43 protein-coding genes, 1 pseudogene and 1 riboswitch (2 of these 45 running past the window's edge) are annotated in these 57,671 nt (G+C 44.6%); of the genes and pseudogenes, 17 read left to right on the forward strand and 27 right to left on the reverse strand.

The window, feature by feature from the left end; genetic code table 11:
- Window positions 1-1,528 carry the 3' portion of an O-antigen ligase family protein gene (locus MHH50_RS28315; protein ID WP_340033745.1) on the forward strand. It extends 1,226 nt beyond the left edge of the window, so 1,528 of the gene's 2,754 nt are visible here — the last part of the coding sequence; its start codon lies off the left edge, out of view; its stop codon occupies window positions 1,526-1,528.
- A gap of 72 nt (window positions 1,529-1,600) precedes the next feature.
- On the opposite strand, the gene galU is transcribed toward MHH50_RS28315, so the two are convergent.
- The 7 genes from galU to uvrB form a co-directional block, all read right to left on the reverse strand.
- Window positions 1,601-2,488, reverse strand: coding sequence for a UTP--glucose-1-phosphate uridylyltransferase GalU (gene galU / locus MHH50_RS28320; RefSeq protein ID WP_076099650.1), 888 nt, complete (start codon window positions 2,486-2,488; stop codon window positions 1,601-1,603).
- A 322-nt stretch (window positions 2,489-2,810) separates the two neighbouring features.
- Complete coding sequence (locus MHH50_RS28325; RefSeq protein ID WP_340033746.1) at window positions 2,811-5,333, reverse strand: DUF3656 domain-containing protein; 2,523 nt, start codon at window positions 5,331-5,333, stop codon at window positions 2,811-2,813.
- A 573-nt stretch (window positions 5,334-5,906) separates the two neighbouring features.
- The gene (locus MHH50_RS28330; protein WP_340033747.1) at window positions 5,907-7,820 is read right to left on the reverse strand and encodes a stalk domain-containing protein; all 1,914 of its coding nucleotides are present in this window, start codon (window positions 7,818-7,820) and stop codon (window positions 5,907-5,909) included.
- Window positions 7,821-7,847: 27 nt separating this feature from the next.
- On the reverse strand, window positions 7,848-8,897 hold the full coding sequence (locus MHH50_RS28335; protein WP_254847751.1) for a trypsin-like peptidase domain-containing protein: 1,050 nt from the start codon (window positions 8,895-8,897) through the stop codon (window positions 7,848-7,850).
- Window positions 8,898-9,073: 176 nt separating this feature from the next.
- A complete protein-coding gene (locus MHH50_RS28340) occupies window positions 9,074-9,283 on the reverse strand; it encodes a DUF2759 family protein (protein ID WP_036678627.1) in 210 nt (69 codons plus the stop codon).
- 748 nt (window positions 9,284-10,031) lie between these two features.
- Complete coding sequence (gene uvrA, locus MHH50_RS28345) at window positions 10,032-12,905, reverse strand: excinuclease ABC subunit UvrA (protein ID WP_076137311.1); 2,874 nt, start codon at window positions 12,903-12,905, stop codon at window positions 10,032-10,034.
- Between the two features lie 448 nt (window positions 12,906-13,353).
- Window positions 13,354-15,345 (reverse strand): excinuclease ABC subunit UvrB, encoded by a 1,992-nt coding sequence (gene uvrB, locus MHH50_RS28350; RefSeq protein WP_036678623.1) that lies wholly within the window; start codon window positions 15,343-15,345, stop codon window positions 13,354-13,356.
- A gap of 179 nt (window positions 15,346-15,524) precedes the next feature.
- Between uvrB and MHH50_RS28355 the strand changes: the two genes are divergently transcribed.
- Together MHH50_RS28355 and MHH50_RS28360 are read left to right on the forward strand one after the other, a co-directional pair.
- Entirely contained in the window at window positions 15,525-16,307 is a 783-nt protein-coding gene (locus MHH50_RS28355) for a flagellar motor protein (protein ID WP_076282453.1), read from the forward strand.
- On the forward strand, window positions 16,304-17,134 hold the full coding sequence (locus MHH50_RS28360; RefSeq protein ID WP_076282452.1) for a flagellar motor protein MotB: 831 nt from the start codon (window positions 16,304-16,306) through the stop codon (window positions 17,132-17,134). Before MHH50_RS28355 ends, MHH50_RS28360 begins: the two co-directional genes overlap by 4 nt.
- A 427-nt stretch (window positions 17,135-17,561) precedes the next feature.
- On the opposite strand, the gene gcvH is transcribed toward MHH50_RS28360, so the two are convergent.
- Window positions 17,562-17,954 carry a glycine cleavage system protein GcvH gene (gene gcvH / locus MHH50_RS28365; protein ID WP_036678614.1) on the reverse strand — a complete coding sequence of 131 codons (393 nt, stop codon included), beginning with the start codon at window positions 17,952-17,954 and terminating at the stop codon, window positions 17,562-17,564.
- 226 nt (window positions 17,955-18,180) lie between these two features.
- A riboswitch (glycine riboswitch) is annotated at window positions 18,181-18,279 on the forward strand.
- Between the two features lie 186 nt (window positions 18,280-18,465).
- On the opposite strand from gcvH, the gene gcvT reads away from it, so the two are divergent.
- From gcvT to gcvPB, 3 genes are all read left to right on the forward strand, one after another.
- Window positions 18,466-19,578 (forward strand): glycine cleavage system aminomethyltransferase GcvT, encoded by a 1,113-nt coding sequence (gene gcvT / locus MHH50_RS28370; protein ID WP_076282451.1) that lies wholly within the window; start codon window positions 18,466-18,468, stop codon window positions 19,576-19,578.
- Between the two features lie 106 nt (window positions 19,579-19,684).
- On the forward strand, window positions 19,685-21,037 hold the full coding sequence (gene gcvPA, locus MHH50_RS28375; RefSeq protein ID WP_076282450.1) for an aminomethyl-transferring glycine dehydrogenase subunit GcvPA: 1,353 nt from the start codon (window positions 19,685-19,687) through the stop codon (window positions 21,035-21,037).
- Window positions 21,034-22,494, forward strand: coding sequence for an aminomethyl-transferring glycine dehydrogenase subunit GcvPB (gcvPB, locus tag MHH50_RS28380; protein ID WP_076279168.1), 1,461 nt, complete (start codon window positions 21,034-21,036; stop codon window positions 22,492-22,494). Before gcvPA ends, gcvPB begins: the two co-directional genes overlap by 4 nt.
- A gap of 48 nt (window positions 22,495-22,542) precedes the next feature.
- Here the strand turns inward: gcvPB and MHH50_RS28385 are convergent.
- Window positions 22,543-23,519: pseudogene (locus tag MHH50_RS28385) on the reverse strand (reverse transcriptase domain-containing protein); the annotation flags it as partial.
- A 68-nt stretch (window positions 23,520-23,587) separates the two neighbouring features.
- A complete protein-coding gene (locus MHH50_RS28390) occupies window positions 23,588-24,436 on the reverse strand; it encodes a helix-turn-helix transcriptional regulator (protein ID WP_076220106.1) in 849 nt (282 codons plus the stop codon).
- Between the two features lie 275 nt (window positions 24,437-24,711).
- On the opposite strand from MHH50_RS28390, the gene MHH50_RS28395 reads away from it, so the two are divergent.
- From MHH50_RS28395 to MHH50_RS28425, 7 genes are all read left to right on the forward strand, one after another.
- Window positions 24,712-25,182: a hypothetical protein gene (locus MHH50_RS28395; RefSeq protein WP_076123797.1), complete on the forward strand. Its 471-nt coding sequence runs from the start codon at window positions 24,712-24,714 to the stop codon at window positions 25,180-25,182.
- Window positions 25,183-25,221: 39 nt separating this feature from the next.
- Window positions 25,222-25,443, forward strand: coding sequence for a hypothetical protein (locus MHH50_RS28400; RefSeq protein ID WP_076123799.1), 222 nt, complete (start codon window positions 25,222-25,224; stop codon window positions 25,441-25,443).
- A 28-nt stretch (window positions 25,444-25,471) separates the two neighbouring features.
- Window positions 25,472-25,684, forward strand: a complete 213-nt coding sequence (locus MHH50_RS28405) for a hypothetical protein (protein ID WP_076123801.1) — start codon at window positions 25,472-25,474, stop codon at window positions 25,682-25,684.
- 519 nt (window positions 25,685-26,203) lie between these two features.
- Window positions 26,204-28,429, forward strand: a complete 2,226-nt coding sequence (locus MHH50_RS28410) for a peptidase domain-containing ABC transporter (RefSeq protein ID WP_076123804.1) — start codon at window positions 26,204-26,206, stop codon at window positions 28,427-28,429.
- Complete coding sequence (locus MHH50_RS28415) at window positions 28,426-30,084, forward strand: HlyD family efflux transporter periplasmic adaptor subunit (RefSeq protein ID WP_076220104.1); 1,659 nt, start codon at window positions 28,426-28,428, stop codon at window positions 30,082-30,084. Before MHH50_RS28410 ends, MHH50_RS28415 begins: the two co-directional genes overlap by 4 nt.
- A 127-nt stretch (window positions 30,085-30,211) precedes the next feature.
- The gene (locus MHH50_RS28420; RefSeq protein ID WP_340033749.1) at window positions 30,212-31,381 is read left to right on the forward strand and encodes a hypothetical protein; all 1,170 of its coding nucleotides are present in this window, start codon (window positions 30,212-30,214) and stop codon (window positions 31,379-31,381) included.
- A 44-nt stretch (window positions 31,382-31,425) separates the two neighbouring features.
- On the forward strand, window positions 31,426-32,613 hold the full coding sequence (locus tag MHH50_RS28425; protein ID WP_076123809.1) for a copper amine oxidase N-terminal domain-containing protein: 1,188 nt from the start codon (window positions 31,426-31,428) through the stop codon (window positions 32,611-32,613).
- 139 nt (window positions 32,614-32,752) lie between these two features.
- Here MHH50_RS28425 and MHH50_RS28430 read toward each other — a convergent pair whose 3' ends face one another.
- The 7 genes from MHH50_RS28430 to MHH50_RS28460 all read right to left on the reverse strand — a co-directional run bounded on the left by MHH50_RS28430 (window position 32,753) and on the right by MHH50_RS28460 (window position 42,685).
- Window positions 32,753-33,559, reverse strand: a complete 807-nt coding sequence (locus tag MHH50_RS28430; RefSeq protein WP_076123811.1) for a helix-turn-helix transcriptional regulator — start codon at window positions 33,557-33,559, stop codon at window positions 32,753-32,755.
- Window positions 33,560-34,298: 739 nt separating this feature from the next.
- Entirely contained in the window at window positions 34,299-37,307 is a 3,009-nt protein-coding gene (locus MHH50_RS28435) for an efflux RND transporter permease subunit (RefSeq protein ID WP_340033750.1), read from the reverse strand.
- A gap of 276 nt (window positions 37,308-37,583) precedes the next feature.
- Window positions 37,584-38,738, reverse strand: coding sequence for a cation:proton antiporter (locus MHH50_RS28440; RefSeq protein WP_076123814.1), 1,155 nt, complete (start codon window positions 38,736-38,738; stop codon window positions 37,584-37,586).
- A 223-nt stretch (window positions 38,739-38,961) separates the two neighbouring features.
- Window positions 38,962-39,285, reverse strand: a complete 324-nt coding sequence (locus tag MHH50_RS28445; RefSeq protein ID WP_038573529.1) for an L-rhamnose mutarotase — start codon at window positions 39,283-39,285, stop codon at window positions 38,962-38,964.
- 121 nt (window positions 39,286-39,406) lie between these two features.
- Window positions 39,407-40,567 (reverse strand): ABC transporter permease, encoded by a 1,161-nt coding sequence (locus tag MHH50_RS28450; RefSeq protein WP_076279162.1) that lies wholly within the window; start codon window positions 40,565-40,567, stop codon window positions 39,407-39,409.
- Window positions 40,560-41,732, reverse strand: a complete 1,173-nt coding sequence (locus MHH50_RS28455; RefSeq protein ID WP_081387166.1) for an ABC transporter permease — start codon at window positions 41,730-41,732, stop codon at window positions 40,560-40,562. Before MHH50_RS28455 ends, MHH50_RS28450 begins: the two co-directional genes overlap by 8 nt.
- A 17-nt stretch (window positions 41,733-41,749) precedes the next feature.
- Window positions 41,750-42,685: an ABC transporter ATP-binding protein gene (locus MHH50_RS28460; RefSeq protein WP_036678569.1), complete on the reverse strand. Its 936-nt coding sequence runs from the start codon at window positions 42,683-42,685 to the stop codon at window positions 41,750-41,752.
- A gap of 164 nt (window positions 42,686-42,849) precedes the next feature.
- On the opposite strand from MHH50_RS28460, the gene MHH50_RS28465 reads away from it, so the two are divergent.
- Complete coding sequence (locus MHH50_RS28465; RefSeq protein WP_312148761.1) at window positions 42,850-44,007, forward strand: sensor histidine kinase; 1,158 nt, start codon at window positions 42,850-42,852, stop codon at window positions 44,005-44,007.
- A 17-nt stretch (window positions 44,008-44,024) separates the two neighbouring features.
- Window positions 44,025-44,678, forward strand: a complete 654-nt coding sequence (locus MHH50_RS28470) for a response regulator transcription factor (RefSeq protein ID WP_076310014.1) — start codon at window positions 44,025-44,027, stop codon at window positions 44,676-44,678.
- A gap of 499 nt (window positions 44,679-45,177) precedes the next feature.
- Here the strand turns inward: MHH50_RS28470 and MHH50_RS28475 are convergent, their stop codons facing one another.
- The 5 genes from MHH50_RS28475 to ftsE form a co-directional block, all read right to left on the reverse strand.
- Entirely contained in the window at window positions 45,178-46,062 is an 885-nt protein-coding gene (locus tag MHH50_RS28475; protein ID WP_340033751.1) for a PDZ domain-containing protein, read from the reverse strand.
- 539 nt (window positions 46,063-46,601) lie between these two features.
- Window positions 46,602-48,068 carry a S41 family peptidase gene (locus tag MHH50_RS28480; protein ID WP_076123824.1) on the reverse strand — a complete coding sequence of 489 codons (1,467 nt, stop codon included), beginning with the start codon at window positions 48,066-48,068 and terminating at the stop codon, window positions 46,602-46,604.
- A 124-nt stretch (window positions 48,069-48,192) separates the two neighbouring features.
- Window positions 48,193-49,491 carry a peptidoglycan DD-metalloendopeptidase family protein gene (locus tag MHH50_RS28485; protein WP_076123826.1) on the reverse strand — a complete coding sequence of 433 codons (1,299 nt, stop codon included), beginning with the start codon at window positions 49,489-49,491 and terminating at the stop codon, window positions 48,193-48,195.
- 28 nt (window positions 49,492-49,519) lie between these two features.
- The gene (ftsX, locus tag MHH50_RS28490) at window positions 49,520-50,434 is read right to left on the reverse strand and encodes a permease-like cell division protein FtsX (RefSeq protein WP_076123828.1); all 915 of its coding nucleotides are present in this window, start codon (window positions 50,432-50,434) and stop codon (window positions 49,520-49,522) included.
- The gene (ftsE, locus tag MHH50_RS28495) at window positions 50,424-51,110 is read right to left on the reverse strand and encodes a cell division ATP-binding protein FtsE (RefSeq protein WP_036678556.1); all 687 of its coding nucleotides are present in this window, start codon (window positions 51,108-51,110) and stop codon (window positions 50,424-50,426) included. Before ftsE ends, ftsX begins: the two co-directional genes overlap by 11 nt.
- A 342-nt stretch (window positions 51,111-51,452) precedes the next feature.
- On the opposite strand from ftsE, the gene MHH50_RS28500 reads away from it, so the two are divergent.
- Complete coding sequence (locus MHH50_RS28500) at window positions 51,453-52,880, forward strand: VanW family protein (protein ID WP_340033752.1); 1,428 nt, start codon at window positions 51,453-51,455, stop codon at window positions 52,878-52,880.
- 153 nt (window positions 52,881-53,033) lie between these two features.
- Window positions 53,034-53,441 (forward strand): hypothetical protein, encoded by a 408-nt coding sequence (locus MHH50_RS28505; protein WP_340033753.1) that lies wholly within the window; start codon window positions 53,034-53,036, stop codon window positions 53,439-53,441.
- 37 nt (window positions 53,442-53,478) lie between these two features.
- Here the strand turns inward: MHH50_RS28505 and MHH50_RS28510 are convergent, their stop codons facing one another.
- From MHH50_RS28510 to MHH50_RS28530, 5 genes are all read right to left on the reverse strand, one after another.
- Window positions 53,479-54,081, reverse strand: coding sequence for a DL-endopeptidase inhibitor IseA family protein (locus MHH50_RS28510; protein ID WP_051491029.1), 603 nt, complete (start codon window positions 54,079-54,081; stop codon window positions 53,479-53,481).
- Window positions 54,082-54,277: 196 nt separating this feature from the next.
- Window positions 54,278-54,883, reverse strand: a complete 606-nt coding sequence (gene pilO / locus MHH50_RS28515; protein WP_340011479.1) for a type 4a pilus biogenesis protein PilO — start codon at window positions 54,881-54,883, stop codon at window positions 54,278-54,280.
- Window positions 54,867-56,468 carry a pilus assembly protein PilM gene (gene pilM / locus MHH50_RS28520; protein WP_340033754.1) on the reverse strand — a complete coding sequence of 534 codons (1,602 nt, stop codon included), beginning with the start codon at window positions 56,466-56,468 and terminating at the stop codon, window positions 54,867-54,869. The genes pilO and pilM overlap by 17 nt, the downstream gene beginning before the upstream one ends.
- A gap of 15 nt (window positions 56,469-56,483) precedes the next feature.
- Window positions 56,484-57,233 carry a prepilin peptidase gene (locus tag MHH50_RS28525; protein WP_340033755.1) on the reverse strand — a complete coding sequence of 250 codons (750 nt, stop codon included), beginning with the start codon at window positions 57,231-57,233 and terminating at the stop codon, window positions 56,484-56,486.
- 98 nt (window positions 57,234-57,331) lie between these two features.
- On the reverse strand, window positions 57,332-57,671 hold the 3' portion of the coding sequence (locus MHH50_RS28530) for a prepilin-type N-terminal cleavage/methylation domain-containing protein (RefSeq protein ID WP_076303612.1). 137 nt of this gene lie beyond the right edge of the window; only the last 340 of its 477 coding nucleotides appear in the window; its start codon lies off the right edge, out of view; its stop codon occupies window positions 57,332-57,334.

Below are 57,671 nucleotides of genomic sequence, written 5' to 3' on the forward strand. Positions count from 1 at the left end.
AGTGAAGGATTATCCAATCCTTGGTGCTGGTGGTGGAGGCTGGTCCTCACTATATGAACATTATCAGAATAACCCTTATACTAGCCGCCAGGTGCACAACTTCTTTCTTCAATTTTTAATCGAGGTTGGGATTCTTGGTTTTATCGTATTTATGGGTTTCATTCTGTATATTTTCTATAAGTATATTCGCGGGTATGTAAAACGGGATAAAAATGATTTTGAGAATGGCTTCTTCTATCTAATCATTGCTTTATCGATTCTTGTGCACAGTTTACTTGATTTCAACATGAGTTATGCCTTTATGGGGATACTCGTCTTCCTTGGACTAGCTGGGATGGCAGTTGTGATGGACAGCAAAAAGTTACGAAAAAATTGGAATAAAGCCGGTATTCGGCTTGGGTATTTCGCAGCTCTCACAATCGGTACTGTATTCTTGTTATTCCTTTCGATCAGCTATATTGGATCCAGTAATGCTGCTCTAAAGGGTAAGAATCTAATTAGAGTGAGCACTTCATATGAAGAAATTAAAGCGCCGTTGGTTGAAGCTTTAAAAACCCGCCCTAATCATCCTGAATCAGCTATCTCTTTATCTGCCATGGATATGACGGTATTCAAACAAACGCAAGATGAGCAATTTCTTGTTGAAGCAAATAACGTATTAACTCGAGCGCTAAAAGATGAACCTTACAACAAATATCTTTTAGCTCAAATGGCGGGCTACTATGATTTAAAGGGTCAAAGTGACCTTGCATACAATGTTTACCTCGAGAATGCTGATAAGTTCAATTGGGATATTAATTGGTATGATACTCTCATCAGCCGTTCCTTTACCTTAGGTCAGCAAGCACTTAATCAAAAGGATGAAGTTAAGAAAGAGAAGTACTTCGCAGAAGAGCTTGAAGCATATAACCACGTTCTAGCTGGGATTGAACATCTGAAGACACTTCCACCTGAACAATTACAAGGGCGTCCGTTCTCCGTAACACCAACGATTGCGATAAATGTTGGCAAGATGCAGCTCTTGGCTGGACAAAAGGATGAGGCTACAGCCACTCTCAAGCTTAATTCAGATGCTAATTACACGGATATTATGAACAGTGAAACTCCATGGGATATAAATTGGTACAGTTCACTCATCAGCCGTTCATTTGATTTGGGGCAGGCAGCTTACGCACAACAAGATGATGAAGATAGAATAGAAAACATGAAAGCTGGTTTTGTCATTGGGCTTTTGGCCTACGATCATGTACTTGCGGATAATGATCCTTCGAAGGCATTTAATCCGGATGTAACACTGAAGGTAGGAAAGATGCAGTATATGTCTGGAAAGATACAAATAGCAGCCTCCATCTTAAAAACAGCTTTAAGCCAAGATTTCGCAGATGCAACTAATCGAGAGGTTACCCGTTGGTACCTTGCTGCACTGGCGAAAACTGGTGGCGAGGATCAGGCACTATACGATTCGCTGATTGCAGCTGATCCTGCGGAAGCAGCACAAGTTGAGGCCATTACAAATTCACAATTTTAAAAAAGAAAGAAACCATAAAAGCGCGCCACTGTAATTACAGTGGCGCGCCTTTTTTCGATATATGAGATTTACTTATAGCCCGACCTTAGCTGCTTCGCTCTCGACAAGCTCTTTCATATAACGAAGCAAGTCATCTTTAAGCTCCTCGTGTTGAAGTGCATAATGAATGGTAGTCTGGATAAAGCCCATTTTCTCACCCACATCATGACGTTTACCTTCAAAGTCATAGGCAATAATTCGTTCAACCTCGCTTAGACGTGCTATCGCGTCAGTAAGTTGGATCTCTCCGCCTACACCCACCTGCTGTTCTCCAAGCATATCGAAGATACGTGGAGTTAAAATATATCGTCCAAGAATAGCTAAGTTCGAAGGAGCCTCTTCTCTCTTCGGCTTTTCCACTAGACGATTTGCCTTGTAGACACGTTCCGCCAAAGGCGAACCATCTACCACACCATACCGTGATACTTCCTCCCACGGAACAGGCTGAACACCTACAATAGAAGATTTATACTCGTCATATATGTCAATCATCTGTTTGAGGCACGGTTTGTCCGCTTCAACAATATCATCGCCGAGTAGGACAGCAAACGGTTCGTTTCCTATGAATTTACGTGCACACCAAATCGCATGTCCGAGACCTCTTGGCTCTTTTTGGCGGATATAATGGATATCAGCCATTTCAGAAGATTTGCGAACGGATTCAAGCAGCTCCCACTTCTGCTTCTCAGCCAAGTTAAATTCCAGTTCAAATGAGTTATCAAAGTGGTCCTCAATCGCACGTTTGCCTTTCCCCGTTACAATAATAATATCCTCGATCCCGGAAGCGACTGCTTCTTCAACAATATATTGGATCGTTGGTTTATCTACAATCGGTAGCATTTCTTTAGGCATTGCTTTAGTTGCAGGTAAAAAACGAGTGCCGAGACCTGCGGCGGGAATAATCGCTTTACGGATCTTCATCACATTAACTCCTTCTATCGTATACTCTTTTCAATTACATATCTGTAAGTACCCTAAAATGGCATATTTCTTTCAATTATAGCAGTTACAGCACATTTATGTCAGAGTGTTTGTTATATTTGTATATCTATTCCAATGAAATAAGAGGGCAGGAATTATAATCAATTATTGCTATTTTAAATACTTTGCTGACCCTATAATATACTACTATTTAGTATATGCAAATTAGGGTGAGGACGAGATCAATTCCGAAAAAAGGGCTAAGCAATACCAGCATCTACCTGGTAGTTACTTAGCCCTTATCTTTAACTCTTAACTCTTATTACTTCGCGTTCACCAATTGCCCACGCGTTACACCAAGTTGGTTAGTAGCCTTTAGGCTCTTCCATACCTGTGTACCAGAGATTTCACCACGCAGAGCGCGGCTGTAGAGGCTGATTACCTCAGCCACTTGCTCTGGTGTCTCTTCCAAGAACTCCACACGGTATGAAGATACTCCTAGGTCACGGAAATTATTCAGATACTCCGCACCAGACTGCTCGACAGCGTTATAGACGGTATTACGGCAGCCTTCATCCACACGAACTGGATGTGACATTCCAATACGGTCTTGCAAAGAAGCACGGTGCTCTTCACAAGGACGACCACAGTTCGTATAGTCTGTGCCTTCACTCATAAAGGTACAGTACACGCAGTGTTCAGTATGGAACATCGGCAAATGCTGATGAATAACAACCTCCATCCGGGACGTATCACTGTGTTCAAGCAGATCAACCATCTGTTGAATGTTCAAGTCATAGGATGGCGTTACTATGTCACAGCCAGCCTCAAGGAACAAATCCACTGCTTTATGATTGGCGATATTCAGTGAGAAATCACCGATCAGGCGTGGATGCACAGCATCCGGCTGCTCCTGGCGGCGGCGCAGATAATAATATAACGCGCCTGTATTACGCACGAGCACAGCATCCGGCTGCAAGCGAAGAATATTCGCGTGGTAGCCGTTCTCGCCCGGCATATGAATGCGCGGCGTGGCCAGCGCTATGCTGGCTCCTGCAGCCCGTACCGCATCTACTGCTGCCGGGAACTGCTTGATAAACTCGAAGTCGGCGTAGATGTTTCTCACGCCGGCCTCGAGCGCAGCCTGTACCTGCGGCAGGCTGCGGCACAGCGCGGTGAGCTCCGCTTCACCAACGCGCTGCGGTGCGACGCCCCTGCGGGTGGCGTCGCCGTAAACCTCGATCGCCCGTTTCACGTAGACGGGCGGTTTCGGGCGCTCGCCCGCAAGCAGCTCCACCGCTTGGCGGCGGATGCTGTTCAGCTCGCGCATAGGGACGATGACGTCGCCTTGCAGATGCGACTCCAACGCGTCAAGCTGGAACACGGTCCCGCCCAGGCGGCCGAATTGTTCTTCCAGCAGCGCGGTATCCATCGGACGCTTTTGCGCGGCTTCCAGCGCGAGCTCCGAGTCCACACGGACGGTAACGTTCTTCTGAAAGTCCGTCCACCAAGTCGTCAGCTTCTCGCCGACGCAGCCTTGCACTCTAACATGTACCGGAAATACCCGGTACGGCTTTTCAGTTTCATAAGTCTGGCGCAGCGCCTTATCTAACGCAGGGTCATTTGTCTTCCAAATGCGGTCACCGACATTTAGACGACGAAGATCCACATCATTACGACCGGCTACGATGTCGATGATCCAGCCTTCTCCGGCTTCGCCTTCCAGCTTCACACCTTTACGACGAAGGTCGTAGACACGACCGCCTTCTTCTTTTTTCGTTGGATCCCCAGCGTCAAAAACAATTCCGTCCCCACGCTTAAGCGGTGCATGAATACGGCAGACCACTCCGTCACGCAGAATTTGCTCAACCGTCCCCAAATATACACCACGGCTTTTTGGGAAAGTCCCGTCTACCAGTTTCTTATTGTTCGTTCCATCCAGGAAACCATGTGTAAACCCGCGGGAGAAGCTTTGTTGCAGCTCGCGCACCTCCTCCTTCGAAGGTTTGGACAGATCGCCTTCAAAATACCGATCAATCGCTTTACGATACTTACTAACTACATTCGCTACGTATTCCGGGCTTTTGAGGCGGCCTTCGATTTTAAAAGAAGTCACACCCGCCTCGATCAGTTCAGGCATTAGATCAATTGCTGCCAGGTCCTTAGGAGAAAGCAAATAAGTTACGTCTCCCATAGGTTTTACCTCACCATCCACCATCAGATCATAAGGCAGGCGGCAAGCCTGAGCACATTCACCGCGGTTGGCAGAACGTCCGCCCCACATTTCAGAGGTCAGACATTGACCTGAGTAGGAAACACACAAAGCACCGTGTACGAATACTTCCATCGGTAAGCGGGCTTGCTCCCCGATCGTACGAATTTGTTTCAGATTGTTCTCACGACCTAATACCACACGTTCCAAACTGAAAGGTTTAGTAAACTCTACCGCTTCCGGCGAAGTAATGGTCATCTGTGTCGATCCGTGAATCGGGAAATCCGGTGAGATTTCGCGGATCATTTTGACCAAACCTAAATCTTGTACAATTACTGCGTCTACGCCAGCATCCACGCATGCATCAATCAGTTCTTTTGCATCAGACAATTCATTTTCAAAAACCAGTATATTAAAGGTCAAAAATCCCTTCACACCATAGCTATGCAAAAACGCCATAATTTCCGACAGCTCGTCCATGCGAAAGTTGTTCGCTCTGGCCCGTGCATTAAACTTCTCTACGCCAAAAAAGATAGCATCCGCTCCGTTTGCTACCGCTGCACGCATGCAGTCCCAATCACCTGCCGGTGCCAATAGCTCCACGTCTTCTCTGCGTATTTGTTGCTCTTTCATTTATATCCTCCCAAACCGCCATTTGACGGGTCATTTCTAGTTGATTAACTTGATAATTGTATCAAATATCACACTTGAGCGCTATGCGTTTACCAACATTTATATAGAATAAAAGTCATAATGCTGTCAGAAAGCCGACTTCTTGCTTATTGCTCTTTACTCCATGAATGTTGTAGAACATGCAACTTTATTGCCCAATTCAGTGCTTCGACAACTAAATGTTGTACATAAAGCATCATTTTAGCTATTCACATTATGCCCAACTTGGATAACATTGGCTCCGAACCTCTAAAACAACCCTTCCGACAACCCTTCTATCGGTTTATAGTAACAAATATATGTATTTTTAGTAATAGGCCGCAGCTAACCCTTATCCACTAAACTCTGCAACCATTTACGAGCAAAACGAAAGTTAACGCCATAATCGTTCATAACATCCTTAGGTCGAATCCCTTTTCCCCCTTTATACAAAAAAAGAACGCCCCAAGCCAAATCGGCATCCGGGACGTTCTTCGTCTGATTGAATTACACGCTTCTATTCGTGTGTCAACTACGACATTGGTACTCTTTTAACTACTTGCTGCCTGTAAACCGAAACGATTGTAGTGTCTTGTCTAATAGAGCCTGCTGTTCTGCAGTGGCATTGGCATCATTCAGCGTAACGGTAATCGTGTAGACCACATCATTTTTACCAAACACAACCTGCTTACTGCGAAGAGGGATACCATTTTTGATTTGATGTGCAGTTATGATCGTAGCAGGGACATCCGCAATGGTAGACTCCACTACACCTTCTATACGAGGGCCTTTGGGATCATTATTTTTATTTTGATAAGCATCTTTGAGCACATTAACTGTATACTCCACTGAACCCTCGGGTTTTGAGTTGATCTGTAGACGTCCTCCGCTGAACCGATATTCAATCGACTGCGTCTCAAAAATATCCTGATAAGGTGTCCATAAACTTGGAATATCAATGGCATAACCGTAGGTTTTGGATACTTTGGTTAATGTCTTATTTTTGAGCGTCTTATAATCATCACTAGCGAGCCGCCCGAAGTTCTCCTTCAGCAGATCAAAATCAATATCAATAGAGGATATGATGGCTTTGAATTTTGCCTTATCGTCATCTTGCCCAGCAGCTGTTACATATTCAAAATAATAACGATACCCATTTTTGAGTATGAGAGCTTGATATTCTGTAGTAACACCGTTGCCGTAATTTAGCTGTAGCTCATTAATTTGTGCGGATACGCCCGAGATCTCCGACTTGTTGCTGTCTTTCAGAATATAAGCATCCGCTACAAAGTTTTCTTTAGTTTTCATTTTCAGATCTTCAGCCCAGCTCTCTAGTGTAGAACCAGCAGGTGCCGAGGTAACTGCCACACTCAGATGACTTCCCTGCTTACTCTCGTAATAGAGATGCTGGTCGTCCTTACTCCAATCTGCGGGAACCTGTAGTGAAATCCCATAGTCCTCATTATACGCGTCTCGCAATCCACTTTTCACCGTAGAAAGATCACGGATTTTTTTGCTTTTAGTATCAAAAGAAGGCTGGAAAGAGTTAAGTAATCCTGTATATTTAGCAAAATCCTTATAATTAACTGCTTTGTTATCCGTCAAATAAATCTCGTAGAGTCGACCTTCAGCATATAACAGTCTGCTTTCCCAGAGCGCTCCACTGGAATCTTTACTGATCAATCTAGCATAAGGTACCGCGGCTTTGGGGAACGACTCCCGATCCAATATCAACTCCCCACCTGCCTCGACCTCCCGAACCAGCTGTTCCAGCAGCCCATCCGCATCCACCGCAACCGCATGGTCACTTACATGAATCTCCACATAATATAGATTGTCCGCACTTGAAAAGGTAGCCACACTTTCATCTCCACCGCTATTTCCAGCAATCAGCCCAGAGGGATAATTCAGTGTCCATTGAAAATAACTGTTTCCAATTTGAGTCTTACCAACATCGCTGTCAATCCCAGTATCCTTTGGCGTATCTTCTTCATTGTCTACAGGAACTAGGGTAACCATTAGCTCACCCCCACTCCCTTGAGAGAGAGTCGCACCTAACACATCAGCTACAAAACGTAGCGGTACCATCAGCACGTCTGAAACCATCCGGGGCGCTGAGCCCAGTTTAACTTTGATCCCATCCTTCCAAGCGATATCACTCCCAATCGTCATCACCCCTGAATGAGCACCATAGGTTACTTTTACAACATTGTTCTGCTCTAAGGAAACAGTGCTGCCAAACGTCTTTTTAAAAACCCCAAGCGGGACCATAACCGTTCCATTCTCCGTATAAGGCCGCTCGATAGCCACCTTCTTACCATTCACCGTAGCTGAAGTACTGCCAACTTTTAGACTCAGCTGTAGCTTATCTCCTTGTGAAGCTAATGCTGTTTGTATGGGTAATATAGAAAATAGCAGTAATAAGGCCAGCATCGCACAAAATCCTTGTTTTAAAATTTTAAAGCCCATTTACCGTCCCCCTCTCCTGTTTGCTGATCACTCATCCGCGTGCTCGTCCCCATCCGTTTCATAATCATCTCCGCTTAACAACGGATCACCTTGAGTGAGCACGAGTTTACGGACGACGATATCCCCATCGCTTTGCATAACCAGCCGCACAGTTGCTCCCGGCAGGTAGCTTTTGAACAATTCATTAATATCAACTAGTGAGACCACACGATGCCCGTCGATGCTATACAAGACGTCCCCTTCAACAACCCCTGACTTGAGCGCTTCTGAAGACACCACCTTAGTGACGGACAGCGGGTCCAGCGTTGGCAATCCCACAATCGTAGACCAGCTCGCCTCCAGCTCTAGCCCTAGACTCGGATGCTGTACCTCACCATATTTTAAAAGCTGGTTGATAATATACTGCACAGTATTCGCTGGAATCGAAAACCCCATATTTTCCACACCCACCGCTGAGTATTTCAGGCTGTTGATTCCCAGCACCTCACCTTTCATATTTACAAGCGGCCCTCCGCTGTTTCCGGGATTAATCGCAGTGTCACTCTGGATAAGACGATAAGCCGCATCTACCTCACGGTTAAGACCACTTATAACGCCTACAGTCGCTGAGTTTCGTAGAGAAAAGCTAATCGGTGTTCCGATAGCAATAACCTTCTCCCCAACCACTGTTTTGCTATTCGCTGGAATAAACTTGGCGGGCTTTAAATGGGTGGCATTAATTTTGATCAGCGCCAGATCACTAACTTCATCCAGATAGGTTTCTTTAACGCTGTAGGTTTTGGAGTCCGAAGTGACTACTATGGCATTTTGCAGATCCTTGATTACATGAGCATTGGTTACAATCCATCCGTTCGATTTCACAATGATGCCGGAGCCATGCGTCAGATTGTACCGATCATCCGGGCCACTATTCCCGCCACTCTCGTCTTTGCCGATAATGCCCACAACAGAAGGAGTGATACTTTTAATAATTCCAGGTATCGGATCTTCTGCCGCTGCTTTACTAACCACCTTACTAGTACTATCAAAAGCAAACACCGACTGACTCCATACTCCCGACAGCACTACGCCGCACAGTAATAGACCTAATCCTTTCTTCACCAGCTTCTCCCCAACACTCCTCATTCCTCACCAGACCCTCTCTTTGCTCATGGATAAATTTTACATTATATTATTTGAAAAAAGACGCCTTCAATGCGCCCATGGCGTTAAAGGAGTCTTTTGGTGCAAAGCTGTTCAATTTAGTTCTTTCATTAACTTAACCAATGCATCACCATGGCATAGTCAGAGATCACAAAAACCAGCAAACTAACGGCTCCAAAACCAATGGCAAATTTGTTCTTCTGGGGAGCTTTCAATAGTCGAACAACCCCGACCAAAATCAAGATGGTAAATAAAATCATAAACACATCAAAGGTATGAAATTTAGACGGTCCTTGCGCGGCAACTTCTGCAAGCAGCATAACCTTACCTCCTCAAAAATGTTGTCAAGCAAGATCCAGTAATCCCCATATCACCTTCTATGTTATCGCTACCATTTGGGCGATGCAATAGGTTTTGTAGAAAAATTATGTATTTGTCGTAAAAAATATATTTTATCCCTGCAAAATCCGTAATAACGATGAGATTGATCACTGACAATTGGGTGTGCTTAGGGAAACGTTGTGAGCCCAATCAACTCTTTCGTCGTGAACGTTTACAATAGAAAGTCCGTTAACTGCTTTAGAGATGAGATAAATTGAGCAGTGAATTGGAATTGGAATTCAGAACTTAGAACTTAGAACTCTGGGCTCGAAATTTAGGATTTTAATGAATTAGGGAAATTTTCCCTAAAATTGATCGATTATCAGCTCATTTTGTGATTATCAGGGAGGTTTTCCCTAATCTAATAAACAGTTATTTGATAGAGTGATATGAAGGATTAATTATTCGGTTTTCAAGGAACTTTTGACCCTAATGTTAATCACTTACCCGTTAACCCTATCAACAGAATACTCCTCATTGAATCTTACTACGAACATGTCCTACATATGCCTACCTTACCTATTATTAAATCCATTTTTTCTATAGAATCCGTATAACTTTTGCTAGAAAGATCACATCATATATCTATGAGCCGTCTTTCGTATAATTACCGGATAATCCTACAATAAAAGCCCCGGCAAGATACCGAGGCCTTATTATACATAGGTTATATTACTTACCGTTTATTTAGAGGGTTTCCGCCGTCTCAAGCATAAGCGCTTCGGTCCGCTCTGTATCACGAATCAGAACCGGCTTCAGATACTTACCTGTGTAAGACTCTGTGACTGTAATGATCTTCTCCGGTGTCCCTGTTGCCAGGACGGTACCACCGCCGCTACCACCTTCCGGTCCCATATCGATGATATAATCCGCTGTCTTGATTACATCCAGATTATGTTCAATAACAAGAACCGATTCTCCGGAATCCACCAAACGATGCAATACCTCAAGCAGACGACCAATGTCATCTACATGCAGGCCTGTTGTAGGCTCATCCAAAATATAAAGTGTTTTACCCGTGCTGCGACGGTAGAGCTCAGAAGCCAATTTTACCCGCTGTGCTTCACCACCGGATAAAGTGGTTCCCGGTTGACCAATCTTAATATACCCAAGTCCTACATCCATCAATGTTTGCATTTTACGATGGATACGCGGGATATTTACAAAAAACTCTGTTGCGTCCTCTACCGTCATCTCTAACACATCTGAAATGTTTTTGCCTTTATATTTCACTTCTAGTGTTTCCCGGTTATACCGTTTGCCCTTACATACTTCGCAAGGGACATACACATCCGGCAAGAAGTGCATCTCAATCTTAATGATCCCGTCTCCACGGCAAGCTTCACAACGTCCGCCTTTTACGTTAAAGCTGAAGCGTCCCTTTTGGAAACCACGTACCTTAGCCTCATTTGTCTTGGAGAACAGGTCACGGATGTCATCAAATACACCTGTATAGGTTGCTGGGTTGGAACGCGGTGTCCGCCCGATTGGCGACTGATCGATTTCAATAACCTTATCGAGATTTTCTAGTCCACGAATTTCTTTATGCTGACCAGGACGCACCTTCACAGCCTTATTCAACTGCCGTGCCAAACTCTTGTAAAGAATCTCGTTGATAAGCGAGGATTTACCAGAACCCGATACACCTGTCACCGCTGTAAATACACCTAATGGAATCTTCACATTCACATTTTTCAGGTTATTCTCTTTAGCACCACGTATTTCTACCCAGCGATCATCGGTAGGACGGCGTTTAGCGGTAACCGGAATAAATTTACGTCCGCTTAAATATTCACCCGTTAATGAATTCGGATCTTTCATAATCTCTTCTGGCGTCCCTTGAGCCATAACTTGTCCACCATGAATACCTGCGCCCGGACCAATATCAATAATGTAATCCGCTGCCATCATCGTGTCTTCGTCATGCTCTACAACAATCAGCGTATTGCCTAAATCACGCATATGCGCAAGCGTAGAGATCAGGCGATCATTATCTCGTTGATGCAAACCAATACTTGGCTCATCCAGAATGTACAATACACCCATGAGACTTGAACCGATCTGAGTAGCCAACCGAATACGCTGCGCCTCACCACCGGAAAGCGAACCCGCTGCACGGCTAAGCGTCAAATAATCCAAGCCTACATTCACAAGGAATCCAAGCCGATTGCAGATCTCTTTTAAAATGAGATTGGCGATGGCTGTTTCTTTTTCGCTCAATTTTATCTCTTCAAACCAATGCTGACAGTCTCCTATTGAAAGGTCCGTAACATCAGAAATATTATGATCATTGATAGTCACAGCTAATATTTCTTTTTTCAGACGTTTACCTTTACATACATGACATGGCTTAGCACTCATAAATCCTTCGATAAATTCACGAATACCATCCGAAGCAGTTTCACGGTAACGCCGCTCGAGGTTAGGTATAATCCCTTCAAAAGCAACCATCGCATCTTTCTTTTGACCGAAATCATTTTCATAACGGAAGCGGACCTTCTCACTGCCTGTACCGTTCAGTAATTTATTCATATGATCAGGTGTCAGACTGCTTACCGGAACGTTCTGAGGAATTTTAAAGTGTTCACAAACCGACTTCAGAAATTGCGGATAGTAATTAGAAGTACTTCCAGTCCAAGCTAAAAAAGCACCTTCTTCAATGGATTTCTCAGCATCAGGAATAAGCAGGTCTGGATCGACCACCATCTTCATGCCAAGTCCATCGCACTCTGTACAAGCTCCAAACGGACTGTTGAAAGAGAACATCCGTGGTGCCAACTCTTCAATACTAAAACCACAAATTGGACAAGCAAAGTTAGAGCTGAAAAGCAGCTCTTCCTGGCCGATGATATCAACAAGGATTTTACCGCCCGAAAGCTTAAGCGCCGTCTCCAGTGAATCCGTCAGCCGGGTCTCCACATCGTCTTTAACAACGATCCGGTCTACCACAACTTCTATTGTATGTTTTTTATTCTTTTCTAGTTCAATATCCTCTGAAAGATCTCTTAGCTCCCCGTCCACACGCACACGTACGAAGCCTTGCTTAGAGATATCTGTGAAAAGTCCTTTATGCTCACCTTTACGTCCTGAAATGATTGGCGCCAGGATCTGTAACCGAGTTTTCTCTGGATACTGCATAATCCGGTCTACCATCTGTTCAACGGTCTGGGAGGTAATCTCAATGCCATGCTCTGGGCAATGGGGATGACCAATACGTGCAAAGAGCAGCCGCAAATAGTCATAAATCTCCGTAACTGTACCTACCGTGGAGCGTGGGTTCCGGCTTGTTGTCTTCTGATCTATAGATATCGCCGGGGACAAACCATCAATCGAATCCACATCTGGTTTCTCCATTTGTCCCAAAAACTGACGTGCATAAGCCGACAAAGATTCAACATAACGCCGTTGTCCTTCAGCATAAATCGTATCAAATGCAAGCGATGATTTACCTGAGCCGCTAAGTCCCGTCAGCACGACGAAACGGTCACGTGGAATCGTCACATCGATGTTTTTGAGATTGTGCGCCCTCGCGCCTTTAATTACAATATTTTCGTTCGCCAACGGAACCTCTCCTTTTAAAAAAACTATTTCAACTTTATTTCAAAATATTCTCAAAGCCTTATCAAAGCCTTTCGATCCCTCCCAAACCCTCCCTTCCAAGGGAGGGCCCCAAGGGTTGCACCCTCTGGACACCCGTATTTTCTGGAGAAGGAGTATGGTGAGACGTAACTTAGTGACTACAATGCTCAGAGCGCTTATCCCTACGGGACCGCTTGGACGTTAGCGCACTAACTAAAGACAGGTACATGCAACTGTCATAAACGTTGCATGGTGCTGTCCCTGCGGGATACGCATAAGTGCCAAGTGCATTTCGGGCGCTGTCCCTGCGGATACGCATAAGTGTCATAAACATCGCGGGATACGCGACCCTCTATTGATTCAAAAAGAACGGTCTAGGACAGCACCGTTCAATACCTATTTTAAATATCGGTGATACATTAATAGTTTATTACTCAGCCCGAAGCTCCAGCAATGCGTCGCGTAGCTCTGCCGCGCGTTCGAATTGCAGGTTCTTGGCAGCGTCCTTCATTTCAGCTTCCAGACGCTGGATCAGACTTTGTTTTTCTTTCTTATTCATCTTGCCACCAACACCTGTGAGATAATCAGCTTTAGACTCAGCAACCTTCGTTGCCTCGATGATGTCACGCACTTTTTTATTAATAGTGGTTGGGGTGATGCCATGTTTCTCATTATGGGCAATCTGAATGGCGCGACGGCGCGATGTTTCGCTCATCGCCTTCTCCATCGAATCAGTGATCCGATCACCATACATGATTACACGACCCTCAGAGTTACGAGCCGCACGGCCAATCGTCTGAATTAGTGAACGTTCGGAACGAAGGAACCCTTCTTTATCGGCATCGAGAATTGCAACTAAAGATACCTCCGGTAAGTCGAGACCTTCTCTCAGGAGGTTAATCCCTACCAGTACATGGAACGTACCGAGACGAAGATCCCGCAAGATCGCCATCCGTTCCAGCGTCTTGATGTCAGAGTGCATATAACGAACCTTAATCCCGATTTCCTTAAAGTAGTCTGTCAGATCCTCCGACATCTTCTTCGTCAAAGTGGTAACGAGTACACGTTCATCGCGTTCAACCCGGTCACGGATTTCGCTAATCAGATCATCAATCTGACCTTCTGTAGGACGGACCTCGATGATTGGATCCAATAGACCAGTCGGACGGATAATCTGCTGCACCATAGTTTCGCAGTGTTCCATTTCATAAGGTCCAGGTGTCGCGGAAACGTAAATGATCTGGTTTACTTTATCTTCGAACTCTTCGAACTGAAGCGGACGGTTATCCAGTGCAGAAGGCAGACGGAAACCATGCTCTACCAACACTGTTTTACGCGCCCGGTCACCGTTATACATCGCCCGAATTTGCGGAAGGGTAACATGGGATTCATCTACGACGATTAACATATCATCAGGAAAATAATCCATTAACGTATATGGAGTTGCTCCCGGTTCCCTGAAGGTTAGTGGCCCGGAATAGTTCTCGATCCCCGAACAGAAACCCACTTCCTTCATCATTTCAATGTCGTAACGTGTCCGTTGTTCCAAACGTTGCGCTTCCAGAAGCTTGCCTGCGTCACGAAGCACGGTCAGCCGCTCTTCTAGCTCCCGTTCAATATTGACTATTGCTACACGCATCGTTTCTTCCTTGGTAACAAAGTGAGAAGCCGGAAAAATGGCGACATGATCGCGTTCACCGATCAATTCGCCCGTTAAAACATCTATTTCAGTGATCCGCTCAATCTCATCCCCAAACAATTCAACACGAATCGCATGTTCACCCTGAGAGGCTGGGAAGATCTCAACCACATCACCACGTACGCGGAATGTTCCGCGTACAAAATTGATATCATTGCGCTGGTATTGAATATCCACCAGTCTGCTCAGAATCTCATTGCGCGGTTTCTCCATCCCAACCCGCAAGGACAACAGCAAGCTTCCGTATTCCATTGGTGAACCGAGACCGTAAATACAAGACACACTCGCTACAATAATAACGTCACGCCGTTCGAACAAGGAGCTTGTCGCGGAGTGGCGAAGTTTATCAATCTCTTCGTTAATACTGGAATCTTTCTCAATATAAGTATCGGAGGAGGGAATATACGCCTCTGGTTGGTAATAGTCGTAGTAGCTGACGAAATAGTCTACCGAATTATTCGGGAAAAACTCCTTAAACTCACTTGCCAGCTGGGCAGCCAGTGTCTTGTTATGCGCAATAACCAGCGTGGGGCGATTTAATTTGGAAATAACTTGCGCGACAGTAAAGGTCTTCCCTGTACCTGTCGCTCCCAGCAGCGTCTGGTGCTTCTTACCCTGCCGGATGCCTTGTAGTAATTCATCTATGGCATGAGGCTGATCGCCCTGGGGTGTATACTCGGACTCCAATTCAAAAGTCTTCGTACTGACGACAATATCACTCATTTGCCCGTCTCCCCTCTATCGTCTAAACTAGATTAATATATTATAATTGTTGTCTGAATCTTCTCTCTCCATACGACAGTAAAAAATATGGAAGATAAGAATATGTGTTCCCGTTCATTATACAGTGTTGCTTAGATCGATGCAAACCATAATACACAGAAATGTTAGGAGCTTGAAGCATGGATATTACCGCAATAATCGGCCTAGTGGCCGGACTGGCTGCGCTAATCGGCGGCTACCTCTGGGAAGGCGGAAGCCTTTCCGGACTGCTGCAGCTTAATGCAGCTTTGATTGTATTTGGAGGTACGATTGCCGCCGTAATGATCAGCTTCCCGGCAGCTAAGCTACGCTCCATTCCCGCCGCTCTGCGCATGGCTTTTGGCCGCAATCCTGAACGTGATGAAGAGAAAGCAGAAGAGCTTATCGCAATGGCCACAGTGGCCCGCCGCGGCGGCGTTTTAATGCTCGAAAAACAAGCGGAACTGCATCCTGATCCTTTTACACGCGAAGGACTGTTGCTTATCGTCGATGGCACTGACCCTGAGCAGGTAATACAGATTTTGGAATTGGAAATGGATGCGAAAGAATTGAAGCATGAAAGCTACGCCAAGATTTTTGAAGCCGCTGGCGGATATGCTCCAACGATGGGGATCATCGGTACAGTTATGGGACTCATTAGGGTACTGGGCAACCTTACGGACCCATCAAATCTAGGTACCTCTATCGCAGTAGCGTTCACTGCAACACTGTACGGAGTAGCCATCGCTAATCTAATATTTTTACCCATTGCTTCCAAAATCAAATCCCGCAGCCAAAGTGAGCTGCATAGCATGGAGATGCTGCTAGTAGGCATTCTTTCTCTACAGAACGGGGATCATCCGCTGCTGGTGCGTAAAAAACTGAACTCCTTCATTTCAGACACCACCACAGATGACCGTGCAGAAGCAAGAGGTTTTATATGAGACAAAGAGACCGGCGCAAACGGCGGGTAGAGAATCGAGAAAGCCGTGATCGTTGGATGATTACTTACGCTGATCTAATTACACTTTTACTTATATTTTTCGTTATATTGTATGCGATGAGCAGCCTGGACACTGACAAATATAATATCGTGACCGGCTCTTTATCCCAGACTTTCAAGTCGAGCAGCACTGTTCTTGAAGGCGGGGATGGTATTTTAGATGCTGGAAAGACCCCTGACAACAAACCAGAGAGTACAGATGGGAATGCGAACGCAACTGCAAAACCAAATGACGGTTCTGATGAACAAACGGAGAATGAAACACCTTCAGCACGGGAGTTGGCTTTTCGAGAACAAGAGGCGAAGCTTGCTGAGTTAATGGGTGTGATCACCCACTATGTGGAGGAGAATAAACTCGGTGAACAAATATTTGTAGCCGACAAACCGCAGGGCATAGAAATCACGCTCAGCGACCGTTTTCTTTTTGATGTGGGTAAAGCAGATGTGAAGTCACCAGCCCTTCCTGCTCTTCAGCAGTTGTCTGGCTTATTCAAAGATATCGGAGCAACGATCAGCATTGAAGGACATACGGATAATACACCAGTGTCATCAGCTTCACGTTATAACGACAATTGGGAGCTATCGGGTGCTCGCGCGCTTTCTGTGCTGCGCTTTTTCTTAGATAATGAAGGACTGAACCCGGACACTTTTCAATATGCAGGTTATGCCGATACCCGACCAACAGCAGATAATACTACGGTAGCAGGCAAACAGAAAAATCGACGCGTAGAGATCATTGTACTTCGACAGCTTCAAGAGGTGGAATAAAATATAGTTGCTTGCGCTCAGAGCTAAGTTCGGCGGCAGGGGCCTTTGCAATTACCACATTGAGCTTACAAGGGACTTCATCCAATTTAATTAGGGAAAACCTCCCTGATTATTCACCTATTATCGTATCCAATCGCGGAATGAGGGAATTTCTCCCTGATTATTACTCTTTTTAGTCTGAAATAGTGGTTTTACCGAGATGATAGGGAGGAATTCCCTAAAACCCTAACTCTCACGCTATAATCGTCTAAAATGAGGGAGGTTTTCCCTAATTCCATACTCCACTAGACCCTCAAACCACTCGATTGGGTTTACGAATACTCGCACAATCCACATAAGAAACACAAACAGCAAGTCCCCGAATCACAGAAACTTGCTGCTAAAAATATCACACTTGATCAGACTATTTTCCGTCCCCGATTTCCAATTATTCAGCAACTAACGCGCTATAACCAGCTGCATCTAACAGACCTTTTACAGCATCAGCATACTCTCCATCAACTTCAATCTCAAAAATCCAACCCCCGCCATACGGCTGATCATTGATAAGCTCCGGACTAGCTTCTAATCCATCATTCACCTTGGTAACCGTCCCAGAGACGGGCGAATACAACTCCGATACCGTCTTAACGGATTCGATACTGCCTACGCTGTCACCGGCCGAAATGGTCGATCCTACCTCAGGAAACTCAACAAATACGATGTCGCCTAATAAATGCTGAGCATGGTCCGTAATCCCAACACGTACTACTCGTCCTTCTACTTGCTGTGCCCATTCATGCTCTTCGCTGTAAAGAAGGTTGTCTAATACTTCACTCATTTCAAGCCGCCTCATTTCCAATTTGGAGTTCTAAATTTAGTTATAGCCTAAGTTATCCCGGCTCACAATGTCAATATTACTAACAGGAAATTTAAATTTGTCATTTTTTCGACGTTTTCTTGTTGACAGCGCCCGACTATACCCGTTTAATGGAGACATACAAGAAGAAATGACGTTGTCGTCTTTTTATAGACAATAACCGTTTCTCGAAGAAATATAATTGCGGATGATGGCATAGGGAGAGACTGTCTCACTTGAAGACGGCGCCGAAGGAGTAAGCCCTAACAGGGGTGAATCTCTCAGGCAAAAGGACCTTTGTCGGACGTATCTCTGGAGAGCATCAGACGCAAGGCTAGATGCGTCAGATCACCAACGGGGAAACCTGCAAGCTAGTTACGGCAGGGTAACTCTCAGGTACAACGGACAGAGCAGAAAGCGATTTGTGCATTTATGCATGATTGCTTCTGCCTGTCCTTTTTTCGTATGTAATCAGATCAAGGGGAGTGACGACATGGATGCTTTGAGAAGAACACCTTTTTATGATCTCTATTCCGCTTATGCGGAGTCCAGGTGCATTGACTTCGGTGGCTGGGAGCTGCCAGTACAGTTTACAGGTATCGTGAAAGAGCACGAAGCCGTTCGCCAGCAGGCTGGGCTGTTCGATGTCTCGCATATGGGTGAATTCATGGTGATTGGGAGCGGTGCAGAAGCCTTTTTGCAAAAAATGACAACCAATGATGTCAGCCGCCTCACGGATGGTGCGGCACAATATACGCTGCTCTGTTATCCAAATGGCGGAGTTGTCGACGATCTACTCGTGTATCGCCTAAGCGAAGGGCGTTATATGCTCGTCGTTAATGCCTCCAACATCGACAAGGACTTCCAGTGGCTGCAAGAGCATTTGACCTCTGAATTCGGCGAAGTCACGCTCACTAATGTCTCTGACGAGACGCTTTTGCTCGCCTTGCAGGGTCCTCTGGCAGAGACCATTCTCGCGGAAGTTACTGATGCCCCTATTTCAGCACTCAAGTCTTTCCATTTCATCGAACGCGCTACCGTTTGCGGTGTAGAGGTACTTATCTCCCGTACGGGTTATACCGGTGAAGATGGCTTCGAGATTTACGCTCCGCTGGAAGGTGCAGAAACGTTATGGAACGGACTGCTTGCAGCAGGCGCGCCCCACGGATTAACACCTGCTGGACTGGGTGCACGGGATACCCTGCGTTTTGAGGCGAAATTACCATTGTACGGTCAGGAGCTATCTGCTGACATCACCCCGCTTGAAGCAGGAGTACAGTTCTTCGTGAAGCTGGACAAAATAGACTTTATCGGACGCGATGCACTAATACAGCAAAAAGAAGCTGGCATTCCCCGTCGCCTTGTCGGCCTAGAAATGATTGATCGAGGCATTCCACGCTCCCATTATCCTGTTTGGGCAGATGGGGTTAAGATTGGTGAGGTCACAACCGGAACGCAGTCCCCTACGCTGAAACGTAACCTGGGGTTGGCTTTGATTGATGCTGCTTACAGTGAAATAGGCACAGAGGTTTACGTGGAGATACGCGGTAAGCAGCTTAAGGCTGTAGTGATTAAGGCCCCTTTTTACAAGTATAAACGCCTTTAGCGTCCATATAAGGACGGTGAGCTTTTAAGCGAGAAATAGAAGGATAAAGTATAGCGTGAAAATTGTACTTTCTTATATTTTAAAAAAGCCAAGGAGTGAAACCTTAATGAAGCACCGTTATCTGCCCATGACAGAACAGGACCGCGTAGAGATGATGGAGACCGTCGGGATTCAGTCTATAGATGAGCTGTTCTCCGATATTCCTGAAGCGGTACGTTACCAAGGCACTATGCCGATGTCTGAACCACTCGATGAATACGCCCTGCTGCGCCACATGAAAGGTTTGGCTGACCAAAATGCCGACTTTGATTCTCACGCCAGCTTCCTCGGCGCCGGATTATACGATCATCACATCCCTGTGGTCATCAACCATGTCATTTCCCGTTCTGAATTCTACACTGCCTACACTCCTTATCAACCGGAGATCAGCCAAGGTGAGCTGCAAGCGATCTTCGAATTCCAATCCTACATTTGCGAACTAACCGGTATGAAAGTTGCCAATGCCAGTATGTATGATGGCGCTACAGCTTTATCCGAAGCAGCGGTTCTCGCGGCTGGTGCTACCAAACGCAAAAAATTAATCGTCTCCCGTACCGTTCATCCTGAGGCTCGCCAAGTGCTACGTACTTCGGCTAATGCTTGGGGTCTGGAGGTGGTGGAGATTGACTATAAAGACGGTGTTACCGATCAAGCTAAACTTGCTGAAGCTATCGATGGTGATACTGCCGCAGTACTGGTGCAATCGCCTAACTTCTTCGGCAGCATTGAGGATCTTCGCTCGGTTGAGCCGCTGATTCACGCGGTTAAAGGTCTTCTTGTAGTCAGCGCCAACCCAATAGCTCTTGGTGTACTTGAAACTCCGGGCAAACTTGGAGCCGACATCGTAGTCGGTGATGCTCAGCCACTCGGTATTCCAGCTTCTCTCGGGGGTCCAACTTGCGGATTCTTTGCCGTAGCTGATCACCTGATGCGCCGCATGCCAGGCCGGATCGTTGGCCAAACGGTAGACCGTAACGGTAAACGTGGCTTCGTTCTTACACTTCAAGCGCGTGAACAGCATATTCGTCGTGAAAAAGCGACATCGAATATCTGCTCCAATCAGGCACTGCTGGCTCTCTGCGCATCCGTCTACTTGTCCGTTATGGGCAAAGAAGGCATGCGTGACGTAGGCGAACTAAATATTCGCAAAAGCCATTACGCTGCTAATAAACTTAGCGGACTAACAGGTGCTGAACTTGCCTTCTCCTCCCCATTCTTTAACGAATTTGTTGTGAAGCTTCCTGAAGGCAGCAGCGTGACCGCTATTAATTCTAAGCTGCTGAAGGACGGTTATCTCGGCGGTTATGATCTGGGTCGTGATTATCCTGAACTTGCTGGACATATGCTGGTTGCCGTAACGGAAAAAAGAAGCAAAACCGAAATCGACCAATTCGCTAGCGCACTGGAGGGCTGTTTATGAAACCGGAGCAAAGTCTAATTTTTGAATTAAGCCGTCCCGGCCGTTCGGCCTATTCTTTGCCACTATGCGATGTACCACAGGAAGAAACCTTGGAGTCTCTGATTCCATCAGGTTTACTCCGTAGCGAACCCGTCGTACTTCCAGAAGTATCGGAAGTGGATGTCATTCGCCACTACACTTCTCTTTCACGTCGTAACTTTGGTGTAGACAATGGCTTCTATCCACTCGGTTCATGCACGATGAAATACAATCCGAAGATTAACGAAGATGTTGCCCGCTTCTCCGGCTTCGCCAAAATTCATCCCTACCAACCGGAAGAAAGTATTCAAGGCGCACTGGAATTAATGTATACCCTGCAAAATGATCTGTCCGCGCTGACGGGCATGGATGCTGTATCCTTACAGCCTGCCGCAGGTGCGCATGGTGAATGGACCGGCCTCATGATGATCCGCGCCTACCATGAAAGTCGCGGCGAGACCCGCACTAAGGTTATCGTGCCGGATTCCTCGCACGGAACCAATCCTGCTAGTGCCTCAGCAGCAGGACTTGAAACGATCACGATCCCTTCCACAGATAAAGGAATGGTCGATCTTGAAGCACTGAAGGCAGCCGTCGGTAGCGACACAGCCGCACTAATGCTGACTAACCCAAGCACACTCGGCTTGTTCGAGACCCAAATCGTCGAGATTGCTGAGATCGTGCATGAAGCAGGGGGCTTACTCTATTACGATGGAGCCAACTCCAATGCCATTATGGGCATTACCCGACCTGGCGACATGGGCTTTGACGTTGTGCATCTGAACTTGCATAAGACAATGAGCACCCCACATGGCGGTGGCGGCCCTGGAGCCGGACCAGTCGGCGTAAAATCCATCTTGATTCCATTCCTACCACAACCTACTGTGGTGAAGAATGAAGATAGCAGCTTCTCACTTCACTTCGGTGGTCCTGAATCTATTGGACGCGTGAAAGCTTTTTATGGAAACTTTGGTATTCTGGTTCGTGCCTATGCCTATATCCGCACCTATGGTCCAGACGGACTGCGTGAGGTATCCGAAAATGCTGTGCTGAATGCGAACTATATGATGCACCGTCTGGCGCCGTATTTTGAAATCCCATATCCGGGTGTATGTAAGCATGAATTCGTTATGTCCGGCAAAAACCTCAAGCAATATGGCGTGCGCACCTTAGACGTTGCTAAACGATTGCTCGACTTCGGCTACCACCCGCCAACCGTGTACTTCCCTCTGACTGTTGAGGAATGCATGATGATCGAGCCGACGGAAACCGAAAGTAAAGAAACGCTAGACGGTTTCATCGATACGATGATTCAGATCGTTAAAGAAGCACAGGAGACACCGGAAATCGTAATCAACGCACCGCATACTACAGAGATTAGCCGTTTGGATGAGACACAGGCTGCGCGTAAGCCGGTTTTGAATTGTTCTTGCGGTTAATATTTCAATAATAAATCGAGTAGGAGGGGGCGGCGAGCCCCCGGCCTCTCACACCACCGTACGTACCGTTCGGTATACGGCGGTATTCCGTAAGGAGTTGTATCTGTCCAATACACTCTTTAATCCATTGGATTCCCAATATTGGTTATTCAATGCACGTTGCAGATTTGGACTCCCTGCAATTCGCCAATACCCTTTCCGAGTATTTCCCCACTCAAAAGGCTTATATCCTTAGGCACGCCTAAGGATATAAGCCTTTTGACTTTGGTTCTCGGGTTCTTCCATTGCTTCCAGAGACACATTCGCAATCTCCTTCGAATCCACATATCCATCGCTTTAAAGGCACTTGGCGTATCCGCCAGCGAGAAATATCCGTGCCATCCCATCAAGTATCGATTGAGCTCCTGGATTCGCTCTTCCGTTCGCATCGCTTTCTTCCGGGACGTTATCTCCCGAATTCGAGCCTTCGCTTTCTGCAAGGACTGTTTTGCTATCCTCACCTTGGGCTCTTTATCGCTACTAAAGCAAAACCCAAGAAATTTCCGTCTCCATGGGCGGTCCACCGCACTCTTCGCTTGGTTCACCTTTAGTTTTAGTCTTGTCTCAATGAATCTGGTGACGGATGCCTTCACTCGCTCTCCTGCTCTTAGTGTTTTTACATAGATGTTACAGTCGTCCGCATAACGGACGAAGCGGTGTCCACTTTTCTCGAGTTCCTTGTCGAGCTTGTCCAAAACGATGTTAGATAACAACGGACTGAGTGGACCACCTTGCGGTGTCCCTTCTGTTGTCGTATTTACTAGCCCGTTCTCCATAACACCTGACTGAGGATATTTACGAATCAGCAGGAGAACTTTCTTGTCCTTCACTTTAGCCGAAATCTTCATCATCAGTCGGTCATGGTTGACGCGATCAAAGAATTTCTCCAAGTCTAGATCGACTACGAATCGATATCCCTCTTTCATGAATGCTCTGGCTTTCCTTACCGCATCATGCCCTTGTCTTTTCGGACGAAATCCATAACTATCGGCTGGGCGCACTAAATAAAGGAGACCACTTAACACGTGGTCTCCTTTTCTCATATTAAAAAATGCTATTTTACATACAGAAGTTCTGGATTATGTACGGGATTAAATGAAAGTTTCTTAGTGAACTGCCAACGGTCAGTTACATTCATTTTGTTATATATGCTCTTCACTACATTTCTAACTGTACCTTCACTAATTCCCAACTCGTTAGAAATACGCAATGCACTTTTTTCACATAACCACATTTGAGCCACCTCTTTTTCTCGGGCAGTCAAGTTGAATTGTTCAAAACTAAACTCTAGTCTAAGTAACTGCATCTCAGGGTTACTCCACATCCATTTCTCGGTAACGTTTTCAGCTATCTGTTGCATAAATGGAATAGCAAATTCGATTTGCAGTCCTTTGTAGAAAGAAATATCTACATAGCCTCTTATAACACCATCTGAGTAGAGAGGAGAACATACACAGTTCCAATTAGAAAATATAGAATTCGTATGTTCGCTCCCTTTAACTACTCCAATAGAATTCATTTCCATAGAAAGTGAAACACCATTTAGCCCGAAATCCTGTTTGGCAAAACTCTTCCCAACTCTTATTCCTGCCTTATCAAATTCTTCTTTTATATGTACTGAAGAGAAATACAGATCGAGAATTCCCCCCATATCATCTGTTAGAAAAGCCGCAAAATCTACCGATATATACTTACTAATTTTAATCATCTCGTTATGTAGGGAAAGAATCATTGCCTCGTGATAAATAGATTCCTGGCCAATCTCCTCAAAAGAGTGCGCACTCGTTCTTTGTGGGGCCTTTGAACTTTTGACTTTACCCAATGAAGAGATAGAATCCATTTGTTCCTTTTTTAGATCTTCAGCTGAACACCAAAGTTTTGTCTGATCGTATGTTACTGTCAATTCCAACTCCTCCTGATTTCCATCATTTATAATGTAAAATGATACCATTATATACTTAAACATTGAAGATTCAACCAGCTATTAACATATTTATTCATATTAGTAAATATCCAATGGGGGATATTTTCAAACTTTGTTATAAGGACCATAATTACATTTGTAGAACTTAAATAACCGCTAGATGCCCCATTTATTATTAATAATTATCCTTACACTCTCTTCTATTCAATGTGCCTTAAGTCATAGAAAAAAGAAACCTCTAAGGAGATAACACAGTGGAATTGTATAAAATTAATGAAAAACAAACATTCCAGTATTTTAATTTAGTCTCATATCGCAACACTATTCCTTCCAGTTGTTTACATCATAAACTAAACGAATTTATCCTTTCACTAAACAACTATAACCTCCAAAAGAATGGTCCTTTAATCACTTCTACTCATTCTGTATCCCGAAATAATGGCATAGAGATGGTGGATTTTGAGATTATGGTACCAGTAAAAGGAGAAATTAAAAAAAATCCCCCTTTTATATATAAGCAAGAATTCAAGTTAATAAATGCAATTTGCTTGATGTATGAAGGTAAAATGAATGGCATCAATTCTGCTTATGAATTTTTAGTCAAATATATCTCTCAAAACAATCTACATCAAATAACATCCGCATATAATATAAACTTATCTGAAGGTACTAGTGAAAATATAAAAATAGATATTTGTATTGGCATCAATCCTAGTCTTCTTTAACTAGTCAAAACTCGTCTATCTCGAAAGGAGGTGAATAGAATGGAACTGAGTCTTAATAGTCAATTTTCAACATTGTCCAACATTGAAACGATGGAGATTTCCGGAGGTATAAATTGGGATAATGTTGCTTATGGAGTCTTGGGAATGGTAACCGTGGTAGCCGCTGTTACCACAGCACCAGTAACGATTCCTACTGCGATTATGGCAGTGGGTGGATCAATAGTATCTGGATATCTTACTGGTAGCGGACTAAAACATTAAATATCTGTTATAAGGAGTGAGGAATTAAATGCTTTCATATGCCCCTAGTTTTTCAGAACTTACACTTGAAGATAGTATCAATATTGATGGTGGCGTTGATTGGGCCAAGGTAGGTGCAGGAGTGTTAGGTATGGTTACAATCATGTCTGCTGTTGCTGCCGCACCAGTAACAGCCACAGCCGCAGTTGTCTACATAAGTGGTACAGTGGCTGCCGGATATTTAGTGGGTACTTCATTCTAAATTTTGATGGAGACATTCATCTTCAGATGGATATGTCTCCATCTTTTCTTCTATAAAAGAAGAGAATAATCATAAATAGATTGCGAGTGATTTTTTTGAAAATAGATAAATTAATATCGTATCTAATTAGAATAGACATTACTTTAGGGCTAGTAATATCATTCTTATTAATTGTAAGACCTAATATAATCCTCCCATCCCAATGGTTTATAATGAATTTCTTAATTTTTCTAACAGGTATATATATATATAAGAAAAATAAAAACAAGACATTTATAGCAGTTTTTATTTATGCTTTCATCTATTTTTCTTTAGTCATATTAGATATGTTAACTTCAAAAGGTATTATTCGAAGTGACAATAGATCTGGAGATATTTTATTAAGCGTAGGATTAGTGGCGTTAGGCCTGATCGGATTTTTCATTGCATTTTACATGAGCAACAAAGATAAATGATTCATTGTATAGCACAGGTCACAATATAAAATCATCATTTAATAATTGCTTTTCGGAGGATTATATGGCATTCACTAAATACCAATGTGTCAAACAACAAGATATTAAAGACTGCGGGGCTGCCTGTCTCGCCACTATAAGTAAAAACTATGGTCTCAACTATCCTATAACTAAAATTCGCGAGATGTCGGGAACCGATAAAATGGGTACCAGCGCCTATGGCCTTGTTAAAGCTGCTGAAAAATTAGGATTCACTGCCAAGGCTGTAAAAGGGACTCACGAGGCATTCTTCGAAGATTTCCCCCTTCCGGCTATTGCTCATGTGGTCATAGACCAAACTTTATTGCATTACGTTGTTATTCATAAAATCACAAAAAAAACAGTTGTCGTTTCGGATCCTGCGAAGGGCATTGTTAAATATACACCAGAAGACTTCTTTAAAATCTGGACCGGTGTTCTCATATTAATGGTTCCTACCCCTCAGTTCAAAAAGGGCGGTGAGTCCAAGGGTTTATTCACTCGTTTTTTTGGTTTACTTATTCCTCAGAGAAGAATGCTACTAGGAATTTTTTTGACATCCATGCTCTATACAATATTAGGTATATTATCAGCCTTTTATTTTCAATTTCTGCTAGATGAGATTCTTCCTTTTGGCTTAAAGAAGACTCTGAATATAGTATCCATTGGAGTAATCATTCTATATCTATTCAAAGTTTTATTGAACGCTTTTCGTAGTCACATTCTACTAACATTGAGCCAAAAGCTTGATATTTCGCTAATTCTCGGCTATTACCATCATGTGTTGAAGCTACCCATGAACTTTTTTGGTACTCGCAAGACGGGGGAAATCATCTCAAGACTTATGGATGCCTCTAAGGTACGGGATGCCATCTCCAGCGCAACCCTAACCATCATGATCGATATTATCATGGTTATTGCGGGGGGAATCATTCTTTATTCGCAGAGTGCCCTTTTATTTGGTGTAACTGTGCTGCTGGTTCCTTTGTATCTAGCGTTAGTGTGGGGATTCCACAAGCCATTCGACCGGTTAAACCGTGAACAAATGGAGAAAAACGCCCAACTTACCTCCTACATCGTTGAATCCATAGACGGTATCGAGACGGTCAAAGCCTACCATGCGGAGTCTAAAGTTGGCTTTGAGACGGAACAGAAATTCATCACGTTTCTGAAATCCGTGTTCAGCTTTGGTATTTTCAATAATATACAAGGCTCGCTAAAAGGTGTGGTTCAGTTGCTTGGAGGTGTAGCAATCCTCTGGGTAGGTGGTAATCAAGTAATAAAAGGAAATATGACCATGGGTCAACTTATCACTTATAACTCATTACTTGCTTACTTCCTTGAACCTATTCAAAATCTCATCAATCTCCAGCCTACCCTGCAAACAGCTGTTGTAGCGGCGGACCGATTGGGGGAAATACTCGACTTAGAAGCGGAGAAGCTTGAGGATGAGGACAAGAAGATTCAACCCGCTTCATTAAAAGGTGATATTAGATTTGATCGTGTCAGCTTCAGATATGGTACACGTTCCCTTGTACTTCATGATATTGATTTGAGACTTAGACAGGGCGAGAAAGTCGCCTTTGTCGGTGAGAGCGGCTCGGGTAAAACCACCCTGATCAAATTGATCATGCAATTTTACCAACATGAAAAAGGCGATATCTTAATTAACAACTACAATATTAAAGATATTCATTTAGATAGCTTGAGACAGCGAATCGCATATATATCACAGGATACTTTCTTTTTTAGCGGAACAATCCGGGAAAATTTATGTCTGGGTGTCAATCAGGATACGGATCTGGAACAAATTGTTTCGGCCTGCCAGACCGCACAGGCACACGAATTCATTAATCAGCTTCCACTCCGCTACAACACTTTGTTAGAAGAAAATGCTACTAACCTTTCCGGGGGACAGAAGCAGCGACTAGCTATCGCCAGGGCAGTTCTTAAACAGCCCGATATTCTTATAATGGATGAAGCCACTAGTAATCTGGATTCTACAACGGAGAAGGCTGTATCGGAGACGATTAATGCTTTTGAAGACATGACTACGATTATTATCGCTCACCGGTTGAGTACAATCATGCGTTGTGATCGGATTTATGTCATGGATCAAGGACGGATTATTGAGCATGGAACTCATCAGGAGCTTCTGGATTACCGTGAAAAGTACTATGAATTGTGGAAAGATCAACTCCCTGGAGTTGAACAAAAACAAGAACATAACCATCAATATGCCGCAGGAGTAGGCGAGGTGTCTCTTGTATGAGCGCACAAATACATAACTTATCAGAAATGACAGATAGCAGAGAAATCATGGAATCCAAGACCAGTCCTGTGATTTCCATTTTCATACTTATCTTATTCATTCTATTGGGGGCTGCGTTAGTCTGGTCCTATTTTGGCCAGATCGATGAAGTTGCCAAAGCCTCTGCTGTAGTTAGACCCAATGAAAAAGTCAGTACCATTCAGACTTCATCTATGGGAAAAGTGGAACAGGTATATGTCCATGAAGGGATGCAAATTAAGCAGGGCGAGCAGTTAATTTCCTTTGAGCATAAAGAACTTGATATAGAATTATCCAATCGTAATTCAGAAATCAATAAGCTCACTAAGAAACTGCACTATCTCGGGCTGTATAAACAAAGCATTAGCAATTTAGATAATCAGTTTTCTTCTGAACGTGCAGATGAGGGTTACTATTATGACATGGTAGAACAATTTCTCCTTGAATACAGCCAGCAGCAGCAGACCTTTCAAGGAACCCAGGATCAGCTTACAGCTGCCATTCACGAGAATATAGGCTTGCAAGATTCTGCTACCTTTAGTGCCGAATCTAGTTCGGATAAATCTCTTCAGAATAAAATTGAATTGGAACGAAAAAAGAAACTGCTAAATGTTGAAATTGCAAACGAGAAATTGCTTGTGCAATCCATCAAAGAGAATCAAAATCTTCTTCCAATTGAAGATACCAAACGGACGGAACAATATAATACATACCAAATTAAATATGTCCAACTGTCTAAACAATCTGCTGAGAAAAAAGAAATCTATAATCGTTCGCTCAGCTTGGGGGACCGCCTTGTGCCTCAATCCCAGATTACAGATGAACAGCATCAATATGAAAGTTCATATTTGCAAATCAACCAATTCCAAACCGAAGCCGTGCTCAGCTCAGAAAGCAATATCACCAATTACAATCAGCAATTGGTTGAGATAGAGGTCAGCCTCGATTTGCTAAAAAATGGGCACGATCCATCAGTTTCAGAACGAAAAACTTTAGAAATGCAAAAGAAACAGCTGGCTGAGCAGCAAAATGATCTACTGAATCAAGAGAAACTTAACCGTTCATCTGAAGCAACCTCATTAAAAAAACTGAAACTTGACCGTATTGTACAGATTCATTCAGCAATAGAAGAAAATAAAAGAACCTTAATTACGCTGCAAGAGGCTGTTAAGGGACTTGAGCTTGAACGAGACAAAAGACTGCTCATAGCACCAATTTCCGGGACCATTAATATTTTAAAAGAAACCAGCATCGGGGACATGGTACAATCCGGCGAAGCCTTGATCTCCATTATACCTAGCAACGAGTCAAAATATAAAATGAGCATCGCTGTACCTAATGCTGAAGCAGGAAAAATAGCGATTGGCAATAAAGTTGATTTCAGCTTTTCAGCCTTTCCTAAACAAAATTTTGGTTCCCAAAAAGGTACGATTACATCTATCAGCACAGATTCAATTATTCAGCAAGACGGTCTAAGCTACTATCTGGTGGAGGCAACGATATCCAATGACCCACTTGTTAATCGCAGAGGTGAACGTGGAGAGCTTCGTGTAGGGATGATAGCGCAAGCCTCTGTTATTACCGACTCCAAGAAGATCATTGATTTTGTTCTTGAAAAAATCAACTTAAAGGAATAGTGAGGTTGCCAGCTAAATGTTAAAGAAATCAGCTCTCTTGATACTCTCCTTCTTATTACTCCTATTGCCGCATTCCATTACAGTTTATGCTGATACGCAGGTATCCAGCGCAATAAAATCGCTTTCCATGGAAGAAGCAATCCAGCTAGCATTAACTAACTATGTAGATATCAAGCTCTCACAATGGAATATTGCAGAAACGGATTCCAAATTTTCATATGTATCATCTGAAGAGAAAAAGTTGGAGCAAAAAAATGTAGTCACAACCAGCGGGCTGCTGCCAGTAAATCCTGATATTTTTATCAATAGTATTCCTGGTTACGCTGATTTAAGTGAAGAAGAACAGGCAGGGGTCAATCAATCCATTCTCATTCAAATTATGATTAACACATCTCTGAATCAATGGGTTAGCGCTCAGAATGAAAGCCAAAACAGTTACAATCAAGAGACTAAAACAGCGCAGCTTAAGGAATTTCGTGACCAGTTACGCACATTAGAAACAGATAAAGTAATTAATCAGTTACGACTTCAAAAAACAGAAGCCCTCATCCGCTACTATGCTGTGCAGAAATATTATCAACTCTCTTCTCTAAAAAAAACGATTGAATATGACAAACAAGAAAGCCAATATTGGTTTCAACAGTCTGAGGATACCTTGCGGTCCTATGAGCATGGTCTTCTGTCTAAGAGAAGTTTGGACGATTTTAATCGTAAAAACATAGTACAAAAATCTATTTTTGAACGTAACCTTCGAAGTTATGAAGCTCAGTTAGAACAATTTAAGCTTGAGTTAGGATTATCATCCTATTCAGAAGTCCTTCTAGATGATGTCATTTCCAGTACACCAGAGCCTGTGAATTGTAATACAGTAATTAGCCTCTCTAGTAATTATGATTTACGCGAAGAAGATGCACGTATCACACTCGCCAAAGATAATCTTGACGCAGCTAAAGCTTCCGATGCTGAACTCATCACTTATTATTCAGTCCTATGGTCTAGCCAGATTGCACACAAAAATATAGTACAACAACAATTCGAAGAAAAACTGGCTAGTTATAAGCCGGAAGCAAATGAAATTGATTTTGAATATTCAGAACTAAAAGAGCAGCAATTGGAACTCGTACGCGTCTCCCAGGATAATGATACTCTCCTAAATAGCGGGTTAATCTCAGCGGCTCAGGCAGATCAGGACAAGCTGGATTTACTAAACTTAAATCGGCAATTCGATAAGCAAAAAGTAAAGTACGGTTTATTCCAAGCAAAAGTTACTTTGGCTCTTAGTGGAGTTATCCTCTAATAACCATTAATTTATCATTCATAACCCAAAGGAGATATCACAAGATGAAAACCATATCTAGCCTAATCGCAGCAACTCTTCTTTCTACCGCTATCGCCTGGCCTGTCCATGCCGCAGAGAAGCCAATCTCCATTCAGATCAATCAGCAACAGCTCGCACTGAAGGGACAGGCTCCCTTCAATGATAATGGTACAATTGTCGTTCCTTTTCGCCCGGTTTTTGAAAAACTAGGACTTTCAATCGATTGGAATCAAACCACAGGTACCATAACGGGTACTAAGGAAGGGCTTACGATTACACTGCAACTAGGCAGCAAGCAGGCCAGCGTCAATGGTGTAATAACCCAACTTTCTGTTGCCCCTAAGCTCATCAATAATTCCACTTACATTCCGCTGCGCTTCGTTGGGGAGGCTACAGGTAATGAAGTCTCCTGGAATGCACACTCGAAGACAGTAACCATTACAGGCAAGACTAACCAGGTAAACCCGCAGGAAATCAATGCTTTTTTTGAAAAATACGTAACCTATACCAACAATGAGAATTATGAAGGGTTCATGAGCCTAATCGATAGCAAGTCTCCTCTTGTGATCATCGGGCCACAGATTAAGAGCCAAATGGAACAATACGATCTGACCACTTCACTTGATCAATTAGAGGTTATCAGCCTTCAACCCACAGAGGCTACGGTTCACACCGTTGAAACGACTACACACCTCAGCGGTCCATTCACCTTAGACAATACCTCTGAATATATTTATAGCTTAACGCGTACTGCCAGCACTGAAGACTGGAAAATCAACAACCTGCAGATTAAAGGCGTACAATATATACTCCCAGATAAACTGCTGAACGCTAAGCCAGCTGTGACGAAGTCGGATGAAACGGATATATTAGCTGTGCTTAAGAGCAACTTGGACTATACCAATGCAGAGAATATTCAAGGTGTGCTATCTACTATTGATCCTGAGTCCCCTGCTCTCGAACAAACCAAACAGCTCTTCAGCCAAATTTTCACAGTCTATGATCTAAAGTTCACTCTGGAATCTGCCAAAATCATTCATTATACCCAGGATACCGCAGCCGTATATATGGTTCAGACGAGCATCAAGCTTAAGGGTCCTGAGTTTCAGGATAACCGCTCCACCTCTGTCACAACGCTGAAGAAATCCAAAGCAGGCAAATGGATGCTGGATCAGACCTATCCGATTAGTGTAGACAAGTTAACTCCATAATTATAAGGATTTGTAACAAAACAAAAAAACGGCAAGCCCCATTAACCCGGAGGCTTGCCGTTTGCTTATCTAAAGCGCCGGAGCTCAATCTTACCCGCTTCCCCTACGTTCTCTGGCTGATACGGATATAGAACAGTTCCTAAATAGTTGGGACCACAATGGCCAATCTTTCAATCAATTCCCATCTCTCGCTGATATTCATCTTACTGTAAATACTCTTAACGATATTCCGCACAGTTCCCTCTTTCACATTAAGGTCGTTAGAAATTTGCAGCGCCCCTTTTCTTAGTGCCCAGTGATACGCTACCTCTCTCTCTCTAGGGGATAATCGATATAAATCACACTTCTCCTGAAATATGTACTCAATTAACTTCGGGCTTCGTTCCTTCAACTTCAACACAATCTTTTCGGATAATTGTTTAATAAAGAGAATCGAAAAACCAAGTTGCCTCTCGGCTTCAAATGAGATGTCTATATATCCACATATACAATCATTTATCATTATAGGAGCGCATACACAATTCCACTCTTTAAACATTGGCATACTATGCTCTTCTCCACGCACTACTGCAATTGACTCAACCTCCATCGCTAAAGAAACTGCATTCACTCCAGAGATTTGCTTCGAAAGATTAGTTCCACTCCTAATTCCATAATGATCTACTTTCTCCTGAAACGTTTCGAATGGACTGACAATATTAATAATATTGCCGGCTCGATCTGTTAAGAAAAAGACAAAGGGCAATAAGAGAAATTCCATTACTTTCGCCAATTCTGAATGTAATACTTCAACTAAAATCTCGTAGGGAACCAGCTCTTCTATAGAAAAGGATTTTTCTGTTTTGAGGTTACTCCAGGGTTGGCAAAATTCACACACGGAATTATTAGATTCTTTATCTACATCATCTACCGTAAACCAGGCACGTTCGCATTCAACAATATTCAAACAATCCATTCTCCCAACTTATGGTATTAATGAAACAGAGCATATCATATCACTCCCTTCAAAGGAAAACAATGACATAATTAGTTAGGGTTGTGGGAGATTAGTAAGAATTGAAATAACATTGTTTGGGTTATTTTTCTATGGCCGATTATTTGATAAGAAATTTTCACCTGTCCTGTATTCTTGGAATTTCGTCAAAAAAGAATAGAGCATAACAATTACCACTTGTCTATATCCTACCTAGAATATATACGAAATCCATTTTTTCTATGAAAATAGGGATATTCGTTGATTAGAAAAAAATTTCACAATGGAGTCTGAGACTAGCGAGAAATCATGCTCAACATATTTATATCTGCTACCCTGAAAGGAATGAATTCCATCAAGAGTTTAGTAGGGATTTTCAGTAGAAAGTATACAAAGTCTATTCCATTTTTACTTTTGTTTTCATTATTTATATTGGCATTTTCTGCGGTAAATAGAATATTTCCAATAATATCTTTCTTAATAATTATGTTAAATGCTCTGTACATTGTTGTGAAAATAGCAATATTTAAAATTAAAAAATAAATATTTATTTCAGGGGGGGATATTGCAATCTGGCAAAGCGCCTTTCAGCCTTTCCTAAACAAAGTTTTGGCTATTAGTTTAGACAAGTTAACTCCATAATTATAAGAATTTGTAACAAAACAAAAAAAACGGCAAGCCCCATTAACCCGGAGGCTTGCCGTTTGCTTATTTAAAGCGCCGGAGCATTAGTCTTTTCTGCTCCTTTACGCTCTTTTGCCGATTTACGGAAGTAGAACAACTCGTAAATCGCCGGCACTACAATCAGCGTAAGCAGTGTTGCTGCGGTTAAACCGCCAATGACTACAATCGCCAAGCTTTGCGAGACGATGCTGCCCATCTCGGCATGGCCGAACAGCAGCGGTGTCATGGCGCAGATGGTGGCGATCGCCGTCATGAGAATCGGACGCATCCGTGTTCCGGCAGCTTCTAGAATAGCCTCGTGGATACTCATATTGGCTTCATTTTGCTTAATCCGGTCAATGAGCACAATGGCATTCGTAACAACAATACCTATTAACATCAACGCCCCGAACAGAGCTGTGAAGTCAGGCGTTACACCGGACACGATAAGTCCAACAATCGCACCAATCGCCGCGAGCGGTAAGGAGAACATAATCGCCAGTGGAGCCCGAAGGGTTTTAAAGGTGAGTACCATAATCAGATAGACCAACCCGATGGAGATCAATGCCGTCATGCCCAAGTCGTTGAAATCCTCTGACTGATCAACTGACGCTCCGCCTGCAAATAAGGTCACGCCTTTCGGAAGTGTAAGACTATCGGTTTCTTTTTTAATATTCGCACCGATCTCAGATACCTTCTTCGGATCAACCTCTGCTGTAATTCGTACATACGGCTTCCCATCTTTATGGAACAACATTGCTGGTTCATTCCGAACCTCGTAAGTTGCGAGCTGAGACAGTGGCTTTGGCCCCTCAGCCGTTATGAGCGTCAGCGCTTTTAAATCCTGCTCCGTTTGCGGCTGAACCATAGGATCTAACACTACACCTGCTGCGTCACCATCGAGCTCAATTTGCCCCATTGGAATCGGATTAAGCATCGCTGACAGCTGCATTGAAATCTCTTGCGCATTACTTTGCGCCGGATCTACCTTAAAGGAAAATACAGGTTTCGTGTCCTCCATATTGCTGCTGACTTTTTGAATTCCCTCTACGGTCTTCAGCTTAGCGGTGACTTCTGTTGCTACAGTAGTAATATCCGCAAGATTATCTCCGACAATATCAATATATTCGCTGGTAGAGCTGGATCCCATCATACTCATTTGGTTAGCAACAAGTGTTGCTCCAGTGTATGAATCTTTTACCTCACGAACATGATCAATAAAATCCTGAGCATCTGCACCTTTTTTCATAACAACGGTATAGTCCACTAAGGTTTCAGAGGTAACACTCCCCCACTTAGCGGCGTCCGCACTATTCCCTGATTGCATGATTACCGTTTCTGCTTGTGGCTGCTTCATCAAATCTTGTTCTAACTGCTTTCCCTTTTCTAAAATATCTTTGACAGGAACATCCTTCGGATAATTCATCTGAACAGAAACATAGCTGGCATCCGAAGCATCGAGCGCCCCTTTGGGCATAGTCACATAAGCAGCAATGGAGCCAATCAGAAGCAGGAGACCCAACGATAAGCTAACCCATTTACGGCGAAGATTCCAGTCCAGAAAGCGGATAAACCATTTAGAAGGTTCGTGTTCTTTCATTGATGTTCTTCTCAGCAGCCATGAGCTTAAAAGAGGAACAACCGTCAAAGCTACTACTAGTGAAGTAAGCAATGAATAGGTCACTGTTAAAGCAAACGGCAGTAGGAAAGCTTGCAAACTACCACGCAAGAGACCCATCGGCAAAAATACTGCTACGGTAGCAATGGTTGATGAGGTAATCGCTCTAGCCACTTCCCCAGTTGCACTAATAATCATTTCACGGGAAAAGGGTTCTTTTTGCAGCCTACGGTAAATGTTCTCAATCACCACGATACTATCATCGACCAAACGGCCTACCGCAACCGCGACTCCCCCGAGTGTAATGATATTCAAGCTTATGCCGGAAATATTCAGCAGATATAAGGTGACTGCTAACGAAAGTGGGATGGATACTGCCGTAATCAGAGTAGCCCGCAGGTTACGCAGGAACAACAGAATCACAATCGTCGCAAATAATGCACCTAGCAATACCTCACGCATCATACTGTTCACCGAGCTAACTACCATATCCGATGTACTGAATACCACTGCTGCTTCTGCATTAGGAATGGTTGTATTAATATGATCTACGGCAGCCTGAATGTTATCTCCGACACTGACTGCATTCGCATTAGCCTCTTTGGTCACTATGGCGAATAGAACGTCTTTCCCGTTCGAACGGCTGACACTTTCCTGATCCTGCTTCAATTCGACAGCAGCGATATCCTGTAGCTTAACGCCCGCAGATACAGGAAGCTTTTTCAAAGTATCCATACTATCTATCGTAGAAACTACGTTAACATTGCCGGTCTGCCCACCAATCGTTTGCTCCCCAAGGGATGCCGATACATTACGTCCTTGAAGTAAACCTAATACTTGTGGAGTCGTGACTCCCTTCTCAGCCATTAATTTCGGGTCCAGCTTAACGCTGACCTGCGGAGTTACCTTACCATATAAAGCAACGTTCGCTACCCCTTCAGCTTTTTGCATCTCTGGAATGATAGTTTCTTCCGCAAGCTTAAGATTCTCTTTAGTCAGGCCTTCGTCAAAAGCAAGAGTAACCTGTGATACAGGAATCATGGAGGTATTCAACTGAAGTACAAAAGGAGCCATTACCCCTTCCGGGAACTTCAATGAATCGACGACCTTCTGGACCTCCTGCGCAGCATCCTTCATATTCGTTTTCGAATCATAAAAAATATTTACCTGCGCATATCCGTCTCCGGAAGTGGACAGTATTTCCTTCTTCCCTTTCACAAAAGCTGCTCCAGCTTCTATCGGCTTCGTTACATTAGTCTCCATAGCATGTGTATCCTGGCCAGGACCCAGCACAGTTACAGTCACTTGAGGATTATCCGCCTCTGGCATAAATTCCATCGGTAGCGAAGTGTAGCTCATCCCTCCCACCACAAGAGCCATGACTACTAAAAGCCCCACCGCAGCCTTGTTACCGAACGACCATTTTGTTAACCATTTCATTTTCTTTTTCCCCTTCCACTCCACATGATTTCTGGCACTCCCCTTATGTCTGTTTGATTATGTATTAATTTCCATCCCGAGATTTAGTTTAGTCATTTTTGGCTGAACCCAAAACAGCCCTACGGCTGGTTTCGTACTCAGTCTTAAGACGGGGAACTTTCCCCTTCTGTAGACAGATACCCGTCCTTTTTCTTGATGATGGCAACTGGAACGTGAGCATAAAAAAAGAGCCCCGTTAGCCATATAAATGACCAACAGGACTCCCTTTGTTATGGTTTATTTCCCTTCCGCACGTACTGGATCACGGAACATAAATTTCAATAGTGGCGGCGTTACAAGTGTAGTTACAATTACAACAATTATGACCGAAGTAAAATACTGTTGCTGTAACAAGCCGCTTTGCAGCCCTGTGGCGGCAATGATCAACGCAACTTCCCCCCGTGAAATCATCCCTGACCCAATAATGGCAGACGAGTGGTTATCAAAGCCTGTAAGACGCGCACCCAGACCGCCACCAAACAGCTTGGTCAGAATGGCAACAACCGTAAGCAAGATCACGAAGCCTATTTGACTGCCTACTCCTTCAAAGGAAACACTAAGTCCGATACTTACAAAAAAGACCGGCACAAAAATCGAATAAGCAATCGGCTCGAGCTTGGATTCTACCGTGTGCTTAAAGGAAGTTTGCGAGATAGCAATCCCAGCCGCAAAGGCACCAATGATTCCTGCCATCCCCATGATTTCAGCAAAATAGGCGAATGCGAAACAAATCATTAACGCTGCTGAAATAATCGCCTCTGTCACCTTCAACGGAGCCATCCATTTCATGACCCGAGGAACAATGAACCAGCCGGCAATAATCGCTACGGCAAAGAACAACACCTTTTTCCCAATTAAAAGACCAATAGAAACGTCTGTACCTGTACCAAAAAAGCTCATCAGAACAGCGAGCAAAATAACAACTAGAATATCATCTACTACGGCAGCCCCCAGAATTGTAGAGCCTTCACGTGTGTTCAGCTTATTCATATCTTTTAACACCTGCACCGATATGCTGACCGATGTTGCACTAAGAATAACGCCCATAAACAAAGCATTATGATAAGCAAAACCAAACATTTCTCCTAAGGCGAACCCACCCAAAAAGGGTAATATAATTCCACCGACGGCTACTGCAAAAGCTGATTTCCAGTTCTTGCGCAATTGATCCAGATCCGTCTCAAGCCCCGCTATGAACATTAACAGTAGAACACCGATCTCAGAGATATAATGAATAAACTCTCCATCCTGAACCCAGCCCAGTACCGCAGGCCCCAGTATGATTCCCACAATAAGCTTACCTAGCACAGCTGGTTGCCCAAGCCGCACAGATAGATCACCAGCTACTTTGGTGAACAATATGATCAGCATAAGATATAAAACAAACTCCATCTTTCAATCCACTCCCTTGTTGTATATAAGAACTGCCAACCAGGAGCTTCTCCAAGCCAAAAAAAGACAAAGAGGAGCCCTTGTTGACAGGCTCCTCCAAAAAACAAATAATTATTCAATTTAACTTTATAAATTATATTATACCTATATTTAAAATAACTGTAAACCAGATGCGCCGATAATATAAATTATGCACATTTGATTTGTTCTAGAATTGAATTGCTTATTTCAGATAGAACACTTCACGTAAGGGCTGCATAGGCACCTCATCATTGAAATCAAATGAACCTTCAACCATCTTAGAGGTAATCGCATTCCAGCGGTTGCAAGCATCACTTTTGGCAATGTAATCAAAAGCCGCCTTACTATCCTCACACTCATAACAGTAAAAAAATTGATTGCCATTCTGAAAGATGGAATAGTTAGAAATACCAGCCTTACTGTGCTCCTCCAAAATTTCTGGCCAAGGATTTAAATGCATAGCTACATACTCCTCTAAACATTCTTCCTTCACCCGCCATGTCCAAGCCAATTTATTGCTGCTCATCTGCTCATCCTCCTAGAAATACCCTCTTTTACACATATTAAGAACTAGGGACATTTGATACCTATTATTGTACCTGAATAGAGTAGTCCAAGCTATGCATATCTATATGATCTATAAATTTTTAAGCGTTAATTCCTGCTTCACTCGGACGTAGAATAGCAGAACCAATCGCCAGCAGCACCGCGGCCATAAGACCCAAGATGGCAAAAGGCAGCCATAATTCATTCCAGCCTCCACCTGTAGCAGCGATATCGATCGCTTGGATCGCCCATTTTTGCGGTACAAAATTAGCTGCCTTCTGCATATAATCCGGCATAATGGATAACGGCCAGAAACAGCCTCCAAGCATACATGTTGGGGTCAGGATCAGCGAATTAAGCATGCCAGTATTATTGGGATTGCGAATCAGACCTGCTACCGTACTGGCTAAGCCCATGGAAACGAGCATAAATGCTGCAAGAACCAAAAAATACAAGTAGAGCGGTAATCCAAAGTCAAACTGCAGTACATAACGGCCCAAAGCAAGTACTACAACAATTTGAATTAACCCAACAATGAAGCTTCCCAGAAAATTACCGAGGGCAATCTCATACGAACGAACCGGGGCACTGAACATACGTTTCATTGTTCGTTCTCTTCGATCATCCATAATAAGCGACACTGAACTTGTAACCAGCCCCATTAAGAACATTAAAGTAAATCCTGTGACGATGCTTAAGCCCTCTTTTGGATATAAATCATAATCTGTTCTTATACTGCCTACACTATGTTGCTCAGCTCTCTGCATTACGGCAGCAAACTGTGAGTTCGAGTCCGTAGCCTCAGCCCGAGCTGCTCCAATTAGTCCAGCAGTGTTTCGCATTTCATCAGCAATTACACTGATTTTCATTTTTACCATAATGGATGTTTCGGTAGCCTTAAGCTCATACACACTAATTTGCGGCTCTTCTCCTGCAAGCAGTGCGGAGGTGAAGTTTTGCGGTATCAAAATACCGGCTTCTCCGTTCTGATCGATAATACTCTCCCTCAAATCAGCCTCATCTGTCTTCTCTACCAGCTTATAATCACCGGTATTCTCCAGCTCGGTAAGCAAATGTTTGCCCGCTGCACCATCGTCCATATTCGAATATAAAATAGTAGCCGGTCTCTCACCCATACTTCCACTAATTGCTACTACCCCGGCCACGACAAGACATGGCAGAAGAATATACGAAAGCAGCCCATTCCGAGAACCAATCGTTCTTTTCACCATATTCCAAGCAATCGTTAAGATCTTATCCATGGTAACCTACCTTCCGGTACGAGATAACCGCTGCACTGAATAGAACCAGACAGATGATCGACAAGACCAGCAGATTCGGCAAAATCTCTGAGACCTCTGCATGCAGCATCATTTTTAGAACAGCTTGTAGTACCCAGTGATTCAGGGTAAATGCCCCGACCGAGTTCACCCATGATTCCGGAAGTGGAGCCATCCCTCCACTAATGAAGGTCATGACCACAGTGATAACATTAACAATACTTCCTGCACTTGCTTTAGTTTTGCTAAACATTGAAATAACAATCGATAATGTCATGGAAGCTATGATCATTAAAAGACAGAAGAGCAGCAGCAAGCCCGGACGATTGCCCCAATTTACGCCAAACAACAAATGAGTCAGGATAATAATCGCTGCGCACTGCACTACACTTACAACCCCTACGCCTAGCATTTTACCAATAAACAGCTCAGAACCTTTTACCGGCATTGAGGTTATTCGGAAGAGGGTGTGATTTTCTTTTTCATTAAAAAGAGAGCTGCTGACGGTCAAACCGCTATATAGCAGAAACATCAGCATCATGGATACCGCATAGAATTGGGAGGCTGTATAGGATCGGCCACCTTCACTGAGCGCCCCAACCTTAACAGATGGCTGCTCTCCCAAACTTGGTGCAGTAGCGGTCAAAGCTTCTGGACCCAGCGTCATAGCTACAGATTGCTTATAGTTAATATTGTTCAAAAAGTTATCGAATACCGTCCCCGCAACCATGTTATCTGTCCGATCTTTGCCCAGAACAAACTCTAGCTTTGCAGTTTCGCCGCTTTGTACTTTCTTATCGAAGCCTAGGGGAACAATAACCGCATAAGCATATTTCCCGGCGCGCAGGCCACTTTCCGCTGTCTCTCGGCTCCCTACTTTGACCGGAATAATGATATCCTTAAGCTCCGGCGTCTTCAAAAAGCTGTCTATCATCGCCGAGCTTTCATACCCTTCTCCAGAAAGATTAACTACACCAACACGTACAGGGTCAATCTTAGACGCTGCCTTATCACCGATTACACTGGAGAGGGAAGCACCCAGCAGAAAGATCAAAAGCAGCGGTAGCAGAAACATATTAATGATGATTGAGCGTGAAATAAACAGCCTGCGAAGCTCATAAATCATAATTGTCCAAATATTTCTCAAAGCGTTCTCTCCCTCCTTTAATCGCGCAATGTCCGTCCTGTCAAACTAAGGAATAATGTCTCCAGATCCGGCTCCTCAATATTTAAAGAACCAATAACGCCTTCATGTTTAGCAAAAATAAATAAGATATCCTGCAGCTCATCCTGTGAGGAGGGGAGATACATTTCTACCGTTCCCTCTTTACTTTCCACTCTCGTGATCCGCGGGTGTAGACTAAGCTCATTGATTAGCTCCGGGGTGATGTTCGTTGCTTTGACCACTATTTTTTCTTCTTGAGAAACCCGTTCCCGCAGCTCCTTTTCCGTGCCACAAGCAATGATATGTCCCTTATCCATAATCGCTACCCGATCACAAATGGCTGCAACCTCTTCCATATAATGACTAGTGTAGATGACGGTTGAGCCAAGCCGATTCAGCTCTTTGACCGACTCAAGGATATGATTACGAGACTGCGGATCAATTCCTACGGTCGGCTCATCCATAATAATCAGCTTTGGATGATGCATGATGGCACAAGCGATATTCAAACGTCTTTTCATCCCTCCGGAGAAGGTGGCTGGTTTTTCTTTGGCCCGGTCACTAAGTCCTGTGAAAGCAAGAGCTTCCGCCACCCGCTCTTTCAGCAATTTCCCCCGCAAGCCATACAATCTTCCGAAAAAAGTTACATTTTCAGCTGCTGTCATTGTATTGTACAAAGCCAAATCCTGCGGAACCAAACCGATCTTTTTCTTAACCTCCAGTGCATACGAAGAGACTGATAACCCATCAATAACAATGTCTCCACTATCAATCTTTAGCAGGCCGCAAATCATACTTATAGTTGTACTTTTACCTGCCCCGTTCGGGCCTAGCAGGCCAAAGATCTCTCCTGCTTGAATCGTAACATTCACATGATCTACCGTTAATTTGTTCTCATACCGTTTCACCACATCGGTCAACACCGCGATTGCCATCTCTTATCTCCCCTGTCGTGTGTGCTTCTATATTTTCAATTTTATTCTAGGTTGAATTTTTGCGGATGTACGAAAGGTCATTTTTTGAAGGTGACTAAAGTCATCTCCTGAAGTGGTGGGATAATATGCTAAGATTATTAAAAAACATAAAGGATGACTAAGGCGTGCCCAGAGAGCTAAACTTATTGCGTTACGGACTCATCTTAATCCCTGCGTTTATTACCATTTATGTCTATCAATATAACGATTATGGAATCTTCACGCTGCATATCCTGATGCTTCTATTCCTTGTGGTCATGGTGCCAAAGCTCCCTCGATCTATTCATGCTTTGATTAGTATCATTGAAATCTTGTTCACGGCCTGGTTATGTTATCAATATGGCAGCATGATGATTTTCCCCGCTATATCAGCACTGCTTTATTATTCCAGACTCCAGCCTAAAGCAGTGCCTTACGTGTTCACAGGTGTACATCTGATAGCTTTGAACGTTGCACTCCAGAATTCTCCATCGCTCGTAGTGACTTACATTAACCTTTCATTTCTGCTAACTGCCTACCTAAATAAGCTATTATTGAAAGCTGGCCAGCGGCGCGAAGACACTCTTCTTCTATATGATGAGTTGCGCAAAAAGCATTTCGAGCTTGATGAAGCTCGCAACCGCCTGCTGGAGTTCAGCGCGCAAGTAGAAGAGTCTGCCCAGTCCAAAGAGCGCGTCCGAATCTCACGCCAGCTCCATGACGATATCGGCCACCGGCTAATCCGGATTAAAATGATGATGGAGGCCGCCCTCCAGACCTTGCCCACCTCTCCCGAGAGTGGAATGCAAATGATGGAACTGATTCGTGACCAGCTGTCGGCCAGCATGGACGATATGCGGTCCGCAGTTAAACGTATCAACTACACCCCGAAGCTTGAGGGAGCTTATGCGTTAGACCGGCTGCTCGAAGAGATTGGGCGTGAGACGGGGATCGAGACCTCATACCAAGTTCAGGGCATACCTTATCCGCTCTATCCTAGTATCCAAGTGATCCTGTACAAAAACGCCCGTGAGGCTATAACCAACGCCTTGCGGCATGGAAAAGCAACGTCCATCCGGATCAAAATTGACTACGCGCAAGCAGGAATCACTATGGAGGTTAGCAACAATGGATCACTTCCAGAAGAAGAGAAGCTCCGCAAATTATTGGGGCGTGGTGGGGACGGGATGAAAGGCATGTACGAGCGCACTCATCTGATCGGCGGAACACTCGAACTAAGGCAGGAGCCACATTTTACAGTCATTACGCGGCTGCCCATTTATAAGCAAGATGAGATTGTATAACGAAAGGAGCCATGCTAATGATTAAAGTGTTAATTGTTGATGACGACCCCTTTATTCGCCAAAGTCTGCAAGTATTGCTAGGGATGGACCCAGATATTGAAGTTGTTGGAGCAGCTTGTGAAGGTATCGAAGCCTTGGAATTACTTCAAGAAGGATTAATGGCCGATGTGGCTCTGATGGATATCCGCATGCCCGGCTGCGGTGGCGTTGAAGGAACGGAGAAGATTAAGCAGGCTTTTCCGCAAATTGCAATATTGATGCTGACCACCTTCGACGACGATGAATATATCATTGAGGCACTACGTAACGGAGCTAGTGGATATTTGCTCAAAAACATACCGCCAGACCGGATCATCCAGGGCATTAAAACGGTTTTTGAAGGGAACATGCTTATCCACCCTGATATCGCCCGCAAGCTGGCAACCTTTCTGCAGCCTACGGCACGGCAAGAATTGCCACAGGTACAGCCACTGGAATCCTTCGGATTGACCAAAACAGAGCTGGCTGTAGTGGCTTCTATCGCTGAGGGGCATAGTAACAAAGAAATCGCCGGACAGCTTTTTTTAAGCGAGGGCACCGTCAAAAATTACATAACGGATATATTAAGCAAATTAGAGCTCCGCGATCGTACGCAAATTGCAATTTTTTATTTGAAGAATAGGCAAGGTTGAACTAGTAACATATAGCATATGAATAGTCCACTGCCAAAGTTAGTTTTTCTTACGGACTCCAGTGACGCGCTGCTCCTTGGCGCGGGTTCGGACTCCAGTGATGCTGCTCCTTGGGCGCGAGTTCGGACTCCAGTACCGTTACTCCTTGGGCACGGGCTCGGGTTCGGACTCCAGTGACGTTACTCTTTGGGCGCCGGTTCGGACTCCAGTGACATTACTCCTTGGACGCGGGTTCGGACTCCAGCGACGCTATTTACAATTTTATCGGCGTTTGAGCAGAGTTTCGGACCCCAGCGACGTTATTCCTCAGAAAGAGGCTCATTTGGGGTATTTTTGATGCCAATAGCGGCTTTGGGGTCCGTTACCATTCTAAAAAAGCCAAAATGCTGCGATTAGGGGCAACTGGGTCCGATAGCAACTTCTCGCACGCGAAATTACCATCTAATCAAAAACAAAGATACCCCATTCACCATTTCATGGCTTATGGGGCATCTTCTAGTTATCCTTCCGCTGATTCCTGCTTGGCTTCAGTGGTTTTTTTTCGTTTAAGTTGGCCGTCCGGAAGGTTCCGACTGCGTATGCCTGTCTTCATCCCGATGATGCTGTAGATGCTGGAAGGCTTCGCCTCAGCGGTAATCATCCCATCTGTCTCCGGCACCAAAATAATGCCGAGCTGATGGTGATCCCCATCATAGATCGGGCTTTGAAGGTATTTACTCTCCCCTTCACGGTTCAGCACCTCCAGCTTGCAGAACGCTGGATTCATGCGCAGCGCCTCATGTAGCTGCGCCGCATCGGTCAACAGGACCCCGTTGACCTTCAGTAAGATCTCGCCGGGCAGGATGCCCAGCTCCTGGCCGGGACTGCCCGGCAGCACGGCCAGCACTTTGCGGCCGCGCGGTGGATGCACGAAGATGGGGCTGATGCTGCGCTCTTCCAGAGCGCTGTACCAGCTTAACCCTTCGTGCAGCACAATAGCTGCGAGCGCCGCGACCAGAGTCAGCGGGCTCCACCAAGCGGCAAGCAGGCTTAAGCCGAGCAGGACGATGCTGTAGATCAGCAGCCGTCCTGCAGTGCGGGCCGCCTTGCGCCCGGGCAGCATGCCCTGCGTCATCTCGCTGAAGCCGATGATGACGGGCAAAGAGACGAGGCCAAGGCTGCCGCCGAGCAGCGAGTGCCATGGCAAATCCGTTCCTGCTCCCGATGGGAGCAGCAGGAACAGCGGCAGCGGCCAGAAAGCCTGCAGCTGATAGCCGCCGACGACCATGCCGCGCTTCCCCTTCAGGAAGAGCGGCGTTGCAAGCTTGGCCCCTTGTCTGCGGGCCAGCAGTGCCTCCGCCATGTGCAGCAGCGCAGCTAACACTAGCAAAGCAGGAATATCCATCTCCCGTATGGCGGTGGTAATATTCCCTACCGTTCCACTATCTAAAGCATCTGGAAAGAAAGAAATTACAAATTGAATGATACCTAACAAGCCTATAGAATACGCAAAGCACAAATACCGCACACGCAGTAGCGACAACACGAGACTAACTACCCAAATGCAGGCTACAGCGGTACCTGATAATGATATTCCTAGCAGAACGGCTGCTATAGAGACGACCAAACCCATGACTAGACCACTCCATACCGTCCGCCACGTTTCCTGACCCCAGCTATGTAATTTCACATGTATCAGCTTTCGTTCTAATGCCACCTGCCTACGGTAATATAACGCAATAAATATAATAGCAATGTAGTAATACGGCTGGATCAATAAGTGTAAGAACGCAGTGCCCAAGCTTCCTAACAGTTCCTGAATCACATTCAAACTGTTCGTCACACTCCTTTTCGTCCGATGACTGATTTGAATATATTCTAATTCCTCTACGTCGGTTGGCATTTTCTTATCTAAAAGAAAAAAGAAGGCTGAATTCAGCCTTCTTACTTTTTCGACGCTGCCGCCTTAATTTCCTTCTGAATCTCAGCAATCCCTTTATTCCGTTGGTTGTCGTGAACAGGGTCTTGAATGACCTTGATCAGCGCCGCTTCCAGCGCCTCGGCTGTCTTGGCGTCAATTATGCCTGTGACTTGAAGCTTTGCTGTACTTTGGAACTTCTTCACTGCGTCCTTAGTGCCAGCATCGAAATAGCCATCTTTACGTCCAGGCTTATAACCCAAACCGTCCAGCATCGTCTGTGCACTCTTCACATCAGCGTTGTTCATATTATATTGCAGCGCCACGCTCTTGTTAATTGGAGCCACCGAGAAGTAATCCGGCTGCGCTACCGCGATATCCGGTTTAATGCCCTTACCGTGAATCCATGTGCCGTCTGGCGTAAGCCATTTGGCAATGGTAACTTTCAGCAAGCTGCCGTCTCCAAGCTGTTTGTCAAAGCTCGTCTGCACGGTACCTTTACCGAAAGAATTGTCACCGATCAGCTTAGCTCCTGCCGACTGCTGCAAAGCACCCGCCAATATTTCCGAAGCACTTGCGCTACCTTTATTCATCAGCACGACCACTGGATAAGCTTTACTCGATCCTTTTGAGGTACTAACTTCGCGTTTTTTGTCTTTATATTCTATTTGCACTATAGATTTGCCAGCTGGAACGAATTGCTCTGCCATTTCAATAACAATCGGAAGAACACCACCTGGATCATTACGGACGTCAATAACAAGTCCCTTCATGCCTTGCTTCTCCAGCTTCTCCAGCTCTTCCTTGAATCGTTCTGCGGTATTCAGGGAGAACTGCGTAACCTCGATTACACCCACATTGTCCTTTTCCATGGTAGCGTAGACTGTTTCAAGCTTTACATCATCCCGGGTAAGAACAAATTCGAGTGGCTCTACAGAGCCGGAACGTTGTATTTTCAAAGTGGCCTCACTGCCCTTAGGACCGCGAATCTTGGCAACAGCTGCATTCAGCTCCATGCCTTCCAGCGATTCACCGTTAACGGACAGAATAACATCTTTGGCCTGAATCCCAGCTTTCTCAGCAGGTGAGCCCTTGATCGGAGAGACCACGACTACCTTGCCATTATCCGAAGAGACCTCCGCACCGATACCTGAAAAGGAACCCTCAATGCTTTCTTCGAATTTCTCAGCTGTTTCTTTGCCCATATAGTTGGAATAAGGATCGCCCAGCGCTTCCATCATACCGTTGACAGCACCGTCTATCAGCTTCTCCCGATCTACTGTCTCGTAGTAATTGCTCTCAATCAGACTGAGAGCCGTTCCAAGCTTCTGGGATTCCTTCTGCTGAAGGCCAGTAACCTGCAATGCTGAGGCCAGCCCTTCTCCTGCAGCTTGTCCGATAACATGACTATAACCCGTCACGCCCAAGGTCACCAGACTACCGCATAGCAGGGCGGCGATAATCATAAACGCCGCTGTGCTTTTTTTTAACATGATGTTCCCACCGTCCCTTCTTGTCCATCTCGCAAACAACTCCATAAGTCCGTCCTGAAAGGTACGGTATCTCTTCCAGTATATGCCGTACGCTCAAATAATATGAGTTATAAGTTCTTAAAAATTAGAGATAAGGCATCGGATTTACTGTCTTGCCGTCGATCCGAACTTCAAAATGGAGATGGGGGCCCGTCGAATTACCTGTAGAACCGGATTCAGCAATCACATCCCCACGATTGACTCTATCCCCAGGACTAACCTTGATACCACCTTTACGGATATGTCCGTAGAGGGTCCAAACTCCGCCGCCATGATCAATAATTACACAATATCCATAACCGCTATACCATTCAGCTACGATTACCGTTCCCGAATCAGCCGCATGAATATTGGTTCCTTGTGGAACTGCAAAGTCTACCCCGGTGTGTACTTTCCCCTTCTCCCCCGTAATAGGGTGTGTCCGTGGTCCGTAGGAGGAGGAGATTCTTGCCGAGCCTACAGGGAGCAGGAAGGGTCCATCTCCACCAGCATACGCGGTTGAGGAGCTGGAGCTTGAACTGCTGCTTGCCTTGCTGGCTGCGGCTTTCTTGGCAGCTGCTGCTGCCCGGCGTGCCGCTTCTGCTTTGGCGGCTGCTGCCTTGCGCGCTGCTTCCTCAGCTTTAATCTTATCCTTTTGGGTTTCCAAAGCAGAACGTTCGCTTGCCAGCTTAACCAGCTTCTCATTCTGCTCTTCACTTAGATCATCGCTTTCTTGAATCTGCTTATCATAAAATGCGATAAGCTCCTGCTTCTCCGCTTCCTTCTCTTTCAGCAGGCTTCTCTGATTTTCCAAGGAGGTGTATAACTGCTTGGCTTGAGCATATTGCCCCTCAAGCTCCTGCTTTTTCTCTACAACTGTCTGCTTGTCCAGCTTGTGTTGGACTAACAGCTCCTGATCCTGATCCACAATCATCTTAAGCGAATCGGTGCGGCCCAGAAAATCAGAGAAGCTTGTCGATGAGAGCAAAACATCTAGGTAAGATACCGCTCCATCCGTGTACATCAACCGGACACGGGATCCTAAGAGTTCTTCTCTTGAGGCCACTCGTGCCTCTGCTTCATCCAATTCCGTTGCTGTAACATTAAGAGATTCTTCTGTATCGGAAATTTTGTTAGAGATTTCGGTCATTTTGCCTTTAACTTGATCCACTTGCTGCAATACATATTGTAAATTGATATTTGTCTTATTCTTATAGTGCTGCGCTTCCTGCGTTTGGGACTCCGCTTTCTCTTGCTGCGCCTTAGCTTCCTGCACCTCTTGTTGCAGCTGCTTTAATTGCTTATCGATTTCGGCAACACTTGTTTTTTTGGCATATCCATCAGAGGGTTGGAATATAGTGACAGCTAGTAACATTACGGCTAGTCCGGCGGCAATCTTCTTCAACTCGCACTCCCCATCCTTCACTCTTAAATTAAACTTTCAAAAACTTACGAATAGAAACCGTACTTCCCCAGACGCCGATCAACACACCTAGTCCAACTAACAGACCTACGAGCAGCAGCCAAATATCACTGAAAGGGATCAGCTGCAATCCGAGCATTGGATCTCCCTGTATCGAAGATTCCAAACCCTTGTAGCCGGCATATAAAACACCCGAAGTAATCAATGATCCAATGAGTCCAATTAATGCCCCTTCTATAAAGAAAGGCCAACGAATAAAATAATTTGTCGCGCCTACCAGCTTCATAATCCCAATCTCTTTACGCCGGGCAAGAATCGTTACCCGAATAGTATTGGAGATGAGGAACATAGACATAAGTGCCAGCCCCGCTACAAAAATAAAGCCAATGTTGCGTACGGCACGCGTGATTTTAAACAATGTTTCTATCGAGCCTTTGCCATATTTCACTTTGTAGATAGGCTGTTCGGTATGTGTCTTGTTAAGGGCTTGAATCTTCTCAGCCACAAAAGCAACGGTAGTAGGTTCAATAACTTCTACCTGAAGGGTATCTGGAAGCGGGTTATTGTCTTCATCGAACCCTTCCAGAAGCTCTGCTGCCTCCTCGCCCATATCTGCGCGGAGATCTTTAAGTCCCTGTTCCTTGGAGATGAACGTAATCTTGCTGATCTCCGGCATATTGCCAATTTCAGTCTGCAGGGTCTCACGCATCTTCTGATCTGTATTCAAAGCTAGATGCACTTTGATCTGTACCTGACTGTCTGCCTCATCAGCTACAGAATTTACGTTAAGAACAAGAAGAATAAATACACCTAGAACAAAAAGAGAAACAACAATCGAAGTGATTGAGGCGATCGACATCCAGCCATTACGGAATACGCTTTTGAAGCCTTCCCGCACATGTCGCAAGAAGGTTTTAAAACTCATAACCATATTCCCCTCTCGCTTGGTCTCTGACAATGTTTCCATTCTCAATCGCAAGCACCCTTTTGCGCATTTTGTTCACAATATCTCTGTTATGGGTAGCCATTACAATCGTTGTTCCACGAAAATTAATCTCGTCAAGCAGCTGCATAATGCCCCATGAAGTCTCGGGGTCTAAGTTACCTGTAGGCTCGTCCGCAATAATAACAGAAGGATTGTTGACGATAGCCCGTGCAATAGCGATCCGTTGCTGCTCACCACCAGAAAGCTGTGAGGGCTCACGATTCGCTTTACTTCTCAGTCCAACCAAATCAAGAACCTCATTCACACGTTTCTTGATGACTTTTTTCGGCGCTTCAATAACTTCCATAGCAAAAGCTACATTCTCGTATGCCGTCATTCTGGGCAAAAGCCGAAAATCTTGAAATACAACGCCGATATTACGGCGGACATAAGGGATTTTGCGTGGTTTTAGCTTTCCTATATTGAAACCTCCCACCGAAATCTGTCCTTTGGTAGGCACTTCTTCTCTATAAATCAATTTCATAAAAGTAGATTTACCCGCGCCGGAAGGGCCGACAACGTACACGAATTCATTGCGGTCGATTTTCACTGAAACTCCTTGCAGTGCGTGAGTTCCGTTAGGGTACGTTTTCCATACATCTTGCATTTCAATCATTTTCTCACTTCCCAATTATGACATTTTCCACTTGTGCGAATCGACATTGTCCACCTCAAGTTTCCATAAACTTCAATATTTCCGCAATGTATCTATTGTAACAAATCTGTAACTGATTGAGTACCCCGTAACTGCACGACTATTCGAAAGTTTTGTAGTGACTGGACATATACATATAAAAAAGCACCTAGCGGTGCCTGTTATCAGATGTCGTAACTCCCTTTATTAGAGACTACTTATTTCTTACTAATTTATTATCGGTATCCCACGAAGTGTTCTTTAAGTTCTGTTACAGGGCCGCGCCTGCTTAGCGCAATCCAAATCCCCAAAAGGAGATTAATCATGAAAAAAATCCATGCTGCCCTCATAGTGGTCATCGCACTCGTCCTTATCGGCTCCTGTATTTACGGAGGGCTTCATCTATATGGCAGCAAAACCACGCTTCCAAAGGGTACAACCCTTGCCGGCTGGCAGGTCGGAGGCATGACCCTCACCGAGGTCCGCTCCCAGCTGGATAAACGGCTGCATGCCCTCGAATCCGTCCCTCTAGTGCTAAAAGTGGAAGGCAATGCAGATTTACCCCTAACTCTTAGTAAGACTGGATTGAGCTATGATGCCTCTGCTTTTCAGCAGGGCTTAAAAGAGCTTGCCGAAGGAACGCTTTGGGAGCGGGTAAAGGCACGCTATAACTTCCCTAAGTTGTGGAAGCTTGAAACCCATCTGGAAATCGCACAATTTCAAAAGATTCTAAGTCCCACTTGGGAGAAGGAGTCCTTTGGTGAACCAGTGGACGCTACGCGACGAATTACAGGCGATGACCGAATCGTATATACTTCTGAGAAAACTTCCCTGGAGGTTGATTGGACAGCTCTGGAGACTTCCTTAGGAGCAGCGGCCCCCACCAGCTTTAATCATCTGAATACCCTGCTGGAGAAGGGAATCACGATGGAGGTCCCTTTGTTAATCCTGCAGCCTGACATAACTTTAAAGAAATTAAAGGAACAAGGTATCGAGCGAAAAGTAATGCAGTTCAGCACCTCTCTAGGTGCAAGTGGACCTGGACGAAGCTACAACGTGGAAGCTGCTGCCAAAGCTGTGGATGGAACCATTCTCCCGCCTGGAGCCGTCTTTGATTATGGAAAAGCTATAGAAAAAGCAAAGGTGAATTACGGCTTCCGTGAAGCGCCGGTGATTGTGAACGGCAAACTGCAAGCAGGTGTTGGTGGAGGGATCTGCCAAGTGTCGAGCACTCTTTACAATGCCGCACTGCGTATAGGGCTGGAAATTGTGGAACGCCGTAATCATTCCTTGCCCGTCAACTACTTGCCCAAAGGTCAGGACGCAACATTCGCTGAAGGTTATATCAACTTTCGTTTTCGCAATACGACTGGCAAATATCTCATAATTAAAGCAGCTGTGCAGGGTAAATCACTGACCATAAAGCTGTTCGGCACGTTTCCGCAAAATGTCACTTACAAAGTTCATTCAAAAACAGTAGAGGTACTCCCACCAGTCGATAAATACGTAAACGATTCTTCACTGCCTCGTGGCAGCTCACGCGTTATTCAAAATGGGAAAACCGGATATATTGTTGAAACCTACATTACAAAGTATGTTGACGGTAAATCCACTGAGGTGAATAAACTGTCCCGCGACGTATATTACGCACAAAAACGATTAATCGCCATTAATCGTGGAGGCGTGAGCAAATCCATAATCCCGGATGTCCCCCGAAAGCAGCTGGTGGAGGACGGCGTCCGCAGTGAATAGCTAACAACAAATAACCGGTCAGAGCCCCTAAGGTCTGATCGGTTATTTTTTCCAGCCATCTATTTTACCTGTAGCTTACGTTACCCGGCTTTGAAATTTACGATTCAGGGGTACATTAGAAGTAGACCCATAATCAGAAAGGATGAACATCCTATGACAACAGCTCTTGTAAATGATCTTACTGGTATTGTCCGCAGTGCTCCTGCTATTTTTGCCTCACGCACTTGCAGAGAAGCCCTTCGCGTCATGTTTCAGCATCCAGAATCCAAATGTATCGTCGTCTGCAATGCTATGAATGAACCCCTCGGATTGTTGATGAGCGAACGTTTCTTTTTGAAAGCTACAGGAAGATCCGGAGTAGATCTATTCTACAGAGAACCTGCCATGAAGCTTATGAACAAAACCCCGCTCATTCTTGATATTTCCACTCCACTCGATATGGTATTGAGCCTCGCTATGAACCGCCCAGATCCTATGAAAAATGATTGTGTCATTATCACTCGCAAAGGTAAATTCGCTGGTGTTTCATATACCTCTGACCTTATCCGCGCCCAAGCGTAGAACCTCTTTACCTTTCCTCTTCTACCCTAAACCTACCTCAAAAAAGAATATCCGGTGACGTATCAATTCTCCAGTATCCATTCACCTTTTTCAGCTTCACATACACCGACTCACTGCCTTCCTGCCCGCTCGAATAAGGAACTGTTAAGTCAAATTCAGCGGTTGTTGCAGTTTTGGAGAGCATTCGGGCGGTGGCTTTTTCAAACATTAATGAGTTTCCAAGATCCGCATTCACCTGTGACATTCTACCTTCATGCTCCAAAAATTGAGTCTGCACATAATAAGCTGCTGCATTATGCGTGTAGGCTTTTTTTATGTAATTCATCAGCTTCGCCTTTGTCCCAATATCATTGGAAAGGTAACGGTACTCTTGCGCTTTATACATGAAGGTTTCCATCGGGAAAAAGTTGCCCCCGCGGCTAGTATAGAAATAGATTGCTCTGGCATGTACAACAAGCGGTACAACACTTTTTACCGTCAAATTGTTTATGGTAGCTGGACCTTCTTTTCCTGTGCCAATCACAGCCACATTTTTTATTGCCGAGCTTCCCACTGATGATGAAGCTGCCATAACTCCGCTACCTGCTGATAAAAGGCCTAAGGATAGGGCCAACGAACCAAGCATCCATTTTTTGTTCATCTGAAGTTCCTCCTCTTTCATCTAAAAAATACAGGCGATCGCCACTGTTTCAGCTTATGCACCCCGCAAGCTAAAATACCCAATAAACAGAGGAATGAAAACGTATTACAACTCTTTTGAAAATATAAAAAAACTCCACCCTCCTGATTCACAGGAAAAGCGGAGTAATATAATTAAATAAAGTAGTACTAGAACCCTAATTGGATGCTGCTGCGGTGGCCTCATAATACGCTGTAAAAGCTACGTTAGCAGTCAAAATACTCTCCGTATTGTTCTTAGTACGATTCTCGTAGGATTGCTGAAAATTGAAAGAGTCCACATTCACAATACGAGGTAAGGCTTGTAGTTCATCCATCCATTGCCGTATCCCCGAATATGTCCCCTCCACCACTGCAGTCATTTTGATCTGTTTGACCGTCGGGAATGACACCTCAGCTGAACCTGTCATTTGTTGAATCGGATTAGCCTCATCCAAAACAAAACTAAGATCCTTTAGCCGCGCTTGTGAGGACGTGCTAACCTCCCGCAAATCAACAATCAGACCTTCGCTGTCATCGCCCTTTGGGAGTTCCCCCAGTAATTCCTTCTGTTCTAGATCTCCCTCATTGCCGCTGCCCTTCAGCTCATTGATTTTGGTTTGGAGCATTTCTGCTTCCTTTTCCAACTGACTGATCTCGCTGCTCTGTGCGGAAATTTCCTTATTAGTCGGCTGAACACCCAGCATATAGAATGCAAACAATATCAGGAATAGAATTAACACCCCTAGTACGATGGGAGAGCGATATTTATTGATCTGTTCCATCGCTGCTCACCTCCCCTTGGCTGGCATCCGTATCACTTTTTTGCTGCTTAGCCGCTGCTAAGTTCACTTTATAAATAGCCGTATACGTATTGTATGAAATGGCATCGGCGGCTCCTTCAGTAAGCTTTTGAATAGAGGCATCGGCCGTAAAAGACATTTGGCGAAGTTGTCTTAAATAGTTGGAAGCACCCTCCATAGTGGATACATTTACAGTCAGATCTATAGATGTCCGGTAGGTATAGTTAATATCACGGATTAGTGCCTCCTTAGGCAATCCTTCCACTAATTCGTCCAAGATAGGGACTGCAATCACCTTATTGTCCTGAAGCACTGTGATGGCTGCTTTCCGATCTAGCTGTCCAGGTCCGCTGTTCTTAAGCTTCGCGAGCTCTACTTGGAGCATTAAACTGCGATCCTGCAGGCCTTGCAGCTCTTCTTTACCGTTAGAGATTTGACCCTTATTGGCCGAAAAATAAATCCCCGTTCCGATCATCCCCAGCAGCCAGATCGCTACAAGCCCCATCGTGACATAAGGAAATAGCAACGTCTCCCGATCTTCTCTCGGCAATAGATCAATCGTATCCGTGTTGATGCTATTTTTTAGAGCGGTCCCGGCAGCTACACGGTAATCATTTAGATCAGGGTCAGAAACAGCAGCACTAGCCATCTGTTCCAGACTTATTGGTGTTATTTCAAGTTCAGCTAGGGACTGCTGGAGTTCCAGGTCCAGTTGTTTACGAATCGAGGGAGTACCCGTAATCACTAAATTGTTGATACGAGTGGAACCGTCATGCAAGCTGTATTGATAAAAGCTGAGCATACGGGAGATTTCCGCAGTGATTTCAACCATTTGCTCGGGTGATAAATGTTCTTCCACAGCGACAGCTGTTTCTGCCAAGGTTTCACTGTCTGTCAAAAGATCCATTCCCGCTAAATTTCTTCCTTTATGTAGATCAAGTAAGTTTATCGTACGAATGAAGACCGGATTCCCGTTTCTGAACATATAAATGTCCATTACCGATGGCTCCATATTAATCAGCATCGTCTCCGCAAAGCTCTCCCCGTGCCCAGTGGTTATAGCACGCGCTAAGGCGGTTGCCGAAATTTCGACACTACTTATCCGAAGACCCGCCCGCTCCAGAATTTCTACGTAATCCTGAATCGATTTTCGCGGAGCAGCAAATACGAGCAGGTGACTTTGCTCCTCATCCACTTCGAGCGTTACATAGTCGTAGACAGGATTTTCAAAAGGTAAATGCAATCCCGTCTCCACTTCCAGCTTCACGAGTTGTTCTACCTGTTTGTCATTGGTACTAGGAATACTCATTTTACGGATAATGATCTGCGAAGGTGGAATGGACAAAGAAACCTTACTTCCCCTTAACCCTTCCTTCTTCACCCACTGCCTTACCCGATCATAAAGCGCCTCGCTATCCGCCACCTGATTCTCAATGATCATGCCTGGAAGGAGCGGGAGAAACCGTTTTTTACGGACTTCCCATGACTGTTTATTCTTAAAACTAATATAACGGATTCCGGCAGCTTCAATTGAAAGTCCGGCCACTTTGGGGCCTAATCCAAGCATGTGATCGATGTCCTCCTATCCGATGAGCGAGAGATACGCGCCGATGATGTGTGAACCATATCCAAAACTAATTAAAGCTCCTATAGCTAACCATGGGCCGAAGGGTACCGGCTGTTTACGTTTGATTACACCGAGCAGCATCAGCAGTCCGCCCACCACGCTCCCAAGCAGACAAGCCACAAAAAAGGCCAAAATCACATTCGGAAAGCCAATCACCAAGCCCAGCAGCGCAAATAACTTCACATCTCCAGCCCCCATGCCACCTAATAGAACAAAAGGGATAAGGCCCCCTCCCCCAAGCACAGCTCCTAGCAGATGATGCCATATCGGTCCTTCTGGAAATAGCAGTACAAAAATCAGCAGCAGCGGTAAAAAAAACAACAATACCTTGTTGGGAATCAGCATGTACTTCAAATCCGCAACCGTCACGATAACCGCTAAACTCACAAGAATGAACCCGATGATTCCCTTACCCGTCAGACCAAATTGCAAATACACCCATAAAAAAAGCAAACCCGTTGCCGCTTCTCCAAGCGGGTATAATGGCGAAATCCTTGTGCCGCAGTATCGGCACTTGCCTCCTGACAGCAGGTAGCTTACCACCGGAAGCAAATCCCGCGCTTTCAGCCGCGTATTGCAGTTCGGACAATGTGACGGCGGATTAAACAAGGATTCCTTGGCCGGCACCCGCAGCGCTACTACGTTATAGAAGGAGCCTAGAACCAGGCCCAGTAATGTGATGTAACTTGCGATAAATATCGTCATGGCTGTCCTCTGTTAGCTTCTGGATTTTAAAAAAGGAATCGGGAAGTCCGATTCCTTAGGGGGTTTCATATAGACTTGATTTTCGAATAAAAACCAATTTATTCTTTCTGAGCGTTCAATACTTCTTTTGATGTAAAAGACTTAGGAGTAGTAGAAGTAAATGTGGTAGCAGTCTGTATTTGAACAGCATCGGCAGCAGCTAGAACACCTGCAACAAAGTTTACAGATCCTCCATTTATAGTCTCTTTATTACTAGGTAGCACAATACCCGACTCAAGATATTTTTTTGAGATCAGATCAGTAATAGCGATCTTTTCTGGAGCAGCCGCAGTAGAAGTCGAACTATAGATTCCATTTTTCTCACTAACTACATAAAGTCGAGCAGCATCATAAATTTGACGAGCAGTAGCTGCATCCGAGTCCTCTCTAGTATTATTA

This window comes from Paenibacillus sp. FSL H3-0302 (genome assembly GCF_037982245.1).
Classification (GTDB): domain Bacteria; phylum Bacillota; class Bacilli; order Paenibacillales; family Paenibacillaceae; genus Paenibacillus_AQ; species Paenibacillus_AQ odorifer.

Coding starts and splice junctions, on each gene's coding strand:
- uvrB (WP_036678623.1), bottom strand. CDS start 15,345: ATGAGTGATATTGTCGTCAGTACGAAGACTTTTGAATTGGAGTCCGAG.
- gcvT (WP_076282451.1), top strand. CDS start 18,466: ATGGATGCTTTGAGAAGAACACCTTTTTATGATCTCTATTCCGCTTAT.
- MHH50_RS28400 (WP_076123799.1), top strand. CDS start 25,222: ATGGAACTGAGTCTTAATAGTCAATTTTCAACATTGTCCAACATTGAA.
- MHH50_RS28360 (WP_076282452.1), top strand. CDS start 16,304: ATGAGACAAAGAGACCGGCGCAAACGGCGGGTAGAGAATCGAGAAAGC.
- MHH50_RS28440 (WP_076123814.1), bottom strand. CDS start 38,738: ATGGAGTTTGTTTTATATCTTATGCTGATCATATTGTTCACCAAAGTA.
- gcvPA (WP_076282450.1), top strand. CDS start 19,685: ATGAAGCACCGTTATCTGCCCATGACAGAACAGGACCGCGTAGAGATG.
- MHH50_RS28470 (WP_076310014.1), top strand. CDS start 44,025: ATGATTAAAGTGTTAATTGTTGATGACGACCCCTTTATTCGCCAAAGT.
- MHH50_RS28340 (WP_036678627.1), bottom strand. CDS start 9,283: ATGCTGCTTGCAGAAGTTGCCGCGCAAGGACCGTCTAAATTTCATACC.
- MHH50_RS28445 (WP_038573529.1), bottom strand. CDS start 39,285: ATGAGCAGCAATAAATTGGCTTGGACATGGCGGGTGAAGGAAGAATGT.
- MHH50_RS28330 (WP_340033747.1), bottom strand. CDS start 7,820: ATGGGCTTTAAAATTTTAAAACAAGGATTTTGTGCGATGCTGGCCTTA.
- MHH50_RS28510 (WP_051491029.1), bottom strand. CDS start 54,081: ATGAACAAAAAATGGATGCTTGGTTCGTTGGCCCTATCCTTAGGCCTT.
- MHH50_RS28500 (WP_340033752.1), top strand. CDS start 51,453: ATGAAAAAAATCCATGCTGCCCTCATAGTGGTCATCGCACTCGTCCTT.
- galU (WP_076099650.1), bottom strand. CDS start 2,488: ATGAAGATCCGTAAAGCGATTATTCCCGCCGCAGGTCTCGGCACTCGT.
- MHH50_RS28435 (WP_340033750.1), bottom strand. CDS start 37,307: ATGAAATGGTTAACAAAATGGTCGTTCGGTAACAAGGCTGCGGTGGGG.
- ftsE (WP_036678556.1), bottom strand. CDS start 51,110: ATGATTGAAATGCAAGATGTATGGAAAACGTACCCTAACGGAACTCAC.
- MHH50_RS28425 (WP_076123809.1), top strand. CDS start 31,426: ATGAAAACCATATCTAGCCTAATCGCAGCAACTCTTCTTTCTACCGCT.
- MHH50_RS28410 (WP_076123804.1), top strand. CDS start 26,204: ATGGCATTCACTAAATACCAATGTGTCAAACAACAAGATATTAAAGAC.
- MHH50_RS28475 (WP_340033751.1), bottom strand. CDS start 46,062: ATGGATATTCCTGCTTTGCTAGTGTTAGCTGCGCTGCTGCACATGGCG.
- MHH50_RS28450 (WP_076279162.1), bottom strand. CDS start 40,567: ATGGATAAGATCTTAACGATTGCTTGGAATATGGTGAAAAGAACGATT.
- MHH50_RS28325 (WP_340033746.1), bottom strand. CDS start 5,333: ATGAAAGAGCAACAAATACGCAGAGAAGACGTGGAGCTATTGGCACCG.
- pilM (WP_340033754.1), bottom strand. CDS start 56,468: ATGCTTGGATTAGGCCCCAAAGTGGCCGGACTTTCAATTGAAGCTGCC.
- gcvH (WP_036678614.1), bottom strand. CDS start 17,954: ATGAGTGAAGTATTAGACAACCTTCTTTACAGCGAAGAGCATGAATGG.
- MHH50_RS28405 (WP_076123801.1), top strand. CDS start 25,472: ATGCTTTCATATGCCCCTAGTTTTTCAGAACTTACACTTGAAGATAGT.
- ftsX (WP_076123828.1), bottom strand. CDS start 50,434: ATGAGTTTTAAAACCTTCTTGCGACATGTGCGGGAAGGCTTCAAAAGC.
- MHH50_RS28420 (WP_340033749.1), top strand. CDS start 30,212: ATGGAAGAAGCAATCCAGCTAGCATTAACTAACTATGTAGATATCAAG.
- MHH50_RS28505 (WP_340033753.1), top strand. CDS start 53,034: ATGACAACAGCTCTTGTAAATGATCTTACTGGTATTGTCCGCAGTGCT.
- MHH50_RS28460 (WP_036678569.1), bottom strand. CDS start 42,685: ATGGCAATCGCGGTGTTGACCGATGTGGTGAAACGGTATGAGAACAAA.
- MHH50_RS28525 (WP_340033755.1), bottom strand. CDS start 57,233: ATGACGATATTTATCGCAAGTTACATCACATTACTGGGCCTGGTTCTA.
- MHH50_RS28480 (WP_076123824.1), bottom strand. CDS start 48,068: ATGTTAAAAAAAAGCACAGCGGCGTTTATGATTATCGCCGCCCTGCTA.
- pilO (WP_340011479.1), bottom strand. CDS start 54,883: ATGGAACAGATCAATAAATATCGCTCTCCCATCGTACTAGGGGTGTTA.
- gcvPB (WP_076279168.1), top strand. CDS start 21,034: ATGAAACCGGAGCAAAGTCTAATTTTTGAATTAAGCCGTCCCGGCCGT.
- MHH50_RS28415 (WP_076220104.1), top strand. CDS start 28,426: ATGAGCGCACAAATACATAACTTATCAGAAATGACAGATAGCAGAGAA.
- MHH50_RS28355 (WP_076282453.1), top strand. CDS start 15,525: ATGGATATTACCGCAATAATCGGCCTAGTGGCCGGACTGGCTGCGCTA.